This is a genomic window from Desulfovibrio sp. JC010, assembly GCF_010470675.1.
In the GTDB taxonomy this organism is placed as follows: Bacteria; Desulfobacterota; Desulfovibrionia; order Desulfovibrionales; family Desulfovibrionaceae; genus Maridesulfovibrio.
Genome location: NZ_VOIQ01000022.1, coordinates 1 through 53,276, shown reverse-complemented (window position 1 = coordinate 53,276; position 53,276 = coordinate 1). Strand labels below are relative to the sequence as shown.

The following is a 53,276-nucleotide window of genomic DNA, read 5'->3' as shown; positions in this document are numbered from 1 at the left end:
CAGCGCGGAGGTGAAACTTAGTTAAGTTCGCGTCCGCTGTCAACAACTTTCTGAAATTTGTTTTTTCAATGATCCCGAGAAGTTCGAATCACTTCGCTCTCACTCGGTGCGTTGGGCAATCTAGAGAATCACCCGCCGCTTGTCAATCACTTTTTGAAAGTTTTTTTCATGCCGATCCGAGCTATTCCAACTCGCTATCCAACATCTTAATATGATCACTCGGCCACCCTTCTTTCCGTTCAGGAATCCATCGTAGCAACCTGCTCTCAAATTCAAACTTTCTTCAAAGATCTAAGCACCTTGCTTTCACTCAGTGCGGAGACGGAAACTATGTGATCCGCCTAAACTTGTCAACCGTTTTTTGCCCGGTCAGGCAATAAAAAATCTCGACCTCGCTCGTGGCTCTCAGCCGTTGCTGCGTCGAGAAGAGTGTTTCTATGGAAAAGCAGTGCTTCCGTCAACAGGTTTTTGAATTATTGTTTATATATCTGGCAAGTTAGTTGAGAGGATGGCTTAGTGGTGCGGGTTAAGGGGAATATTTAATTCCAAACAAAAAAAAGGCAGAAACAACGCTTCTGCCTTTTTATTCTCTTAATAGATTACTATCTACTGCTTTTTATCATTGGTAAGCATATCCAAGACCTCAACTGCGGCAGCAGGGTTGACGCTTACCCCGGCCTTAACTTTTGTGGAAGAGGACTTCTTTGTATAAGTGCTTCCATTCCAGCTTTCACTGGAAGAACCGCCCTTTGCTGTCACCCCGCCGTGAACTGTCGGGGCAGCCATAGCTCCGGCCTTCACTGCGTCCTTCACAAAAGTATCAGAATTCATTGTCGCAGGCTCGGAAGTTGCCACTCCGCTGCCATCGTCAGTAATCATGGAAGTAGAAGCACCGTTTCCAAGAATATTCCACTTGCCCTGCCCTACCCTGCTGGCCTTGGCATCATATTTAGTACTCTGCCCATGAGCGGTCATCTTTAATATAAAGGAACGGGTCGGCGCATCATATCCGGGAAGAGCGGCCCCGACTTTTACATCGTACCTTATTCCGGTCTGGGAATTGGTCCAATTAAAATCCGTCCCGGACTTCATGGTCTCCAGAATATAGCTAATCTGTGCACGATCAGTAGTTGTCAGACTTTGAATATCCGGTGCGGTTGAACCGGTCATTTCATACTGAGCCTGAGCGGTGAGAGGCGCAAGACGCACAGAGACAGCCGATGGAGCGAGCACATAAGCATCTCCGGTCTCTTCCTGCGAATCTATGGAATTAACTCCCTGCATCATGCCCCATGCGGTCTTATCCCCGCCGCTGCCGACCGCCATAGACGAAGACTGCATCCCCTGAGAGACGGCCTTCATCATGACCTTTTCCTGCTGATACACGCGCTTGATGATAACATCCTGCTGGCGGTACTGATCTTTCTTCAAAGTGATTATATGATCGGCATTACGAGGAAGTTCAACCGTACACGGCGAGGTACAGGCAACCTTCCCGTCAGCGTAAACAGTGGCACCCTTGGGATTTGTCGATATCGGTATGGACTGGGTTTTAATGACCGGAGCACAACCGCCAGCCAAAGCCAGACCGCAAAATATCGCGAGAAATCTTTTTTTCATTACATCCTCCCTTCTGATGCCATCTGTATACATAATATATGGACATAAAAAAAGGCGCGGATTTCCGCGCCTCTTTGGTAGAGCTATTCAGCTTTTTTGACCTTATTCCCATCACCGAGCAGGACTACCTGCGGCTTGTGAAGAGCCAACTCGTCTTCATCCAGCCATGTGTAGGAACAGATAATAATCTTCTGCCCGGCTTCGCCCTTATGCGCGGCTGCCCCGTTCAGACAAAATTCACCCGGACCGCCTTCAATGGCGTAAGTGGTAAGCCTTTCCCCGTTATCGACGTTCAATACATCGACCCGTTCAAAAGGAAGGATACCCGCTTTTTCCAGCAGGTCCACATCAATTGAAATAGAACCTTCATAATCGACATTAGCGTCGGTGATGGTTGCTCTGTGGATTTTTGATTTCAAAAGGCAACGACTGCCCATAATTTCCTCCTTCAGGAGTATTTAATTTTCCTGAACGGGATAGCGGATACCACGGCCGCAACAGATTATCAACACAATAAATACCGCTTTTATTCTTTGGAGAACATGGCGGCTCATCAAAAATCAACCACCGCCCACGGCTGGGAAAACACCGACCCGGTCTCCATCCTTAAGCTCTGCATCAAACTCTGAAGAGACACCGTTAATAAAAACAATCTTGACCTCATCAAGGGGGATTCCCACTCTTTCCAGAACATCCGTAACCGTTTCCCCTTCGGAAATGGGATATGCTTCAGCATTCTCGGGAGCCTTAACAGCAAAGGTTGCATAGCAGAGCAAAGTAATTTTCATAGGACCTCATTGTATATTGAAATGCACCGTTCGACCCCGCCGGATCGTGAACTCAAAACTTAAAAAAATTAAAACCGGAAATCAAGCCAAGCAGACCTATGAAGGATTAAATAAAAAAAGGTCCGGCAAGTCGAAACCTGCCGGACCCAAAGAAGCTATGTATACTTAACTTATGCGGAGAAAGCTTTCTCGAAGTTAGGTACAACCTGCTTTTTGCGGGACATTACGCCTTCGAGGTATACTTTGGTACCTTCGGGAGCAACGCCGAATGCTTTTTCAACAACGGAAGCGTCGTCGGAAACGATGAGCATTTCGGAACCTTCTTTCATGATGTCGGTCAGCAGCAGGAAACAGCTGTGACGGCCGTCAGCTTTAACTTTTTCAAGTTCAGCGTAAAGGTCATCCTTAATGTTGTCGAAAACAGACAGGTCAACAACTTCGAGCTGGCCGATGCCAACTTTCTTGCCGGACATATCGAAATCTTTGTAGTCACGGAAGATGAGTTCGTTCATGGAAGCACCGGCAACTGCGGACTTAACGTTGAACATTTCCATTCCGAGAGCCATAACGTCTGCAACACCAGCGATCTTAGCCAGTTCTGCAACAGCTTCTTTATCAGCTTCGGTGCAGGTTACGGACTTGAACATAACGGTGTCGGAGAGGATTGCACAGAGAAGTACGCCGGCAATGTTCTTGGGGATTTCTACGTTGTAGAACTTGTACATTGCGTTGATAACGGTACCGGTGCAGCCTACGGGCCATACCCACATTTCGAGGGGGTTGGGGGTAGTAACATCACCGAGTTTGTGGTGGTCAACTACTGCTACAACTTCACCCTTATCAAGGTTGTCCATGGACTGAGCAATGTCAGAATGGTCAACGAGGATAACTTTCTGATCGGTAGCGTCAGTCATGATTTCGGGAGCAGCGCAACCGAATTTTTCCAGAACAAAAGCAGTTTCAGGAGCGATTTCGCCCTGTGCAACAGCTTTGGTTTCTTCTTTTGCTTTGGACCAGAGGTCAGCAATTGCGATTGCGGATGCAATGGTATCGGTATCGGGGTTTTTGTGTCCTACTGCGATAATAGCCATAATAATTTCCTCCTAAGAAATATGGTAGCTTAATTTAGCTTGTGTCTTCTATCACAATCTTCTTTTTCTGCCAAGTCTACATAATCCCGGCAAGGATAATAAAGCCGAATAAGACCACCCCGAAGACAAAAGTGGCGTAAGCTTTACGCAATCTAAGGGCCAGAAGGCCTCCGAGACTGGCTGCAATCCATAAAAAAGACCATCTCATATTCACACCGGCGACCAGCGGCCCCCATTTGTGAAAAAATATACAAAGGATATAATGAAGGATTATGGTACTTGTCCAGAAAAAAAGCCAAGAAGTGACAAAAGTTCTCAAAATAGACCGGAAAACCAGTTTCTGCGGGAGCTGATCCCCTGCTTTTCCCTTGCGCGCCCAACCGATAAGTTTATTGTGGCTGCGATTATGCCATTGCCTTAAAGAGGAATCCAGCCATGCCCCTATACGGGCAAGAGGAAGGCAGGCCAGCATAATAACCATAACCTGCCGCGCTTCGGTAAAAGCAAATGAAGTGGTCAGGGCCAGCGCGGCAAAAGTGGGGGCCAGAATGTGAGGAGGGATATAGGTTCCGGCAGGAATATTATCCAGCCAGAAAAGCTCAAAAAATACGGCAATCTTAAGGCTCGTGGCCACATCACCTGTGACGGCTCCCCAGAGGGCGCCTACCACTAATGGCCGCTCAAGAAGACCGGGATTTATTGTAAAACGGAAGAGCGAAAAAATCGCAAAAAAAAACCGATCACCGCAACCCAGACGGGAAACGACAAGGCCAATCCTTGAAACAGACTCATGAGAACCTCACCTGAACAGGATCATTGGGGACGCAGCGGAAATCAAGTTCAATGCCCTGCCCTTTAAAATAATGAAGACAGGATTCATCATCAGAACTGAGTGCCACGCTGGGAGAGATTTGTTTTTTACCGGGACCGTAATGGATATTGCCGATGTTCACGGTGTTGAACCGGAAGCCGGAATCCAAAGCCCGGCGCACATCGGCACAGGAAGAAAAGAGAATTATAGTACTGCCGTTCCCGCCGGTCAGGTTCGGAATCATGTCATTCAAATCCTCCACCGGACAGAACGCACATTTAACAGACTGCGGAATGGCCAGCGACATGATCTGCTGCTGCAGATCATCCCCTGCTACGGCATCGTTAGCCACGATGATATTCTTGGCGTGGGTGTACGGGAGCCATGTTTCAATAATCTGCCCGTGAACAAGACGGTTATCAATTCTCACCCACATCATGGTTACCCTTTGCTAGTTCGTTTTCGCAGCATTTCGCCGGCAATTACAATGCCCTTGGCAGCGGCCTTGCTGACTTCTTCAGCCATTTTCTGCAAAGATTCGTTGCGCATCTGAAAAGCTTTCAAAAGCATGGGCAGGCTGACCCCGGTTACAACCTCGATATCGTCGCCCTGAAGAAGTGAGAGGCTGAGGTTTGTCGGGGTACCACCGAACATATCAGTAAGAATCAGAACACCGTTCCCATTATTTACTTCGGCTATATTGCTTTTCAGGGAATCCACAGCGGCGTCGATCCCCTGCGAAACATCAACAGAAAGGGAAAGCACCCCTTCCTGCGGACCTACAATTAATTCACCCGCTTCAATAAGGGATTGCCCGAAGTTACCATGGGTAACGAGAACTATGCCGTTTTTGCTTGATTCTATATCCATCAAAATTCCCGATATGTTCAACTATAAAAACTACTTCAAATGAATGTGCTTATGTTCAAGTGAAACAGAATAACCATTATCTTTAAGAGTTGCAAATACCCTTTCAGCCGTTGCAACAGAACGGTGCCTGCCGCCGGTACAGCCAACGGCAATGGTCAGCCTGTATCGACCTTCAGCCTCGTAAAGAGGAAGCACATACTGAAGGAAATCGAGATATTTCTCAATAAAAATTGAACCGGGTTCCGTGCCGAGCACATAATCCGAAATAGCTTTATCCTGACCGGACAGGGGACGAAGCTCTTCTTCGAAATAGGGATTGGGAAGAAAGCGGAGATCCATAACCATATCAGCGGCAGTAGGCACATCATGCTTGAACCCGAAAGACATAACGTGAACCCGCAACCCCTGGGTCTTCTCACTCAGCTCAGACCATTTATCCTGAATCCTGCGACGCAGGTCATGGATAGAATATGTGGTGGTATCAATAACCAGATCGGCCTGATTGCGGACCTCCCCAAGAGCTTCTTTCTCTTTCTCAAGGGCATGTTCCAAACCGATATCCCTCGACTCAAGAGGGTGCAAACGGCGGGTGGTGGCATACCTGCGCACCAATTCAGGCAAACGGGCTTCCAAGTACAGAATACTTGGACGATATCCTTTGGAAGTAAGCTCTTCCCGGGTGACTTCCCAGTCCACACTGAATTCCAGCTGACGCAGGTCCATCCCCAGCACCAGTCCGCGGTAGGCATTGTCCCGGGTATTAAAAAGCTCAACAAGACGCGGAAGCATTCCGGCGGGCAATCCGTCCACACAGAAAAAACGCAAATCCTCAAAAACTTTCAGAACTGTCGACTTACCGGCACCGGACATCCCGGTAACAACAATCACTGGAAACGAATCTGCATCAACCACCCCAACATCCTCCTTGAGTATTAGCCCACAAACAAAATTAGCAATGACCTTAAGTTCATTGCTAATCTGATTTATTCCTGATTTTCAAATAGGTTCGGTTATGCGACACCGAGCAGACGAAGAAGTTCATCCTGATCCGCAGAGTCTATGAAAGCCTGCCGGAAAGCTTCATCCTTCAACTGCCGCGAAATCTGTGCCAGCACCTTTAAATGGGCACCGGCCCCCTGCTCAGGAGCCAGTACCATAAAGAATATCTTACATGGCTGCATGTCCAGAGACTCAAAGTCGACCCCTTCACTTGAACGGCCGACCACCACGACAATCTCTTCAAGACATTCCAGTTTTCCGTGGGGGATGGCTATGCCATCCCCTATTCCGGTTGTTCCGAGTTTTTCACGATCATTAAGGACCTTCAGTCCGTTTTCCACATCCACATCCAGACCGGCGCCCTTCAGTGCGGAAACCATTTCTTTCAGAACTTCACCCTTATCAGAGGCCTGCAGTTCATGAATTACAAGGTCCTTTGCCAGATTATCAGCTATATTCATTAGTTAGTATCCCGGGTCAATTAAACCGAAGTCGCCGTTATTGCGGCGGTAAATTACATTTATGGCTTCGTTATCCGCATTACGGAAGACGAGGAATTCATGGTCGAGGGTCTGAAGCTGCTCAGCGGCTTCATCAACACTCATGGGCTTGGGCACAAAAGAATCAGACTCAACAATCACAGGTTCCCTGTACTCTTCTTCCCCATAACTGAGAATTTCCATGCGGGCGGGAGCTGCCTCCTTGCGCCTGTGACTTCTCATCTTTTCATTTGCACGGCGAAGCTGTGCTTCAAGCTTGTCCAGAACCATATCCACGGTGGAATACATGTCCTCGGACACCTCATAAGCTGAGACATGCGTATGGTCAGAGGTGAAAACAACTTCCGCAACATGCCTGAACTTATCAACTGACAGATTCACCTGCATGTCAGTGTTTTCAGGGTTGCTGACGTACTTTACCAACTTGGAGAAACGGCTGTTTGCATATTCCTTAAGATGTTCGGATGCGTCGAAATTCTTAAAAGTAAATGCTACGTTCATAAAGAGCCTCCTTAGTAAGGGGTGAATATGCGTTGATTTCTCCGGACTACATTAGAATACCTTCTTCCTTTTCGAGGAGGAGAGAATCCCCATTGCAGTCCTGTACTTGGCTACGGTCCTTCTGGCAATATTGACTTCCAGCTTCTCTTTGAGAATCTCAGCAATCTTCTCGTCGCTGAGGGGTTTCTTTCCGTCCTCTTCTCCGATCAATTTCTTGATCGTTGCCTTGACGGACTCGGAACCGACCTGAGAACCGTCATCCAGACCGAGAGCACTATTAAAAAAGAACTTAAGCTCATAGATTCCGTGCGGAGTCGAAACATACTTATTGGTTGTTATCCGGCTCACAGTGGATTCATGCATCTCGATGTCTTCCGCAACCTCTTTCAAAATAAGCGGTTTAAGCTTGGTGACACCCTGAGCAAAAAACTCACGCTGAAACTTCACTATGGAATCCAAAACCTTATATAAGGTACGCTGCCGCTGATACAGGCTCTTCATCAGCCACTGGGCGGAGCGCATCTTATCCTGAAAATATTCCTTGTCGTCTCCCTTTGTTGATGCCAGCGTCTCCACATAAAATGCATTCATCTGCAATTTGGGAAGACCGTCTTCGTTAAGGACGATGACAAAATCACCGTCATATTCATAAACATAAGCATCCGGGCTGACATAGAAAGAGTCTCCGCTTGAAAAACTTGCTCCCGGCAGAGGATCAAGTGTCTGCATCAAATCGAGATAACTCTTTAAATCCTCCATGCTGAGTTTGAATTTTCTTGCCAGCGGCTTGTAGCGTTTCTTTTCAAGGTCATCCAGATGATCCCGCACCAGCGAGACCAGAATCGGATCATCATCAAGTTTCAACGCTTCAAGCTGAACAAGCAGACATTCCTGCGGAGTCCGTGCCGCTACCCCCACCGGGTCCAACCGCTGAATGCGGTGCAGCACATTTTCCACATCTTCGATTTCAGCATAGCATGTTTCGCAGACATCTTCCAAGTCAATCCGTAAAAAACCACCCGAACTCAAATTACCAACAATACATTCACCAATGACAACTTCCTTTTCAGTAAAATCGGAAAGACTCATCTGCCAATGCAGATGTCCTTCAAGGGATGTTGTCTTGGTCAGCCGGGCTTCAAAGGAGGTACCCTCTTCATATGATTCGGATTCACGGGAAGCGGACTGCTTGGAAGTACTGGAAAATTCGCCGAGATAGTTCTCCCACTCGGCTTCCTTGGAAATCTGGGCTTCTTCAGCCGTGGCGGTACCTGCTTCAGCATCCGCAGCATCAGTCCTTTCCTGTGCTTCAGCTTCTTCAAGGACAGGATTTTCCATGAGCTCCTGATGGACAGTATCCACCAGCTCCAGGCGGGAAAGCTGCAACAACTTGATCGCCTGCTGCAACTGGGGAGTCATTACCAGCTGTTGAGTAAGCTTTAATTGTTGTCTAAGTTCCAATCCCATATATTCAGGCCACCTTTAGTATATTCTCAAATTCAATTAATTTCAGTCAGTTGCAAACCGAGGCAACAAAAAATATTTTATATTCTGCCCCAGCCTTGATTCCACTATGCCACATCCAATTGCAAGATGCAACAAAGACCTCTGAATCATCTGATATTTATGGATTTTTTACACAAAGAACTTGCATATGAAAAAAGTGTACCAATGTTCGGGCGGACTGTAAATCAACAAAGGCAAAATTAATCAAACTTTGCAAAAAAACAGGCCGGAATCCCCTAAGGGACCCGGCCTGACGAACACTTATACACACCCGAAAGCTACAAACTGAAACTGTCACCCAGATACAGCCTGCGCGCCTTGGTATTTTTAACGATATTTTCAGGTGAACCGTTCAGGATCACCCGCCCTTCATAGACAAGGTAGGCCCGGTCACAGATGGAAAGGGTCTCACGCACGTTGTGGTCGGAGATAAGAATTCCCAGCCCCATATCCTTGAGCGAGGAAATGATGTCCTGAATATCAATAACCGCAATGGGGTCGATACCCGCAAAAGGTTCATCAAGCAGGATGAATTTAGGATTATTGATCATGGCCCGGGCGATCTCAAGACGCCTGCGTTCACCGCCGGAAAGATACATGGCCTTCTGATCCGCAAGACGCAGAATACCCAGCTGGTCCAGCAATTCATCCGCCCTCTTGGGAACGGCCTTGCCGGAAAGCCCAGTGTGCTCGATGATGATCTCAAGGTTCTTACGCACGGAAAGCTTTTTAAAAATGGAACTTTCCTGCGGAAGGTAGCTCAGTCCCAGGCGTGCCCGTTCATGCAGGGGCAGTGTGGTGATTGGCTTTTTATTAAAATAAACGTCCCCGGAAGTAGGCTTTACAACACCGACAAGCATATAGAATGTGGTGGTTTTCCCGGCCCCGTTGGGACCGAGCAACCCCACGACCTCGCCCTCGCGCACGGTCAGGTTGATCCCGCGGACGACCTCTTTAGGCCCGTAGTTCTTGACCAGTTTCTTGGCGATAATCGAAGACATAAAAGTCCTTTTTGATGCGCTTTGCGCTTTTGATGAAACGATTAATCATCATTATATCACAGGCTAAGGCGAAACATTTTTCGGGGTATAGAAAATGGCCTCGATAGGCTTGTTGCCGCCCACAACCTCAGCGCGGTTATCTTTTAGGTAAAATTTAATCTCATCACCCTGAATATTGTTTGGGCCGTCCTGAAGCTCGGCATTACCCTTCATGTAAATGATGGAATCACCCACCACGTAGGTCAACTTGTCGCAGTGACCCTTGCGTTTTTTCATTACCACTTTCACGTTGCCCCCGGCCACGATCTTCTTGATCTTGTCCTGAGTATCGGAAAGTGAATCACCATCAGGTCTCAAATGGGCAGTCAGGATGTCGGAGGTAAGGGTTACATCCAGACGCACAACCTTAACATTGCCGGAAAAAGTAATCCTGTTGCGGTTCTCGCTGAAGGTCATCTTGGTAGAAGTGATCTTGATGGGCACTTCATCAGGTCCGCCGGGCACACGCTTCTTCTTGGGCTTTTCCTTTTTCACAACCGGAGCTTCGGCCTTGAGATAAGTACCGAAAACATAGCCCACGCGCTTCAACTCTTTGTCTTTGCCGGGCTTGAATACAGGAAACCATTTTCCCTCTTCCTGTCCGACTTTAACAGCCTCGCCCTTTTCCAGTTTATCAACAATAAGGGATTTAGCATTGGGTTCGGAGCGAACATTAAGCACCGCAGTGGCGTACAGGGTCTTAGTCTTGACCGGAGCCAGCAGCATTTCATCCATGGCTTCTTCCATGGCGGCAAGCTCGTTACCTCTTTTCAATTCCTGCTGTTCTTTTCTGGTCTTTTCAGCCTTAATCTCAGCCTTACGGGCATCTATGCCGGCCATCTGGGCTTTTTCCAAATTCTTGGGATAAGGAGCAAGGAACGGCCCCCAGGCATAACCCCAGACAGGAGTATCTTTCTTGACCATGGCATCTATGCGGTAAAGGGCATACATGCCGCCTTTTTCCTTGCCCACCTGCGCCCGGTGTCCGGGACTGAGCACGCCCACTGCCTTGGAAGTGGCCACAGGCTTTTCAATAACGTTGATACGGCGTACTGCATAGCGGATACGCGCAGCATCATTGACAATATCAATCTTGGACTGCTCCACAAAACCCATGGCATCCGCTTCGGAAACAACCTTTGCATCACCCTTAAAGACCGCGTACCAGCCGTCTCTCAAAAAACCGACCTTGATCTTATCACCGGATTTCAGCATGCCCCCGGTAGAAGATTTGACAGTTCTTTCCAGATGAAATTTTACATCCTTGCCCACGTAACGGACATCCCCCCAATCCACGAGGGGGCCGTCAGCCGGGGCAGGAACAACAACCTTGCGGGAAACATACCCTACAGGCTTTACGTCCTTTTCGTCGGAAGCGGGATAAACCGGAAACCAGTTGCCCTGCACCTTACCCACCAGAAAACTCTTCGCCGGGGAAATAATCCAGACCACCGGGGCTTTCAAATCAGGCTTGGCACGGACATTGGCAATGGTCCGGGTAATTTTCAATTCAGATTTATCGTAGGCGTGAGCAGCGGGGCTGACCAGAAAAAAGGTCAGCAAAAACAGCGCACAAAAAGTATATACTTTATTTCCAAATATATTAATCAAATGAATGCTCGCTTCTATTGAGGCATTACCACCATGTCCGGTGAAATCAAGGCTTCCATTCCATCTTCAATCATAATCTCACGGGTGACAAGATCCACCTTCACCCGGTCTGAAGTGATGTAAACGGCAGGGCTCTGCACTTTTACATTCCCTTCAAGAAAAAGCAGGTTATCCTTGGGCTTGAAATCAAGACGGTCAGCCTTGAGCCCCATATCCCCGTAAAGGCCTTCAACATGGTCCCAGAGCTTCAGTCCCTCACCCTTCTGGCTTACCTCGCCATGCAGGGCACTGACAAAAACTTCCTTGCGGTCCCGGCCCAGATAGTATGTAACACGCGGTTTGTCAGCTATGACCAGCCCTTTTTCCTGATCATAATCAGCACTTCCGGCCCGCAGAATCCATTCAATATCACCGCCGGTACCCTGAATAAGTTCAATCTCCTCAGCGGAAATATCGGACTTATTCTTATCGGCCACCAGCGGGCTTTCCACTGCACCACGGGCCATGTGCGGAAAGGTTCCGTATTTCTTACCCAGCAGCGTTCCGGCGCAGACGCCCAGAACAAGGGACAGAATCAAAGATAAAACCAAGCCGATACGGCCCATCTAACCTGCCCACTCTTGCCAGATGTCGTTCAACTTGCCCTGCGAGTCAAGGATAAATGAAATGGCCTCGCGCACGGCACCATGTCCGCCTTCGCGGCTGGAAATCCATTTGGAAATGCCAAAAATTTCAGGCTGGGCATTTTTAACAGCCATGGGCAAGCCCACCCGGACCATCACCGGAGCATCGATCCAGTCATCGCCCATGTAGGCAACTTCCTCATCAGTGAGCCCTTTGTCCTTGAGCAGCTTTTCATAAAAAGGAAGTTTTTCCTTCTGGCCCGGATAATATTCGGTAATGCCCAGCTCGGTAACCCGCTTTTCCACCGCGCCGTGATTAAGCCCGGTGATAACAGCCAGATCAAGCCCGGCCTGCTGCGCAAACTTGATGCCCAGACCGTCCTGCACGTTGAACCGCTTGGTTACGTTGCCATCCTTATCATAATAAAGACCGCCGTCAGTGAGCACGCCGTCCACATCGAGAATGAGCAGCTTGATTTTTTCAGCACGCTGTCTAGCAGACATAATCCACGCTCCATGCGGCCAGAAGGTCCTTGATCAGATCTTCGGCACGATCAAGAGGCCAGCTGTTGGGACCGTCACAAAGCGCGCAGTCCGGGTCGGGATGAGTTTCCATGAACACACCGGAAGCCCCAGCAGCCACAGCCGCGCGGGAAAGCACAGGCACAAACTCCCGCTGACCGCCGGACTTGCCGTCCAGACCGCCGGGAAGCTGCACTGAGTGGGTGGCATCAAAAACCACCGGACAGCCGAGGGATTTCATAATGGCCATGGAACGCATATCCACCACGAGATTGTTATAGCCGAAAGATGCTCCGCGCTCGGTGAGCCAGATACGTTCGTTTCCGGCTTCGCGCAGTTTGTTTACAACGTGGCGCATGTCGTGGGGCGCAAGGAACTGACCTTTCTTCACGTTGATAACCCGTCCGGTATTAGCGGCGGCAACGAGAAGATCGGTCTGGCGGCAGAGAAATGCGGGAATCTGGATCACGTCGGCCACTTCGCCGACAGGAGCGGCCTGATCTGGGGTATGAATGTCGGTGACAACGGGAAGTCCTGTTTCATCCTTCACCCGCTGTAACCATTTAAGCCCTTCCTCCATGCCCGGTCCCCTGAACGAAGTGATCGAGGTCCGATTGGCTTTGTCGAAAGAGCTCTTGAAAATTACCGTCACATCAAGACGGGAAGCGATATCGGCCAGCACCTCAGCGGCGCGCAGGGCGATATCTATGGTTTCCAGTGCGCAAGGACCCGCCAGTATAAACGGTCCCTGCAGACTTTTCTGGTATAATTCATCGGGGGTCAAAAGTAGCTGCCCTCCAGATATAAGGTTGCCCGGAAACACTGCGTACCAGTGCTCCCGGGCAATCAAAAGTTAATTTTTATTTATTATCGATGGAAGCCTTGATGAAATCCCTGAACAGCGGATGGGCATGCATGGGATTGGACTTGAATTCCGGGTGGAACTGGCAGCCGAGAAACCACGGATGGTCAGCGACTTCCACAATCTCAACCAGAGCTTCATCCGGAGAAAGACCGCTCAGAATCAGACCTGCTTCAACCAGTTGATCCGCGAATTTCTCTTTGTTGAACTCGTAGCGATGACGGTGGCGTTCCTGGATTTCAGCTTCGCCGTAAGCTGCCATGGCTTTGGTGCCTTCAACAACCTTACAGGGGTACGCGCCGAGACGCATGGTGCCGCCCTTATCGCTTTCTTCGCAACGGGATTCAGTCTTCTTGGTACGGTAGTCGAACCATTCTTTCATCAGGTAGATTACATTGTCGTCACCTGTGGGGTTGAACTCTTCAGAGTTGGCACCCTTCAGGCCCATGACGTTGCGGGCATATTCAATCACCGCACACTGCATACCGAGGCAGATGCCGAAGAAAGGCACCTTATTTTCACGGGCATACTGGATAGCCGCGATCTTGCCTTCAACACCGCGGTTACCGAAACCGCCGGGAACGAGAACGCCGTCAAGACCGGCCAACTTTTCCTTAACGTTTTCAGAAGTGATCTCTTCGGAATTCACATAACGCAGCTTGACTTCAACCTTATTGGCTACGCCGCCGTGGATGAGTGCTTCGTGCAGGGATTTGTATGCTTCCTTGAGGTCCACGTATTTACCGATAATACCGATTGTGGTCTCCCCTTCAGGATTCTGTAAAGTATGATTAAGCTGTTTCCATGGCTCAAGATTACAGTTCTTGGCCGGAAGCTTGAGCAGAATAGCAATCTTCTGATCCAGACCTTCAGCGTAAAACTTGAGCGGAACTTCGTAGATGGACTTAACGTCAACAGCAGTGAAAACCGCGTCACGGTCTACGTCACAGAAAAGTGCGATCTTGCGCTTGATATCTTCGTCCAACTCCACTTCACTGCGGCAGAGGATGATATCCGGGTGGATACCGATTCCGCGCAGCTCCTTAACGGAGTGCTGGGTGGGCTTGGTCTTAACTTCACCGGCAGCGGCAAGGTAAGGAACGAGGGTCAGGTGGATGTAAAGTACATTCTCGCTGCCCAGCTCGGAGCGCAGCTGGCGGATAGCTTCAAGAAAAGGAAGACCTTCGATATCACCTACAGTTCCGCCGATTTCGATAAGGGCCACGTCCTCACCGTTAGGCATATTTTTAACTGCATTCTTGATTTCGTCAGTAATGTGCGGAATCACCTGTACGGTACCGCCGAGGTAGTCGCCGCGGCGTTCTTTGGTGATAACATTGTGGTAAACACGACCGGAGGTCATGTTGTTTTTCTGGCTCAGCGGGATATCAAGGTAACGCTCGTAGTGACCGAGGTCGAGGTCGGTTTCCGCGCCGTCGTCAGTTACATACACTTCCCCGTGCTGAAAGGGGTTCATGGTGCCGGGGTCAACATTGATATAAGGATCAAGCTTCTGAATGGTAGCGGTCATCCCTCTGGCTTTAAGAAGTGCACCGATGGATGCTGCTGCAAGCCCTTTACCAAGTGAGGACAACACGCCCCCGGTGATGAATATAAATTTGGTTTTCATAACGCTCCCGTCCCGTGGCGGACAATTTATTTTAAAATATCGCTGTTACATAAAACAAAATGGACAGCGAATAAAGTCAGTATCATGAAAAAAACACAAAAAAGGTCCCACCCCGCTAACAATCCCATATTCAGGCGTATCCCACTTCAAAAAAATGTGTTAGCGGTACGTCCTGAGGAATATAGACTGTTGACGGGAGGCTGACCCGCAATTATGTTCCTCTCTTCAAAACAGGCATTAGATAGTCTTGGAATATTTCGATTGTCAACATCTGGAGGACAAAAATATATGGCCCGCGTTAAAGTTTTGGTCATCACCGGTTACGGAACCAACTGTGAACACGAGTCCGCTCATGCCGCTAAAAAAGCGGGTGCAGACGAAGTGGACATCACTTATTTTTCCGATCTCGCCGCAGGTAAAAAAACTCTCGAAGGTTACAACTACCTCATCTTTCCCGGCGGATTTCTGGACGGCGATGACCTCGGAGCAGCACAGGCTGCCGCGCTCCGCTGGAAACACGCTCACACCACAGACGGCAGCCCGCTTGTGGACCAGATCAAAAAATTCTTTGAAGACGGCGGCGTTATCCTCGGAATCTGCAATGGATTCCAGCTACTCGTTAAACTCGGCCTGCTGCCCGCAGTTGGCGGTGAATACTTCACCCGTCAGGTTTCTCTCAGCTACAACGATTCCGCAAAATACGAGGACCGCTGGGTTCACCTCAAGGCCAACCCCGATTCCCCATGCGTTTTCACCAAGGGAATCGATACCCTCAACGTTCCCGTACGTCACGGAGAAGGTAAAATCATCCCCGCAGATGACGCCATGCTCGAAAAGATCGTGGAAAACAACCTGCACGCGGTACAGTACATCGACCCCGAATCCGAAGAAGTGACCATGGATTACCCCGCCAACCCCAACGGTTCCCCGCTGGGCATTGCCGGGCTGACCGATCCCACCGGACGCATCCTCGGACTCATGCCGCACCCCGAAGCATTCAACCACCCCACCAACCACCCCAAGTGGACTCGCGGAGATATCCCCACCCTCGGGCTGGCACTCCTCGAAGGTGGCGTGAATTATATTAAATCATTGTAATTGATACGCTACGCGTTTTTGATGATTTGATTTCGCCTCCGGCGGCCAAAGGGGATAATCCCCTTTGGAATCCTTAATTGTGTTTTTATAAATTAACGGGAGAGTTTTCAAAAACTCTCCCGTAATTTTTTGTACTGATCTGCCAAACAAATCGGCGAAGCCTTACTAAAAAAGTTTGGGATTCTTAAACCCTTTTCAAAGGGTTTAAGCCGCCGGAGGCAGATCTTTTAATCAAGAGCGCGATAGCGCATCAAAACAATCTCATCTTCTCAGCTTCACGCCGTAATTCATCCCTGAAATCAGGGTGGGCAATGCTGATAATCGCTTCAGCCCTCTCCCCTACCGACTTATTCTTGATATTTACGATACCGTATTCCGTACAAAGATAATGCACGTCCGTACGCGGCGTGGTCACTGCGGCATCCCTGCCCAGCCGGGGGACAATGCGTGAAATGGTATCATTCTTGGCCGTGGCATAAGTGGTCATGACCGAGACTCCGTTTTTGGCTGCATATGCACCGCGCACAAAATCAAGCTGGCCTCCGGTGCCGCTGAACTCATGCCCGGCCATATGTTCAGCGTTACACTGCCCGGTCAGGTCCACTTCAATGACCGAATTAACCGCCACCATGTTATCATTCTTCGCAACAACGCACGGATTCATGACATAATCTGCGGGATAACTTTCCATGGCCGGGTTATCATTCATGAATTCAAAAGTATCATCCGTGCCGTAGGAAACAGCAAAAACATGCTTGTGGCGGTGCAGACTCTTGGTCCGCCCGGTAATATTCCCATTAAGAATAAGTTCCTTCATCCCCGGACCGAACAACTCGGAATGGATTCCAAGGTCATTATGCTCGGTCAGGTACGGGCAAATAGCATTGGGTAAAGTGCCGATACCAAGCTGAAGCACGGCATTGTCCTTAATGATCCCGGCCACCGCCTTGCCGATGGCGGCATCAAATTCCTTTGGCGCAGGAGCAGGAAGCTGCATAAGCCGGGTATGGTTTTCAACCACACAATCCACTTCCGAAATATGGACAAGCGAATCACCGAACACCCGGGGCATGTTTTCATTTACCTCAAGGATAAGGATTTTTGCCTCACGCGCAGCGGTGGAGGTTAAATCATTTGCAGTGCCGAAAGAAAAATAGCCGGCCTTATCCATAGGCGAAACCGTGGTCACGCAGACGTCCACTTCCATGTCTTCCCTGATGAATTTGGGAACCTGATGCAGATAGGAAGGGATGAACTGAACCAGCCCCACTGCAGCCAGCTTTCGGGCGGAAGGTCCTAAAAACCATGATTTGGCATGTATATTATGTTGCACCTTGGCAGCGAGATAAGTATCAGCAGCATGTTTTTGAGGATTGAACGAATAAATCTTAAGATCATGAACATCATCGACTCTGGCCCGCTCTGCAATGGCTTTCAGCAGAGCCGGGGGTTCAGCCAGCGTAACTCCATGGATAACGGTATCCCCGTTACGGATACGACTTACTGCATTTTCAGCAGTAGTCAGTTTGTTCTCGTATTCAGCCTGATAAATATTCATGAAATCCACCTTGGCTAAGGGTTGTCGGCCCATACGGCACCCTATAATACACACCTCCGATTATAATCCGTTAAAGCTGTAAACAAGTCAAGAGAATCCCCGGCTCCATTTCATTGACCATGCACTGGAGGTAGGCTAACTAATGGTGGAAACTTGAAAAATGAGTTTGATATTTCTATGAGCAGCACGATCATCACCAGAAACACCCCGCCCGCCGACCCACCTCAGGGCCGGACATGGCGTTCCATGATGGATATCGCCATACGTGAGGCATTCAAGGCCCGCCAGCATGATGAAGTACCCATCGGCGCGGCACTTTTCTCCGCCGAAGGGGAACTTCTCGCCACCGGGAACAACACCCCGCTCACCAATAACGACCCCACCGGACACGCGGAAGTAAACTGCATCCGCAATGGTTGCGCAAAGCTGGATAACTACCGTCTGCCGCGCGGCACCATTCTGGTTGTCACACTGGAACCATGCATCATGTGCCTCGGCGCGATCATCCATGCACGGGTAGAAGGCGTTGTCTTCGGAGCACCGGACCCCAGAGCCGGGGCCGTAGTCTCAAATCTGGAAGGAACTCAGCTCCCCTTCGCCAATCACAAATTCTGGACCATCGGTGGGGTTTGCGAGGCTGAATGTAAGGAGATTCTGCAGAGTTTTTTTCTGCATAAGCGGAAGAAGTAACATACATTTCCACTTGCCAAGCCCCACAAAAGCACATATAAATTTTGCCTTCCAAGACCGCACAGCCGGAATCGGTCTTGCTTATAAAAAACGCGGAAAGGTAGCGAAGTCCGGCCGTAACGCGCTCGACTCGAAATCGAGTTATGGGAAACCATACGTGGGTTCGAATCCCACCCTTTCCGCCAGATATCAAAAGGCCCTCGGAATCACCGGATTCCGAGGGCTTTTCCATTTCCTGAATCATTCCAGCACCCAGCTAAACCAATAAACTCAAATCCAACAAGCACGGGGAAATATCAACTCCGGCAACTACCTGTACCGAATCCACTCAATCTTCTGATTACTTTTGGTATCCACAAAGATAAACTTGTCACCGATCAGATATAACCGGGCGCAAAGATTGCGCTTGTCGAACACAACTTTAAGCTGCAAACCTCCGGCACCGATTGTAGCTTCCTCAGAAAGACTGAAAGCTCCTCCTGCCCCGCCCAACGCGCCGATTGCCAGCACTGCCAAAGTGTAAAGAATGAGCATTGTTTTTTTCATGCCTGCCCCCTTGTTGAGGATTATGGTTGTGAGTACTTACATTGTAGCATGCTTTTTATTAACCAACCTCACTTTTTGTTAGAAATTCTTGGTCGACTTACACTCCGCCATGAGATAAACCGGGCAGCAACAGGAGAGCCAATGCTGATCGAAATTTCAAAAGACCTGACCATTACCGACGCCCCCGAAGAACTGATTGATGAGATCAAAGAAGCCCTGACCTTGATGAATCCCGATTACATCAATGCCATCAAATACCGGGGCCGGGTAGGGAAACGCATTCCCAAATTTATTAAGATGTGGTCCGGTGACCGTAAGAAACGGCTGCATTGCCCGCGCGGATTCGGCATCGAGCTGCACCAGATCGCCAAGGCAGCCGACATTGAACCGGAATACAAAGATAAACGGCTGGAACTTGATCCGGTGGATTTTTCCTTTAATGGAGACTTACGGCCTTATCAGCAGGAAGCCCTGCAATCTTTTTCCAACCAGACTCAGGGGTTGCTGGAAGCTGGTACCGGTGCTGGAAAAACCGTCATGGCACTGGCTCTGATTGCCGAGCGCAAACAGCCTACCCTGATCATCGTGCATACCAAAGAACTGCTTCTGCAGTGGATTGAGCGCATCAACCAGTTTCTGGGCTTTGAAGCAGGACAGATAGGCGGCGGAAAATTCAAGATCAAACCGCTGACTGTGGCGACCATCCAGACCGCCCGTAACAGACTAAAAGACCTGAAAAAGACCTTCGGTCACATCGTAGTCGATGAATGCCACCGCACCCCGGCCAGCACCTTTCAAAAGGTGGTTAAAAATTTCGATGCCAAGTACCTGACCGGACTTTCCGCCACTCCCTACCGGGCAGACGGACTGGACCGCATGATCAACCTGACCCTTGGACCTGTGGTCCACCGGGTGAACCCGGACCTGCTGCGCAATACCGGAGCTATCCTCAAGCCGGAAATTTTCACTGTGGAGACCGCATTCAGGTTTGCCGGAAATGCATCTGAAGAATACTCGCTGATGATGACCGCCATTGCCGAGGACTACCCGCGCAACAAGATCATCGCATCATGCGTAAAAAAAGAACTGGAGCAGAATCCCGGAACCCTGCTCATGGTAGCCGACCGCACCGCCCATCTCGATGCCCTGTCCGATCTTTTATTTGATCAGGGCGTGGAGGTAGCCGTGCTGACCGGAAAGACACCCGCAGGTGAACGCGAAGAAATCATCAACGATCTCAATGCCGGGAAAATCAAAGTACTGGCCAGCACCGCGTCGCTCATCGGCGAGGGCTTTGATTGTCAGGGATTATCGACCCTGTTCCTCTGCTCGCCCATTAAATCCAAAGGACGGCTGGTCCAGATCATCGGCAGAATCCTGCGCCCGGCAGACGGCAAGCGTCCACGGCTGTATGACTTTGTAGATTTAGAAGTCGGGGTTTTGAAACACAGTGCCGGACTTCGGCAAAAGATTTATGCGGAGATAGCGTAGATACTACCCCGCCATCCCCTGACTGTGCATAACAGCCTCACGGGGTGTAAACCCGAAATGACGTTTGAATTCCCGGCTGAACTGCGAGGGACTTTCATAGCCCACCAGATGGGCGGCGGAACTGGCCTGTTCCCCTTGCACAACCATGAACTGCCGGGCCTTTTCCAGCCGGATGCGCTTTAGATACTGTACCGGAGTCAATGCTGTTACGGCCTTGAAATGGTTGTAGAATGACCGCACGGACATGTTTGCCTCCCCCGCCAGCTCATCAATATCAATTCCACTGTCGTAATTATCGTGAATAAAGCGCAGGGACTTGGCAATCAGGGCGTAGTCAGATTCACCAAACGCAGCGGAAGCCAGCAAGTGTCCGTTCTTACCCATAAGAATATGGTAGTAGATCTCACGGATTATCTGCTTACCGAAGATCTCGGCTTCCTTGCGGGATTTCAAAGCATTAAGCAAGCGGATGGTCGGTTCGATAATATCATCAGTCATGGGCTCAAAGTAAATACCGGAGGATGCGGAAACTTTGCCCAGTGCCTGCTTATCATACTTATTAATAGACTCCACCAGCTCCTGAATCATCTCAAAATCCAGTGAGACAGTTACGCTGAGAAGCGGATTATCGCCCTCAGGAGCAACTTCGATATCAAGGGGAACAATGGCCGGGACTACCAGAAATTCATCCTCTCCGTACGTGAAGGTGGAATCCGTCAGGTGACAATGCTTATACCCCTGCACGGCAATGCAAAAACACTGCTCATAAATCAGCGGGACCTTGGGTTTATGTTCTGAAACCCGGAAAAGAGTCACCTCTTCCAGAAAAGTTTCATTCACCCCTTCGCGCACAGCCCCGTCATCAAGGGCTTCTTTTAATCTCTCCAGCGGATTCCTGTCCTGAAAACTCATCTTTATTCTCCTTAGGCAGTGACATTCTGTGCTATGCTGCTTATCACTGTTTCAAAAGCATTCTACTAAAACATGCTGTCTTTGCAAAATAAGGCAAACTGTTTGCAAAAACAGGTATTCATAAAATTTTGCCGACAAGGCATATAATAGCTCAAACATCACCAAAAACAGGAGTTAACATGCTTAATTTTTCCTTTTACAACCCGACCAATATTGTTTTCGGCGAAGGCCAGCTTCAGGAACTGGACAACCTTGTCCCTAAAAAGGCCAAAGTTCTGATCACCTACGGCGGCGGCAGTGCCAGGAAAACCGGACTGCTCGACCGCGTCAATGCAGAGCTTGCCAAAAGCAACCGCAGTGTAATCGAATTCGGCGGAATCCCTGCCAATCCGCGCTTTGAAATTCTCATGGATGCAATTAAAATCGTCCGCGATGAGCAGATTGATTTCATCCTCGCAGTGGGCGGCGGCTCTGTTATCGACGGCACTAAATTCATCGCGCTGGCAGCTCCGGCAAAAGAATACGAAGGCCGCGAAGGTGAGCTGATGCGCTTCGGCTTCACTCCGGTACCTGTTGATTCCGCTGTTCCCTTCGGCACCGTGCTGACCCTTCCGGCCACCGGATCTGAAATGAACAACGGCGCGGTGATCAGTGACGGAGAAGACAAGCTTCCGGTATTCTCCACCCACACTTTCCCGAAATTTTCCATCCTCGATCCGAAAATTACCTTCACCCTGCCCAAAACACAGGTGGCGAACGGCGTTGTGGACACCTTCATCCACACTATTGAGCAATACCTGACCTTCCCGGCGGAAGGACGTTTTCAGGACCGTACCGCAGAAGGAATCTTGCAGACCCTGATCGAGATCGGCGAAACCACCGTTAACGAGCCCGAAAACTACGATGCCCGCGCCAACCTTGTCTGGTGCTCCACCATGGCCCTCAACGGACTCATCGGCGCAGGCGTGCCGCAGGACTGGACCACCCACATGATCGGCCATGAGCTTACCGCCCTTACCGGGCTGGATCACGGCAAAACCCTCGCAGTAATGCAGCTTGCCAACTGGAAAGTGCGCCGTGAGCAGAAACGTGAAAAACTCATCCAGTACGCCGAACGGGTCTGGGATATCCGTGAAGGCGATGATGACGCACGCATTGATCAGGCCATTGCCAAGACTGAAGAGTTCTTCAACAGCCTCGACATGGCAACACGCCTTTCCGACTACGAAATCGGCGCAGACATAGTTGACCGCGTAGTAGCCGGGCTGGAAAAACACGGCATGACCCAGCTTTCCGAACGCGGGGATGTGACTCTAGATGTATCGCGTAAGATGCTTGAGACAGCACTTTAAAAGTTGCCTCCGGCGGCCCTTCGGGGACCAGAGAAACTTTTGCAAAAGTTTCTCTGGACTCTTCAAAACCTTTTATTACGGCTTCGCCGATTAAATAAAAAAGGCATTCCACTCAAAATGGAATGCCTTTTTATTTATAGCCTTCTTAAACCGGTAAGGATTACAAAGGGGATTATCCGGCCCCCTCTCAATATCCGTAAGACTCGAGCAAAAAGCTCTCGCCTAACGGCTATAGGCCTTTGGCCGCCGGAGGCGAAATCAAATCGTCTAAACTGCGAAGCAGATCAAATTACATCTCAACCTTGAAAGGCCAGCCCATAATGCCGCCCTCCATGACTTTGACGTTAGTCCAGCCGTTTGCTTCCAGCACCCGCTGGGCCTCGTAGCCGCGCATGGAAATCTTGCAGAAAGTGATGATTTCCGCATCCTTGTCCTGCGGCAGCTTATCAAGCTCATTACGCAATTTGCCGAGCGGAATCAGATTTTCACCGACGTTAAGGCGCATTTCCTCAAATTCATTGGGTGCGCGCACATCCAGAATGAACGGCTTTTCACCCGCATCCAGCTTCTGCTTCACTTCAGCATTGCTGATCCCGGTCATCTGTCCGGCCATCTTGTTATCAAGGATGTGTGATGTGGTGATAAAATGGTCAATTGCCAGAGAAAACGGAGGTGCGTACGGCAGGTCGGCCATGCCGATTTCATAAATAGTGTTGCCGTTCATAACCGCCATGGCAGCCTCGGCCAATTGGCGGTTGACCTCGCCCGGTCCTACGCACTGAAAACCGAGTACGCGTCCGGTCTTTGCATCGGCAACCATCTTGGAAACCAGCAGCTTCGCACCCATGAAACCGGGTTTATCCGGGCTGGCGTTGGTTGCGGTGATGACTTCGTACCCTTCAGCCTTGGCACGCTGCTCCGAAAGCCCGGTTGCCCCGGCACTGAGATCATAAACCTTGCAGATGCCGCTGTTAACCGTGCCGGGAAATTTATGCTTATCCCCACGGGCAATGTTGTCTGCAACCACGCGGGCCTCAAGGTTGGCAAGGTCTCCATAGGGAGCAAAAGTTTTCTTTCCGGTGATACGGTGGTTGATTTCAACGCAGTCCCCGGCAGCGTAGATGTCCGGATCGGAACTGCGCATGAATTCATCAACTGCAATACCGCCGAAATCACCAAGCTCAATTCCGGCATCCGCAGCCAGTTTGGTATTAGGCACCACGCCGATGGCTACCACGGCCAGCTCGCAGGGGACCACAGAACCGTCGTTAAGTTTAACCCCGGTCAGTTTACCGTCTTGGCCCAGAAATTCAGCCACGCCGTTATCGGTATGCACGGCAACACCCTTGGAGGCCACGTGCTTTTCCACCAGCTTGGCGATTTCCCAGTCAAGGAACATGAGCAACTGAGAAAGCATCTCCACCACATTCACATTCATTCCAGACTCGGAAAGGGCCTCGCAGACCTCGATTCCAATCAGCCCGCCGCCGACAATAACCGCGTCCTTAACCTTGCCGGAATCAACCAGCTCCCGCAGTTTGTCAGCGTCACGCATTTCAGAAAGGGAACGCACCCCTTCAAGTTCAATCCCCGGAATAGGCGGACGGCGCGGAGTTGCTCCGGTGCAGATAACCAGCTTGTCGTAATCCACGGAGGATTCTTCCCCGGTAACGACATTTGTGCAGGACACGCATTTATTCCGGCGGTCAATACCGGTGACTTCAGTGTTAACCTTGGCATTAACGCCCTTGGCTGCGGCAAAAAAAACTTCATCGCGCACCACTCCGGTGGGCGTGGCCAAAAGCGCGTTACGCTCATTAAAATTACCGCCGATGTAGTACGGATAACCGCAGGACGCCATGGAAAGTTCCGGTGCTTTCTGGAGCAGGGTAACATCCGCCCCGGCATCAAGACGCTTGGAGCGGGCCGCGGCTTTCGGTCCGGCAGCTGACCCGCCGATTACGACTATTTTTCTGGCACTCATATGTTTCTCCTTAGCTGGATAATTTATTGCAGTAAGAGGACATTAACTGGCTGCAAACATAACGCATTGATCCAGATCAATGAAAGCCGTTTTTTCAAGAAAAACAATTGAATCTAAACAGCACTGCAAAATTAATTTCTAATAGACGAATCCCTACCAATGCCGTATATTTTATATTGAGTAATTTTATCAGCATAGGTGCAAAGTGGATTCTAAAAAACCGACATACGAAGAACTGGAGCAGCGCATAGTTGAGCTCGAAAGCCGTGAAGGTATCACTGAATGCCGGAACACGGTTCGGGTCCTTCTTGATGCCACCACAAGATCCACTCTTTTCATGGAAACACTCTTTGATTCCATTCTCAGCGGGGTCATTGTTGTAGATGCTGAAACACGCAAAATCGTGGACGTCAACAGCACCGCTCTGGAAATGCTCGGCCGCAGCAAGGAAAATATCATCGGCAAGGAATGCCATAATTTTATCTGTCCGGCAGAACACGGAAAGTGCCCCATTGCGGACCTCGGCCAGACCGTGGACAGGTCAGAGAGAATCCTGCTTACCGTGGGCGGCGGAAAACGTACCATACTGAAAACAGTCAAGACCTTAAATATAGCGGATAAAAGCTACTACATCGAAAGCTTTATCGACATCACCGACCTGAAAGAAGCCGAGCGTGAAAGAGAAAAATTGATCACGGAACTTTCCGAGGCACTGGAAAAAGTAAAAACACTCAGCGGACTCATGCCCATCTGCGCCAAATGCAAAAAAATCCGTGACGATAAAGGCTATTGGAACAACCTTGAATCATATATTGAGAAATACTCCGAAGCGTCATTCAGCCACGGCCTGTGCCCGGAATGCTCAGATGAAATGTACGGCGATCAGCAATGGTATATAAAGGGCAGAGAAAAACGAAAGAAAAAAGAATAAAATATTATCAACAAAAAACGGACACAAGCTTAAAGCCTGTGTCCGTTCGCTTTTGATTAGAACAACAGCTGCCTAGTTAGGCAGCATGCGATGCATTTTTTCCGGTGCCGGATCAGCAATATCGCCGTAAGTCTCACGGCCCTCATGTCCTTCGGGCAGATGCTCGGTCACAGGCATACCTTCTTCGTTAACAAAAAGCATACAGTGACAATACTTGTAAGTCTTCATGTCAGAACAAGGGCAGAGCCATTCACGTTCTGCTACCGCCTGCTGCTTGTCCGGGTAGAACCTGCAGGGACAAAGAGGACGTTTGAGCTGGTCAAGATGCATGGCCAGTCCGGTGGTCACGGCATCGGATACATCCTTCATGGGATGAAGGTTGAGCCCGGTGCGGTTGCAATACTTCTCTACGTAAATAGAGACCAATTTTGAACTTTTTTCTGTAGGCTTAGACAATGCTTTCACCATGGTTATTGATGGTTTTCAAACAAACTGCGCACAAAAATGCATTGGCATTCATCCGTGCGCAGACAAAAAACTTATTAACACTCATTGCAACAGATTGAAAGTGATAAATTCGTCAAAGCAAACCTGACAGAATAGCACAAATTTAAGAATGAATCAACAACGGCAGTAATTCTGCAACACTATCCAGCTCAACATAATCCCGCCTGCAAAGCTTATCAGCACAGACAACTTCATGCACCCAAGTGGTATGAAACGGGATATGCGCAGCCCGCCCGCCGATTTCAACAACAGGCAGTATGTCGGATTTCACGGAATTGCCGACCATAAGAAACTCGTCATGCCTGATGCTGTATTTGCTGAGAATATGCCGATAAGCGGCTTCATCCTTTTCTGAAAGGATTTCAATATGATCAAAATATGAAGAAAATCCGGACAGGCTGATTTTGCGCTGCTGCTCGGCCACGTCGCCTTTGGTGATCATCAGCAACTTGAACTCACTACCAAGGGAGCGCAACACTTCTTCCACTCCCTTAATAGGCTCCACGGGATTGGTCAGCATCCTCCTGCCCAGCTCAATAATGCTCGCGATCTCAGCTTCAGTAACTTTTCCCCGGGAGACTTTATTGGCAGCCTCGACCATGGAAATCACAAAGCTCTTCACTCCGTAACCAAAGACTCCGATATTGCGGGACTGGGTCTGTTCAAGCACTTCAGTAAATTTATCCGCAGGCGCATACCCGGACATCATTTCCGCGATATCCGCCTTGGCCCGGTCAAAAAAAGGCTCATTGACCCACAGGGTGTCATCTGCATCAAAGGCCACAGCCTTCACTTTTCCATGAAACATCGAATTCTCCTTGCGCAAAATTTAAGCATTGAATGCAGCAAGTCAAATTCAGAACAATAAAAGGCGCGGCCCATGAAAAACCGCGCCTTGCTTCTATAACTGTCAATCAAATTAAATGGTCAAAGAAAGATCAATGGCTTCCGCCGGACAGACCTGTATACAGCTGCCGCACTCATCACAGCGTGAGCTGTTCACCCGGTACACTTCGCCCTCTTCAATGGCCTTGAAAGTACAGACCGCAGAACATTCTCCGCAAGCCATACACCTATCGGGATCAATACGCGCCCCGGCTTCATTAAATGTCTCACCGCCGAACCCGAATCGGGTGCGCAGGAGTTTGTGGTCGCGGTGCTCCATTTCAAAATCGAAATCAAAAATCTCGCCCCTGCCCTTGTGGATACAAAAAAGCCTGATCGCAGGATAACGCTCGTGATCTTCAAGCACGTACCGGTGGATAGGATTCCCGGCTTCAGCCTTTGCACGCAATTCATCCATGGAGACTTCACGCGCCTCCCCGGTAATGCGCAGGGTGTATCCCGGAGGGAAGTAGGGCTGACCGTCCTTGTTCTTTCCTTCCTTGCGACTGGTGGGATAAATACCGCAAACGGCAATCTGCGGGTTGGCTTTCAGCTGACGATAAAAAGGCTTCACATTCATGGTCAGAAAATAAAGTCCTTCGTCGTCCCCGCCACAAAGACTGATAATACGGCTGTGCATGGTGGAGCTGTCAAGACTGGTCATGGTCAAACAGCCGATCTTTTCAGCTGCTTCGGTTATATCTTTCAAAGTCATAAGATTTCTCCTTTTTGCGATTTCAACTGCAAATCAGAGTAGCCCGTGACAATAAAAATATGAAGGCAGTTTTATGCCAATTGCTGGTACTTTCCTCTCACGTGTTCCCGAAACACTGAAGGGGTGACCCCTGTCTCACGCTTGAAAAATTTCCCGAAATAAGACGGATCTTCAAATTTCAATTCATAGCATATTTCGGAAACATTGAGGTCGGAATTAGCCAGCATGCGCTTGGCAGAGGTCACCAGTTCGTTGCGTACAATCTGCCCCGGAGTCAGGCAGGTGACTTCTTTAATCACCGCACTGAGCCTGCTTACGCTGACGTTCATCATCTCGGCATAATCCTGCACCCGCAACTGTAAACTGTGATCCGAGGCAACAAGCTTCTTGAACTCGCGCACAATACGGTTTTCCGCCCTTGCGCCGGGTCTTTGCAGACGGTCCGCAAACATGCGTTGCAGGCTGACCATCAAAATATGGAAATATGACCGCAGCACGGTTTCAAAGCCCGGCTTTCTGTCGCTGAATTCCCGGCACAGATTCGACATTACTCCGGCAAGCTCATTCTTCTGCTCGGACGAAAGCATAAACATGGGCGAATTGACCACGCTGTTGAAAAATTCCAGCTCAAAAACATTATGCACCGGGGCTTCCGGGGATTTCAGAAATTCATCAGTAAAAACCATGACAAAACCGTCAACCCCGTTTTCAGGGTTCCACAGATGCAATTGCCCCGGCGAGACGAAATACAAGGAACCGGGAATAATATCATAGGTCTCAAAATCAATTACACAGCTGCCGCTTCCAGACAAAACATAATGAACCACATAAAAATCATGCAGGTGCGGTTCCTGAATGTCGCTGACCGGACATCCGGTGCCTTCGGTAAAGGGATAAATCTTAAAACTGGCCTCAATGCCAAGCAAATCTTCAGCCTTATGGAGGGTCGGGTTGTCTTTCATGGATGTGTTTTTAGCATCGGTACTGAGCAGGTATCAAGAATTAATAACGAACTTTTTCACTCAAGAATAAATTAATAACGCAGGCATAGTGACGAAAAATAACAAATCAGATATGATTAAAACGATATCAATTTTTACCGGATAGTATAAAATGCGCCTAATCTTTTTTATCATATTATCATGCATCCTTCTGCATCCATTACCGGGGCAATGCACGCAAAACGAAGACGAGATCAACTGGTATCATGCGGACTTCCCGCCCTCCAACATCATATGCGGCAAATTGAAGGGAACCGGACATGAAAATCATCTGGAGTGCAAACTCCAAAAAGCCCTGCCTGAATACAAGCACACAAACCACACAGCCAATTACGGGCGCATATTAAAGCAGATGGCCTCAACAAACAGCTGCTGCGTAACCATGATGAAAACCCCGGACCGGGAAAAATACATCCAGTTCAGTGAACCGGTTATGCTGTATCTATCCAATGGAGTAATCACGCTCAAATCACGTGTGAATTTATTTAAGCCGTACATGGACGAGCAAGGTTTCATTTCCATTAACAAACTTTTCCAAAACTCCCCCATGCGCATGGGAATATCCAAAGGACGACGCTACGGAGGAGCCGTGGACAGCATTGTGGACGACAACCCTGATTCGGACAAACTCATAGTCCATTACCGGGAAGACCTGCTGGAATCCCTACTCAAAAATATCCAGGCTGAACGCAGTATCGACTATGCCATCGGCTATCCCCACGAGCTGCAATGGCTTATCTTGCAAGGGGCAGTCGAAGACAAATTCATTTTCATCCCCATTCGCGAAATGCCTGAATATATTCTAAGCTATGTCGGCTGCTCCAAAAACAGATGGGGCAGAAAAATAATCTCAAAAATCAACCGGATTATTGATGGACACTACGAAGGTGAATACAAGAATAAGTATCAGGATTATTTGCCGAAGCATCTCATAGACCTGCATGAGAGATGCGTATCCAAGGCTTTTCCTGCGAACAGCAAGTGATTTTAACTTTTCCCGGCTCGACACAATTTAATCCTTAAGTTACTATCAAACATATCATTTTATTACTTAACCAAGGCAATATGTCATAAAACTAATGGAGATATCATGGGAATTCTTGACGGATTAATGGGTAATGCATCTGAAGTGGATGTTGCAGACGTACAGGAAGAACTCTCCCCTATACTGGGTGACAGTGAAAGGGTTGAGCGGGCCTTCAAGGTTATCCGCGACATGTATGTCTTCACCTCCGGCAGACTGATCCTTATCGATAAACAGGGATTGACCGGAAAAAAAGTCGAATACATGTCCATTCCGTACAAATCCATATCCACCTTTTCCGTGGAAACAGCCGGGCATTTCGACATGGATTCGGAACTCAAAATGTGGGTTTCCGGCCGCCGCGACCCCATCAGCAAGGAACTGAAAAGCGGCAGTGATGTGGTCGGCATCCAGAAGCTGCTGGCTAATAAAATTCTGGGCTAAAAGATCACCGCACATGTTTTCCAAGCCTGCCCTGACCCGGCAGGCTTTTTTACGCCCGATAAAACTTGATTCCCGCCTCCTGAATCCATACACTCTGCCGCACGAGCATAATTTCCAGCAAAGGATAAAGATATAATGGGATACAAAAACACCAAAGAATGCCTTGATGCCCTTGAAGCCAAAGGCGACCTTTTACGCATAGATCAGGAAATCGACCCGAATATCGAAGCCGGAATCATCCAGCGACGCGTCTTTCAGGCCGGCGGCCCGGCCCTGCTCTTCACCAATGTGAAAGGCTGCAAATTTCCCATGGCCGCCAATATTTTCGGCACCAAAGAGCGGCTGCACTTCATTTTCCGCGATACCATCGAGACCGTGGAAAGACTCATGAAACTGAAGCTCAGCCCCATGGAAGCAATGAAACGCCCGTGGAAATATCTGGGCGCACCGAGAACCGCATACCACACCCTGCCGCGCAAACTTTCTGAAGGCCCGGTGACTGCCAATGAAACCACCATCGCCCAGCTGCCGCAGCTCAAGTCATGGCCCATGGACGGCGGTGCTTTCATCACCCTGCCGCAGGTCTATTCCGAAAGCCCGAATAATCCGGGATTCGCAGAGTCTAACATCGGCATGTACCGGGTGCAGCTTTCGGGAAACGAGTACACCAATACTGAAGTGGGACTGCACTACCAGATTCACCGCAGCATCGGCCACCACCATGCGGAGGCTCTTAAGAAAGGTGAAAAACTCAAGGTCAATATTGCCGTGGGCGGTGCGCCATCCATGACCATTGCCGCAGTCATGCCATTGCCGGAAGGAATTGCGGAAATATTCTTTGCCGGATCACTGGGTGGACACCGCATCCCTATGGTTATGCGTCCCAATGGCCTGCCCGTCCCTGCCGAGGCGGATTTCTGCATCTGCGGGACCATCAGCAATGAGCAAAAACCGGAAGGACCTTTCGGCGACCATATCGGCTACTACAGCCTGACCCATGATTTCCCGGTGCTCAAAGTGGACAAGGTCTACCACCGCACAGACGCCATCTGGCCTTTCACATCAGTGGGACGCCCGCCGCAGGAAGACACCATGTTCGGCGATTTCATCCATGAACTCACTTCCGAGCTGGTGCCGTCCGTATTCTCCGGGGTACATGAAGTCCACGCCGTGGATGTGGCCGGGGTCCATCCGCTGCTGCTGGCCGTGGGCAGTGAACGGTATGTTCCATACGCCGAAGAACGCCAGCCGCAGGAATTGCTGACCAATGCAATGGCCCTGCTCGGCAACACCCAGACCGCCCTTGCAAAATACCTTTTCATCGGCGCAAAAGAAGACATGGAACACGGCGAAAACTGCCACAATATCCCGGTCTTCTTCAAACACATGCTTGAACGGGCCAACCTGAAACGGGACCTCCATTTCATCACCCGCACAACCATCGATACCCTCGACTACTCCGGCATGGGCTTCAATGAAGGTTCAAAGCTGATCTTCGCCGCCGCCGGATCAAAAAAACGGGAACTGGCCAAAGAGCTGCCCGAACTCCCCACCCTGCCCGACGGTTTCGGGGAAGCAAAAATATTCGCCCCCGGAATCATGCTGCTCAAAGGACGCAAAAGCACCAGCGCACGCGGAGAAGGTGATCCGCAAATGGAAAAGCTGGGTGAAGCATTGGCCCACACCGGAAAAATCGAAGGCTTCCCCATGATCGTGGTTGTGGATGATCCTGACTTCACCGCCAAAGACTGGGAGAACTTCCTCTGGGTGACCTTCACCCGCTCCGACCCGGCAACCGACATCTACGGAGCCGGAGCCTTCAACAAAGCCAAACACTGGGGCGCGGAAAAAGCAATCATCATCGACGCCAGAATGAAAAGCTATCAGGCACCGCCTCTTGATCCCGACCCGGAAGCGGAAAAACGGGTGGATGAGCTGTCCGCGCCGGGTGGACCGCTTTATGGGGTGATATAATAAAGAAAGGCAAAACTAAAAATCCCTCCCCGGCCCAACCAAGCCGGGGAGGCTTCAAACATATCCTACTAATCCATCTGCTACTTCCAGTCCCCCTGCAATCCATACTTTCGCTTTAATCTCTCAAGCCGACCGTCTGCCGCCATTTCGCCCAATGCAGAATCTATCCTTTGAATAAGCCGTCTTGTTTTGGGGGTATGATTGCCGAATATATAAAAATGCAAAGACTCAACTCCGGGCATGGGAATACAGGCAATATCCGTATCACTAATGCCTTTCAATCTCATCCGTGAACGCACTATCTGCTCAAAACCGATAGCCAGTTCAAAACGCCTCTTTTCAAGCATCTTAAGCATGGTTTCAATATCCTTGGCTCCTTTCTGAACCTTGGAAACATCAAACGGATAAACCTTGTAATTAAAACCGAAAACTCCCCCCAGAGAATACTTATCTATCTCAGCGGCACTCTTTATATCCGGCCCATGCGGAAACCTGCTTTTGAGGTAAAGCAAGGCATTATCAAGATGGTAAATTTCCTTTGAAAACAGATAGTCTTTAAGTCGAGGAGACTTCCTGCTGCCATCGAGCACAAGATCAAGTTCATTATTCCCAAGCATGGCCAGACACCTCTTCCAAGGTAATGCCATGAGATTCAAAGCGTCATCCGGACGACTGAAAACTTCCTTGAGAAAGTCCACAGTGAAACCTTTGAGCACTAAGGGTTCATCAGAAACAGTGTAACAATATGGAGACCAATATCCGGAGCCACCGACCCTGATTTTCTCAGCTCCGGCCACAGACGTGAACAAAAACAGAAATACTGCAGACCAGACAAGATAGCGCATCATTACCCCGCACCGGTGAAAATTTTAATACCTGAAACCAAATGATACACCATTGCTTGCAATTTAACCACCTGCTGCCGAAATCCGTATTGACACCTTGCAAACAATTATTACATTTATCAACAGACTGACAGCTATCCGTTTTAAACATCCAGCAGTCACTTCTTTCCCTCTTCCACCTCCCATTATCTCAGGAATAACTCTTGCATAAATCTTGGTGACAACAAAAAAAGAGTCAATTTTTTGCCTCACAGGAGGCAGCCATGGTGAAACAACATCGAAATAACCTGTTTAATGACTGCGAATTAAGCGTAATTCTTGAGAATGTGTACAACAGTATCATTCCGCAGGTCGAAGCTATCCCGGAAGAGGAATTCCTTGCCGCTTCCGATTCTGAACTTATCCAACGTATCACCGAGCAAAACTCCGTTAATCAGATAATACTGCACGAGGATAAAATCCGCATGAGCAAACCTGCCCTGTGCCGGCTCACTCCTGCGGGAAGAATCTATCGTCCTGAGAACGGTCAGCCCCCCCCTGATTTAAAAGATGGAATGATCACTCAGGTGGAAATCCCCTACTCCGGCGACAAGCGGCTTCTGGTCAGCAGACCGAGCATGCATTACAGGCACGGCGGCCCCAGTTTTACCATCAAAGAAGACCGCATAATTAAATACTATGTCAGGCCGCTTTATTCTGACCCGAAAGCCTTCAAAGACCATTTCCTGCGTAATTATGAAAAAATAAACAAATATCTCGCATGGCAGGATCAGGACATTGCCCAGTTCAACAAAAGACTGCATAAGCTGGCGGTCATTGCTGTTTCCAAGAGACGCAACAGGAAAAGAACTGTCGAGCTGCATCTCGACCCCAAACCTGATACCGCCGTGTTCAACCCTGTTAATACCCGGCGCAAACTGAAGCACAACTCCGCAAAAAACGCTAAAACTGAAATTCTTGTTATACCGGAAAAAGACTTCATTAATGCAATTCGCATTCTGCGCCATACCGGAAACAGTTTTGAACGGACACCTGACATCTATACCGTCCATAACGATCAGGACCTGCGCAACATTCTTGTTTCAAATCTCAACACTCATTTTACGGACAATGACAATGATGATATTTTTAACCGTCCGGGCAGGATAGATTTCAACATTTCTTTTGCAGATAAGTCAGCACTGACAGGCAAATGCTTCACCTGGCAGTGCCCTGAAGGACTGGTCTACAACCTTAATGAATTGCTGGATGCCGAAATGTGGCAATCCTGCAAAATAGCACTTGCCATTTTCAACCGGACTGAACCTGATTTTAAAAAACTTCTAGAGAGTATAAAACAGACATTCACCGGCCATGCATGCCATGTAAAAATCGACAAACAGATGAGCGAAAATGAATGGTGGACCACCATGCACCCCCACCGGGACCTGTTGCGTCGACACTGGGTACATATCATGGTCTTCAACCTGTTCGTAAAAAAAGAACGGCAGCCGACCTATCTTAACAATGAGGAGCGAGAGTTCTTCGCTAAATTGTAGATTCTATGCCATTGCTGGCACCTGAAAAAACAAGGCCCTGCGCAGAGCTGCGAAGGGCCTTCATAATTTAATTAGTCTTGCGTTCCCGGTCATACTCAGTCAGGTAATCGGGCAAATTGTACAGCCAGCGGAAAAAAGCGTTAAACGATAATACGGACGATGAGTGCCCCATGACACCCCGCTGAGCCAATAAGACAGCAAACATACGGATTACTTCCGCATGGCTTTCCTGCCCGGCTTTCCCGCCATCAATATCCGCTATCAATTTGTTAAGACAGCTCAAAAGCTTCAATCCTGTAGTGTCGCCGGGCAACAACCTGATTGCCAGTGCAGTATGCAGCCGTCTCAATCTGGCAACCGCCATTACTGAAGACTTGCTGCCTGCGCACCCACCGAACTGTCTGGGAGTGTGGTTGGTAATCAGCACAGCCATTTTACGCATTTCTTTACGCCACAACTGAAATTCCTTATCCGCACCCCTGCCCTGCTCCCGGGCCTGCATCAATCCATAAGCCAGACAAAATCCCCCGATCCCGGCCAACAGCACCGCCCACGCATCACTCATATTCCCCCCGCACAAGCTTACGATTATTAAATAATTTAATCTGAACTATTTCATGGTCGGGTTATTTTTTCAATCGCAAAAAACAAATTACCCCATTGACCGGAAGTTAAGGATAAAATATATAAAATTACTATTAAATTTAAGGAAAGGTTGTAGCTGACGGCAAATTAATCACTGCAAACGACCCTAAGACATCAAAGAAATTTGGGGAAACCATCGTGGAAGCTTTGAATTAATCCACACACGAACCTTAAAATTGCATCAAAAACCAAAAGGCACGGACCGAAATCCGTGCCTTTTTTAATTCAATTGAAATAAAATTACTTACCTTTTTTCCATTCTTCCCATTCTTTTTTGCTCAGCTTTCCATCTTTATTCAGATCAGCTTCGCGCATGATGCGTTCGGCATTGAGAGGATAAACCTTAACAACCTCAGAACGGATAATGGTCTTGCTGCCGTCTTTATCGATATCGACAAATGCGCGGGCAAAGCGGACTCTCTCCATGGAATAAGAAATAGCCATGGCTTTGCGCCCAGTCTCAAGATAGTAGAGAGACATATTTTCCTTACCGGTCAATGTTCCCAAAGTATATCCATCCTCACCCTCGGCAAAATAGAGACTCATGCCGTCAGCACCGATAACGCCGCAGAACTTTTCAGTAACAAGATTCTCCTTATTCGGAGCAAACCATGCTTTCTCGCCTGAAAAGAGATTTCCATCCTGCTTCTTGATAATGAATACAGCCTTGTTGTCCCTGCGCTCGCCTTCCTTGGTAATCAATTTAACTGTTCCGACCCATGTACCGCGCAGTTCAGGATAACCATCGGCAAACGCGAAAGAACTCATCAGGACCACAACAAGTACGACAACACTGCAACTGAGAAATTTCTTCATTAAATAAGCCTCCCGAATTTCAAATTTAAAGATACTACCCTTATTTAACAAAGAACCGGATACGTCAACCAGTTCCAGCAAAATAACATACTGCAAATAAAAAAGGCAGCCCCGAAGGACTGCCCTTATAATCACGTTTTGATGATCCCTTTAAATATGGGATACAACCTTTCCGAGAAAATCTTTCAACCTCGGATTCTTGGGATTAGCGAAAACCTCGGTAGGATCGCCTTCTTCCTGAATAATGCCCTCATCAATGAAAATAAGGCGGTCGGCAACTTCCTTGGCAAAACCCATTTCGTGGGTAACCACGATCATGGTCATGCCCTCTTTAGCCAGCTTCTGCATTACTTCAAGCACCTCACCTACCAGCTCCGGGTCAAGCGCAGAGGTGGGTTCATCAAAAAGAATAACCTTTGGCTGCAGAGCCAGGGAGCGGGCAATAGCCACACGCTGTTTCTGCCCGCCGGAAAGCTGTTCCGGATAGTTGCGGGCCTTGTCTTTAAGGCCGACCTTCTCCAGCAGCTTCAGGCCAAGCTCGTCTGCATCACTCTTACCCATCTTACGGACCTTGACAGGACCGAGGGTCACGTTCTCAAGAATGGTCATGTGCGGGAAGAGGTTGAACTGCTGAAAGACCATGCCGGCTTCAGTACGCACTTCGTTGATATTGGTGTCCTTAGCCATAATATCATGACCGTCAACAATGATGGTTCCGGAAGTAGGCTCTTCAAGCTTGTTGATGCAGCGCAGCACGGTGGATTTACCGGACCCGGAAGGCCCGATAATACAGACAACTTCGCCGGATTCAACCTTTAGGTCGATACCCTTGATAACTTCAAGCTTCCCGAAACTTTTATGAAGGTTCTTAATCTCAATCATTTCACTACCTCCGGGAAGTATTCAGCTTTTTCTCAATGCGGCGCATTACATAAGCGATGGACAGAGTCATAACAAGATAGACACAGGCAACGGCAAGATAGACCTCAAAAGCGCGGAAGTTCACGGAAGTGATCTCCTGCCCGGTTCTCATGAGTTCGCCGACACCGATAACCATAAGCAGCGAGGTATCTTTAAGGCTGATGATAAACTGGTTGCCAAGGGGCGGAATCATACGCTTAAGTGCCTGCGGCCAGATAACAAAACGCATGGTCTGGGCATTGGTCAGGCCTATGGAGCGTCCGGCCTCAAACTGTCCTTTATGGATAGACTGAACCGCACCGCGTACGATTTCAGCAATATAGGCACCTGAATTGACTGCGATAATAATGATACCGGCGGTAATGGGAGGAATGCGCATCCCCAAAGCCATGGGAACCCCGTAATAAAGGAACATGGCTTGAACAAGCATGGGTGTACCCCTGATGGCTTCAACGTAAACCCCGGCAATTTTTCTGGTGAAAAAATTGCGGGAAAGCTTCATCAAACCAGCTGCGCTTCCAAGTAAAAATCCGAAAAACAGACCGCCGATGGTGATCTCAATTGTAAGTTTGAGACCACGCATGAGCATGGGAAATGTGTCCCAGAAAACTGTAGTGTCAAATGCGAATGCCATTACGACCCCTGTAAAAAAATAATGAGGGGCGGCAATATTGCCGCCCCATTGAACTTATAAGAATAATTGAGACTAATTATTTAGGCTCAGTACCGAACCATTTTACGTACAGTTCACGGTAGGTACCGTCTGCGCGCAGGTCTTTAAGAGCTGCGTTGACTTTAGCAACCAGAGCACTTCCTTTGGGGAAAGCAATACCGTACTGCTGGCCGTTGTAGAGAGGACCGACAACTTTAACCTGACCTTTACCTGCTTTGCGCATGAAGTCCGCGATAACCGGGGAGTCAAAGATAACAGCATCAGCACCGCCGGTCATGAGTTCCATGAACATGGCGTCGTTGTTGGGGTAAAGTTTAACTTCCTTGGCGTTTGCAGTCTTGGCGAAGTCTGCGGAAGAGGTGGACAGCTTGGTGGAAATGATTTTGCCTTTGAGATCTTCGATTCCGTTAATGGAGTTGTTGTCCTTTTTAACGAGGATGAGCAGACCGGAATTGTAGTAGCCATCGGAGAAATCAACTACTTTTGCACGTTCAGGCTTAATGGTGATACCGGCGATACCTACATCCAGCTGGTTGGACTGCAGACCGGGGATAATGCCGTTGAAGTCCATGGGCTGCAGGTCGTAATCTGCACCGATTTTCTTGGCAATGGCTTCCCAGAGCTCAACGTCAAAACCGGTGTGCTTTCCGGTAGCAGGATCTTTAAATTCAAAAGGAGGGAAGCTGGTGTCACAGGCAACGGTAAGTTTACCGGCAAAAGCAGTTCCGACCATGGTTGCGGTAATCATAGCAGCAACGATGAGAGTAAGCAGTTTTTTCATGAATCCTCCAAGACTGAAACATCATTTCTAAAAAAAATCTTCATCAGAAAAATGAAGATAGACCGATCAACAGGAAAATAATCCGTCGATTATTTGCGAAGGAGCGAAAATTAGCATTTTCTTCTACTAAATTCAAGAGATTGAGCGCAGACTGTAACATTAAAAATTTAATCAAAACACAAAATACAGCTAACAGATCAGGAACACACGCATTTTATAGCCGCACTTTCTATTGATTCACAAATCAACCGCCCTACGCCTAAATAGCAAATAACTGCTCCTACACGCGCTGATTATTCGAAATATACCAGATCATTTTCTGAAAAAAACTACGTTAAAATGAAAACAGTTTTCCCTGAATCTCAGCACGAAAACAGCCTGATAAATCGCCATTTCCATTTTCCTGCCAATATTTTTTTAATTTCCAGCTGACAACCCATATATATTAATGTAGACAGTTTCCGCAGGTCGTAAAAATGATCCACGTGCATTCTTTCTCAAGCGCTTTTTTTACGAAAAACACTGCTTTTCATACAAATCTCCGCTCTTTTAAATCTATTCTATACAATTTTGTAAGCAAAACCCAACCAAAGAGTTCGTCTACAAAATAAAATTACAATTTTGTAACAAAGTTCTGTTTCAACACAGACTCATTCTACATTTTTGTAAGTTAGTACAACACACCAGAGACACACAACCCACATAAGACGCTAAAATAAAACAACAAAACACTTTCGGCACACCATCTGCTTATACCTGAGCAGATTTGATGAAAGCCCAAAAATCTCCGCCATGCGGAGATAACCAATAAAAAATATTCAAGGAGTTTTTTCAAATGAGTTCAAACACCTCCCGCCAGGGTGCGATCACCGCAGTGACCAACTACTCTACCCCTGAAGCATCCTTCAGCTTTGCCGACACCAAACCCACCGAACTCTTCGGCTGCAACGTCTTCAACGACAACGTAATGAAGGACAGACTTCCCAAGAAAGTCTACAAATCTCTGAAAAAAACCATTGAAGAAGGTGCTGCAATCGATCCTTCCATCGCCGACACAGTTGCAAACGCAATGAAAGAATGGGCCATGGAAAAAGGCGCGACCCATTACACTCACGTTTTCTATCCCCTGACCGGCATGACCGCAGAAAAGCATGACAGCTTCATCTCTCCCGACGGCAACGGCAACTGCATTGCCGAATTCGAAGGCAAACTGCTCATTCAGGGTGAACCCGATGCATCCAGCTTCCCCAACGGCGGCCTGCGCGCCACCTTTGAAGCTCGCGGTTACACTGCCTGGGACGTAACCAGCCCCGCATACATCCTTGAGAACCCCAACGGAACTTTTCTGTGCATCCCCACCGCATTCATTTCCTGGAAAGGTGAAGCACTGGACAAAAAGACCCCGCTGCTGAAAGCAACTCAGGTGGTCAATACTTCCGCACAGCGCATCCTGAACATCTTCGGCGATGATTCCGGAAACCGCGTTGTATCCAATGCCGGTCCTGAACAGGAATACTTCCTCGTTGACCGCAACTTCTACTTTGCACGCCCCGACCTCATGATGTCCGGCAGAACCCTTTTCGGCGCAAAACCCGCAAAAGGACAGGAACTGGACGACCACTACTTCGGCGCAATCCCCCGCCGCGTGCTTTCCTTTATGATGGACGTAGAACACGAACTCTACAAACTGGGTGTTCCGGTTAAAACCCGTCATAACGAAGTCGCTCCCGGACAGTTCGAAATCGCTCCTGTTTTTGAACAGTCCAACATCGCCACCGACCACAACCAGATGATCATGACCACCCTCAAAAGCGTGGCCAAAAAACACGGTATGGTCTGCCTGCTGCACGAAAAACCTTTCGCAGGCATCAACGGTTCCGGTAAACACGTAAACTACTCCCTGAGCAGCAACGGCCACGGCTCCCTGTTTGATCCGGGCGACAACCCCCATGAGAACGCACAGTTCCTGATCTTCTGTGCCGCAGTTATCCGTGCAGTACACATGCACAGCAAGCTCCTGCGCGCAGTGGTTGCCACCGCTTCCAACGACCACCGCCTCGGTGCCAACGAAGCTCCCCCGGCAATCATGTCCATCTTCCTCGGTGAACACCTCTCCGAAATCCTCAACAAGATTCAGGAAGGCGACTCTCCGAACCCCACTTCCACAGGCTTCCTCAAGGCCGGCGTAGACACCCTGCCTCCGCTGCCCAGAGATGCAGGTGACCGTAACCGTACCAGCCCGTTCGCATTCACTGGCAACCGCTTTGAATTCCGCGCAGTAGGTTCCAACCTCTCCATTGCCGGTCCTCAGGTTGCACTGAACACCATGATGGCTGATTCTCTTGATTTCATCGCTGATGAAATGGAAAAAATCATGGGCGGCGACAAGTCCAAGCTCAACGATGCCGTAAACAAAGTCATCAAAGACATCATGGATGCACACGGACAGATCGTCTTCAACGGCGACGGCTACTCCGACGAATGGCACAAGGAAGCAGTTGAAGAACGCGGCCTGCCCAACCTGCGCACCTCCGCAGACGCCATTCCCGAAATTGCTTCTGCCGATTCAGTGGCAATGTTCACCAAATACGGTGTATTCACTGAAGAAGAACTGGAAAGCCGTAAAGAAATCTACCTTGAACAGTACAATCAGGCCATCGTCACCGAGGCTGCCCTGGTCAGCAAACTGGCCCAGACCCACATCCTCCCCGGCGCAGTTCGCTACCAGAAAGAACTGGCTGAAACCTGCGCTGCCATGAAAGAAATCGGCGTAGAATTCACCACCGGCACTCTCGAAGACGTAACTGCAAAGCTGCGCGGCATGCAGTCTGCCAACATCGAGCTCGGCAAAATCATGGACGCCAAGCCTGAAGGTGATATTGAGAAAGAAGCAAGATACCTCTGCGACACCGCACTTCCGGCAATGCTTGAAGTCCGCAAGTATGCAGACCAGCTTGAAGAAGTTGTTGCAGACGACCTCTGGTGCCTGCCCAGCTACTCTGAAATGCTGTTCATCAAATAAGAATTATCAATTACTGCCATATCCTTAAGCTTAGAAAGGCTCTTGCTCCCACCGGAGCAAGAGCCTTTCTTTTTAACTTCTCTTTACAAAATCCTAATTTCATATATATCCAGTATCATTAGTCGGGGTAATTAATCTGCATGGAGGAATAATGCTTAAAAAAATACTGGTCCTTATCACACTGACTTTCCTTTTCGCATTCACAGCCAATGCTGCATCTCCCTTGACTGGGGATCAGGTTGAAAGAGTTGTTAAAACACTGGAACAGCTGGACCCCATCATGGAACAGATGGAAGAAGATATGGAAGAATCAGGTGAAAGTGACGCAGATCCGCTTGATCCAGAAATGCTGCATAAGGAATTCGCCATGCTTTACGGTTACACCCCGCAGGCCCAGCGGATCATCGAAGCTAACGGCTTCACCTACAAAACATGGCCCGAAACAGCCGGACGCGTTGTCAAAGCCTTTGCATCCATCGCCATGGAAGAAGATGCAGATGCAGGCATGGGAGAACTGGAAGCAGCCATCGCCCAGATGGAAGCCGACCCCAACCTCAGCCCGGAACAGAAAAAAATGATGAAAGAACACATGCTTTCATCTCTTAAAACCGCTAAGGCCATGATGAAAGCCCCTGCGGAAGATGTGAAAGTTGTACGCCCGTACTTTGAAAAACTTTCCAGCACCATGGAATAAATTGCTTCATCCCATAAAAACAAAAGCCGGAATCCCACCTGACAGGAGATTCCGGCTTTCTTATTTAAAAATTACTGAAGCTACTTCTTATTCTCTTCAATCTGCTGCACATCTTCACGTTTGATTGTAACATCTTCACCGTCAACATTCTCATAAGTATAAGTGTTGGAATCCTTATCAAACTCCGGTGCACCAATGCTGACTGCAGTGGAACCGTCTGTCTTGGTAATGGTGTGATGTTTGGAACCGCATCCGGCAAAAACCAACAACCCGGCACACAACAATGCTGCCATAAAAATATTTTTCATATCCCGCTCCTTTATATGGTTTACAATGCAGCCTAGCAAAGAATCCGCCATACAACAACGAAAGAGATTAACGATCTCTACTATCTACCCGAATGTCTGGGCCATTTTCTCCAGTAATGCGGAAACCCTGTGTTCGTAGGTATGTTCAGCCAAAATCCTTTTGCGCGCGGCAGCGGTAACTTCAGCCCGCCCGGCATCATCAGCCAGCCATTTTTCAAGCAACGGAGCTATCTCGGAAATATCATTATACGAAACAATCTCTTTATCCGGTTCAAAGAGATCTTCCATCTGTTCACGATGATCGGTAAGCACAAACCCTCCGCAGGCCGGAACATCGAAAACACGCTGGTTAACCGCGCCCTTCATCTGCCTGCTGGTGCAGTTGAACCCGATCTTGGACATGGGATAGAAACCGGGCAGATCATTGTAGTAATCCAGATAGGCCAGATACCGCCAATCCCCTTTGCCCAGCAGCTTATGCCAGCCCTCATCACCCACAACAAGCGGCGCAAAAGGCAGCAATTGCTGAACACAGGAAAGACGGTAACTCCGGGTGGCCTCCCATGTGAGCAGAGCTTCAAAAGAGAGCCTGTGTTCATCCGTGGCGAAATTTTCCATTTTTTCGAGCAACTCAGGATGAGTATTGCGCAAAAAATCTTCCACGGAAAGCTCTGCACTTTCACCGAATCTCACTGCCAGTTCCGGCACACGTTTTTTAAAATCAGCATCAAGCTCGCTAAGCTCAAAATATTTATCCACCGCATTGACCATGGAATTACCGAGAAATGAAACTTCCGCCCGCCATTCGTCTCGCCCCGGAAGCCCCGGCTTAAACCGCTCCACATCTGTCGCCAGCGGCAGGTAAAAAACGTTCTCAAACCCCTTACGGCGCATGATTTCCAGATTCCCGGCATCATAGGTAAATATGGCGGTCAGATCAGGCAGGACATCAGCGTAACGGTAAAGAATCAGGTGCGGATTATCCACAAACCACGATGCCAGCGGTAATTTAAGCTTAAGCAACAGATCAGTAAGCTTCCCTTCCCGGTCCACGCCGAAATGGTTCACGGTCAGCGCGAAATCCGGCTTGAACTCAACCGCCGTACGCAACAGGTCTTCCACAAAACCATCACGTACAGTATCCCCCATACCGATATCCACATTACGGAATTCAATATCCAGCCGCTCCAGCGCGGCAGCAATCTCCCCGGTCAAAAAATACGGGCGGTGAAAAAACAGCACCCTCGGCTTTTTACTGCGGAATTTCGGATAAGCAACCTCGGCCCAAAAATCCACAGCTGCTGAATCCTGCTCATCTTCAATGGTATTGCCGATGGCGGAATACCATTCCCGGTCAAGCCGCAGATACAATGGTATTTTCACCAGCTCCAGCGGTCCTCCGCCATTATCCTTCCGCCACTGCCGGACCCGTTCCAGCACCTCTGCCGGATCACCGCCCAGCCACAAAACCTGCGGATGGTCGCGGAACTTATCAGCTCCGGAAGCCCCGGCAATGGGCGAATCATTATCCAGCACAGCAACAGGGCCGGATTTGAGCAACTCTTCAATGCACACGCCAAGCCCCGCACCCAGCAGAACTGGCAGTTTTCCGGGGGCAACGGATTCTGCAAGACCGCGCTCGCGTTCCGCGCCTTTGCGACCCCAGAGGTGCCACTTCTTGCCGCCTACGTGGATGCGCACATCAGCAACGCAATCCAGATCCAGCACGGGTTCAACTGTGTAAGCTAGTTTCGACATACAGAATATGTATGTCATTTCAGCATGCTGTGACAATGCTTGATTGCTATTTTTTCAAATAGAAAATGAGAGGTTTACGGACCGACCATTGATTAGTTATAGCTTTCCCGACCACGCAAACCAACAATTTCTAATATAATGAGACAATCAATGAATATAACTGACAATGCCCTTCAAACCGAAAGTAAAATGGAATTACTGGATCTGGAAACATGGGAACGGGCCGAACATTATAACTTTTTCGGCCACATGCAGAACAGCCAGTACGGCTTCACCGTGCAGCAGGATGTGACCGAGCTTTGCGCCTACCGCAAGGATCAGATCGGCTGCTCCGTAAAAATCCGTTTCTCATCCATGCTCTATTATCTGGCCACCCGTGCGGCCAACGAAATCCCGGAATTCCGTACCCGCAGGATAGACGGCAAGCCCGTAATATTTGACGTAATCCACCCGGCATTCACTTATATCCCCAAAGGGCGCAATCTGCACGCCAACTGCCTCTGCCGTCTTGGAAACGATTTCTGTGATACCGCCGCCAACATCGAAGCTGCCCGTGATGCAGCAGACGCAAACCCGACCCTCACCCCGGCGGGAGGAGACAAGCAGAACCTGTTCTATTTCAGCATAGTAAGCGGAGTAGAATTCACTTCCGCCAGCAATCCATGGGGAGACTCAGCCGACACCGCCCCGCGAATCCTGTTCGGAAATATCACAGAGAATGAATCCGGCAGAAAAATTATGTCCATATCCATTGAAGCGCGTCACGAATTCATGGACGGCAAGCACTTCGGAGAGTTTTTCAGTAAATTTGATGCCATGTGTAAGAAGCCGGGAGAATATTTGTAGGATGCCCCCGGCGGCCCTGCCGGGGGGCTTGAATCTGTGAAAGGGTCGGCTCATTCCTGCCCCCCTTTTGCCTCATTTCCAATTATCTTATCAAACGACTACCGTCGCATTTGACCATATCATGATGATCGAATAGGAATGACCCCACATGACGGATTTCAGAAATGTAAACCCAAAAAAAAGTTATCTTTTCATATTTAAATAAAAAACGGGACAATCACTATAATGAATATTCTCTTTGTAAATTCCACACGCAAATGGGGCGGAGTAAAAACGTGGTGTATTGATATGTCAACCAAACTGGCAGAAAAAGGACATAATACATGGATCATAGGGAGACCTGGGCCATTTACAGAGAAAGCTGAGCAACTGGGGGTATTGGGATCCGCACACACTTTCGGCCCGGATTTTAATCCAAAATCAATTTACTTCTTTATTAAATTCATGAAGAAGCACGACATTGATGTTGTAATATGCAATATTTCAAAAGGCCTGAGAACAGCCGGTGTGGCAGCCAGGTTACTGGGAATACCCGTAGTCCACCGTCTGGGAGCTCCACGAGATGTAGTAAACAGCTTCAAGACAAATACAATGCAGCTTTTTCTCAACGCTAACCTCCTCTGCTGCAGTGAATTTGTTCGCTCCTACCTACTTGAATCCGTTCCTTTATATAAAAGATACAACTTTAAGGCGATACATCCCGGCACACGTATAAATCAGGTCCCGCCTTCAACTGTCAACACTCCGCGCACCATTATTGCCACAAGTCAGCTGATTGAAAGCAAAGGACACGATCAGTTGCTGGTAGCACTGGCAGCATTAAAAAAACGCAATTACCAGTTTAAATGTATTATTGTCGGTACCGGCGGTGAAGAGAAGCGACTTAAAGAATTATGCACTAATTTAGATTTGGATGGACAGGTCGAGTGGACAGGCTTTGTAACTGACGTTCAATCCAAATTGAACATGGCGGATATCTTTGTACTCCCGACCTTTTGCGAGCCTTTGGGCATTGCACTGGAAGAAGCAATGGCTAACGGACTTGTTTCAGTAGCCCGCAATACAGGCGGACCGACAGAAATATGGCCGGACAAGCTTAAGCATTTACTGATAGACCCCGAAAGCAATGCTAAAGGGTTCGAACAGGCTCTGGCCGACCTGCTAGATCTTTCTGATGAGGAGCTGCTACAAATGAAACAGGACTTCAGAGAACATGCCACAACCACTTTTTCCTTAGATCTTCAAGCAGATAAATTTATCAGCTGGATGGAAAAATTTGTGAAATAGGCACCGTACTCTCGCAAGATTTACCGAGGAACATTCGCATTTAACGCCTGTCCGGTACAGCCGAGGTATTGTTGTAATGATCAAATCCTTGTAAGAGTTAAGAACCATGAAAGAATACATCCAAGCAGTTATAACCATCCTCGCTCTGGTCAACCCGCTGGTCTGCGTCGCAATATTCAGCGACTGTGTACAGAATATCCCTGCCGAGCAAAAAATAAAAGAAGCACTTAAAGCACTTACAGCAATCGGTGCAGTACTCTTTGCTTCCGCCCTGTTCGGAATGGCAATACTCAAAAACTTCGGCATATCCATGGCGGCCTTCTCCTGTGCAGGCGGGGGCATCCTCGCATGGATCGGGGCAAACATGCTTACTCCGGGACAAAACGATTCCACCGGCAATGGAACCGCGCAACCCAGTGAAACTTCACTTTCCCCGCTGATCCTTTTTGCCGCAAGCCCCGGAACCATCACCGCAGTGATAACTATCTCGGCTGCGCACGGCAGCCACACCCTGCCCATAACCGCCATTGCGGGAGTAGTCATAGCACTGGCTGTTCTGGCTGCGGCACTTTTATTTACCGCCAGATTTTCAAAAGGACAAAAAGAAAAGAGCGGAACACGAAAGATGATTTCAAGCTACATGGGAGTCCTGATTATTGCCATGGGCGTCCAGTTCGTGATGACCGGGATAAGTGAATTTTCCAAATAAGGATCGAAGCGATAAGACATAAAAGAGGCTGAGAAATTAAACCGCATTAAATAAGCCAGCCATTCTTCCCATCAAAAAACTGATCTGTTACTAAATTTACATGACCCTCAGAATCGGTAAAACTTCCGCAGCAATTGAAGGCGGACTGACTGTACGCGACCGACTGCTGGCCGCCATATCCCGCAGTGCCGAAGAAATCACATCCGGCAAAGGCTGGCCGGAGGGTGTTTTCGACCTTATGGCCGCTCTGGGACGTATTACCGGAGTCACCCGGGTCTGGATTTTTCAAACCATAGAACTCGGCGATGATTACGTTATTCAGGACTATCCATTTGAATGGGTTCCTGACGATGACCACGAACAGCTGGGGGCTGAAATCTTCCACATGTTCCGGAGTGAGCTGAACAACCCGGGAATGGAAGAATACCGTCATGTCATCAAAAGCAGGGCAAAAGGGGAATGGCAGAATATTATTGTCCCGGAACTCAGGAAGTGCTGGCTGAAAGATATTCTGGAACAGCAAGGCATCCTGTCCATGCTCAGCATTCCCATCATGGTTGAAGGAGAATGGTGGGGCACCCTCGGTTTTGATGACAATGATTGTGTGCGGGAATGGGATGACTCGGAAATAGCAATCCTCAGAACGGCCTCCTGTCTTGTGGCCAACGCCGTTATCCGTGACCGGCTCTCCACCCAGTCAAAACAGTTCTCTATTTTGCAGGGCATCACTGAATCAAGCTCGTGGAACTGGGACATCAAAAAGGGGCACTTCTGGTGCAGCACTGAAATTTTGTACCCCGGAAACAGCACACCGCCGGCCCTTCATACAAGCCAACGCAAATTCAGCGAGTACCTGCACCCGGACGACCGGGAAAGATTTGCCAGCGAGATGCGCAATTATCTGGACTCTCCGAAAGGAACCTTGCGTCATGAACTGCGCATCGCCCGTAAGGACGGCTCATATATATGGGTGGAGATTCTCGGCAGTCTTTCTTTTGATATTCAGGGTCGCCCCCAGAAAATGTCCGGTATTGCCATTGACATAGATGACCGTAAGAAAAAAGAGGCTGTACTGCGGGATCAAGCCATGCAGGACACCCTGACGGAAACTGCCAACAGACTGGCCTTTGAAAACAAACTTTCACAAATGCTCAATCAACACAGCGACGCAGACCCGTTTGCCATGCTGCTCATGGATTTGGATTACTTTAAAAGAATCAACGACAGCTGGGGACACCACATAGGCGATATGTCCCTCAAACATTTTGCGGACATCTGCCGCGAATGCCTGCGCAGCACGGATATGCTGGCCCGGATCGGCGGGGAAGAATTTGCCATTCTGTTACTGGGAGCTGATGAGCAGATCGCCATGAGAATCGGGGAACGCATCCGCAGTACACTGGAACACCGCCCCCTGCTCTGCAATGACTTAGAAATCAGCTTCACGGTCAGCATCGGGTGCACCTGTTTTTCAAATCAAGAACAGCCAATGGGAAAATCTAAACTTTACAAACTGGCTGATCAGGCCCTGTACACTGCCAAGAATAACGGGAGAAACAAGATCGTAAGCAGCAACAGTCTCAACTGACCCGGACTTGCCATACATGATTCCATGATTATGTTGCCTCTAAACCCATGCGGAGGAAAACATGATCAGCTACGAGTTCCTGATTACAGCACTGGTGGTGGTACTCATACCGGGCACCGGGGTAATCTACACAGTTTCCAATGGACTTTTTCTGGGCAAAAAAGCCAGCCTTGCCGCTGCGGCAGGATGTACTGCCGGAATTCTCCCTCATCTGACAGCATCGGTTCTGGGTCTGTCCGCCATCCTGCATATGAGCGCACTCACATTCCAGCTGATGAAATATACCGGGGCGGCCTACCTGCTCTATCTGGCATGGTTGACCTGGCGTGATACAGGCGGCTTAAGCTTCAGCAATCCCGGAAACGACAAAACAATTCCGCTGCAGCAGATTGCGAAACGGGGTTTTCTCATTAATATTCTCAACCCCAAATTATCAATTTTCTTTCTTGCCTTTCTGCCCATTTTCGTACCGCAGGAAGCCAGCTCCCCCACTCTGCATATGATGCTTTTAAGCGCGATTTTTATGCTTATGACCTTTGTTGTATTCATTTTTTACGGCCTTTGCGCCACAAAAGTGCGTGCCTATGTACTGGCTTCCCCCAAAATTATTCGCCGCATGCAGAAATCTTTTGCACTTATCTTTGCATCGCTGGGGCTGAAGCTGGCAGCAGCCGAACAATAGCAGATCAAGCTACCCAAGAGCCGCCATAACCACTTCGGTAAGTTCTGCGGCAAACTGATCGTCCATGGGTGCGTGACCGACCAGAAGGCGGTACCACATGGCACCGAAGACCATATCCACAAGAATGTCCGGATTCCTGCCGGCAGGGATTTGCCCATTTTCCTGCGCCCGAAGGAAAATCGAACGCAAAACAGTGCGACGTTCAGTAACAAAATTACTTTCAAAGCGTTGGCGGAACTCATCATCCTTCTGAGCCTGAGCCATCAGAAAACGCAGATGGATTCCCGCGCCATGCTCAATAGCCTGCATGGAAACACTTAAAAAGCCGCGCAGAGTTTCACCGAAGGTATCATATTCCGGAACCGTAATTTGCTCTCCAGCCTGCTGAAGCAACGCTTCCAGTACCACATCAGCAAGTGACGGCCACCAGCGGTAGATGGTCGGTTTACCTACTCCGGCCCGCCTGGCAATAGCCTCAATATTCAATCCCGCCCCACTGTTTTCACGTAGAAGCTCATGGGTTGCACCGAGGATCAACTCCCGCGCCTGCTCACTTCTGGGACGGCCTGCTTTTGCCTTCGCCATCGAAAAACCTCCGTAATCTTTAACCTCTTGTGCCACGTCTCGATGGATTTGACAAGTTTCATTACGTTACGTAACGTAATAAAAAAAACAAGGAGTGAATAAAAATGGAAAACCTTAAGCTTGCATATTTTTCGCCCACAGGCACAACCGCAAAAGTAATACATGAAATAGCCAGAGGAATGACCCCAGAATCACCTGAGACACTGGACTTAACCAGCCCGCAAGCCAGAACAGAAACACTGTGCAGTTCAGCAAAAGAGCTGCTCATACTGGCCGTCCCCGTATATATGGGCAGGATTCCGGCCATACTGGACGGCTTGAATCAACTCCGGCTTGAGCGCACTCCGGTAGTCTGTGTTGTGGTCTACGGCAACCGCGCCTATGAGGATGCCCTTCTTGAACTGGGTGCCGCAGTAAAAAAACGGGGAGGGATTCCCGTTGCCGGTGCAGCTTTTATCGGGGAACATTCATTTTCAAGCCCGGAACTGCCCACAGCACATGCCCGCCCCGACGCACAGGATTTAAAACAGGCATACGATTTCGGCTGCCAGATCAAAGCAAAACTTGAACAGCTTTCCGACAACCTTGAAAAACAGCAGGTAGAATTTCCCGGCAACAGACCTTACGGAGGGCTCACGAAATTATGGGATGTGGATTTTATCAGTGTGGATGAAAAATGCACGCAATGCGGACTCTGTGCAGAAATATGCCCGGCCAATGCCATCAGCACGGAAAAAAGCAGCTCCATTGACATTGTAAAATGCATCTCCTGCTGCGCATGCATTAAGAAATGCCCGGCAAATGCCCGCTCAATCAAACCCGGTCCGGTACAGGACGCAGCCCATCGTTTGAACAGCCTATTCAACGCCAGAAAAGAACCGGAAATATTTATTTAAACAAACGAAAAAAGACCGGTATCACAAGCACTAGCGATACCGGTCATAAATTTTTTCAATAGTGCCATCTTTCAGCAATTTATCAATTGCCCTGTTGAAACGCGGCACAGCTCCCTTTTTATGGGGATGAAAGCGAATCATCATATCAAGGGAATCGTATGGTCTGCTCACCACAAACCTGTCACCCAGCTTCTGGTCCTTGATCTGAAAGAGAGCAAAATCTTTATTCATCAAAGCCTGATCCAGACGCCCGGCCAGCAGGAGTTGAATCAATTTATTTTCATTTTCAAGTATATGGAGCTTCACCCGTCCGTCCTTAAAATAAGGACTGAATACCGGGTAATAATAACCCCGGACCCCACCGATGGTCTTACCTATTAATTCATCAGGGGAGTCAAGCGGAACCGCGGCCTGCGCATCAAACAGGACAATAGAATCAGAAACAGCAAAGGGCTTGCTGTATACCCCCAGAACCTTGGAAGATTTACGCCAAACAGGATTAGACATAGGTTCTATATCTATTTCGCCTTCATCAAATTTACGCTGAGACCGATTGAAGGGGCAACGCACATACTCAATGGTATCCCCGGTCTCCTTGGCGAATGCGTTGAACACATCTTTGACAATGCCGGTCCTTGAATCACCTTCCGCAAAATAATAAGGAGGAAAAGAACCGCTGTGGACCATAACACGAAGAGTTTCCGCAGCCCCGGTATGGGCAAAGGGAGTGGCAACAGCAAAAAAGACTGCAAGGAAACAGATCGCCAAATGTCTCATTTTTTGATACCCCACGATTGAAAGCATTCCAAATTAATCAGGGTGCTATATAGCTCAACTTTAACAATTAAACAATATTTCAATATTAAATAATGGACTCCCCCACATTCACTACCATTTATAAAAGCACTGTCGCATGGGACGTTCGACTGCTGCAGCAGAAATTGAAATCAGAAGGGATTACTTCCTTTGTTGATGATGAGAACATAACCACTCACAAACCATACCTTGCCCATGCCATAGGTGGAATAGGGCTGCGGGTTTATACAGAAGACGCGGAACGTGCAGTTGCGATCATCCGCAGCGTCAAACCACAACAGAAACACCCGTCTGTGTGTCGGGCCACCTGTCCAAAATGCGGAAATGAAGTTGCTGTTCGGTTGAAATGGCCTAAAACATCATACATAATTGCAATCCTGTTGCTGGGAATTCCATTTGTCCTGAGCACCCGCCTTGGCTGCACCAAATGCAACAATATCTGGTGGGACTAAAAATATGAAAACCATCGACCTCACCCACACTATCAAAGACGGCATGCCCGTATTCCCGGGCACGGAAACTCCGCGCATTGAGGAAGTCTTCAGCCATGAAGTACATGGATTCCAAGAGCACCGCCTCACACTCTTTTCCCATATCGGCACCCATATTGACGCCCCTGCCCACATGATAAAAGACGGCACAACCCTTGACCGGATGGAGACGGACCGCTTTGTCGGCCCCGGAGTATGCATCGACTGCACCCACAGGAATTCCGCAGACCCGCACATCAGCATTGACGATCTCGCAGCCTATGAATCAGAGATCAGCGAAAGTGATTTCGTCATCCTCAATAGCGGATGGTACAAAAACTGGGGCACCGATAAATATTTCAAGCACTATCCGGCCCTGACCCCGGAAGCTGCGCGCTGGCTGACCGATTTTGATCTCAAGGGAGTCGGCGTGGATGTAATTTCCATAGATTCCGCGGAATCAGGTAATTACGAAGTCCACAGCATTCTGCTGGAACAGGATACCATCGCCATCGAAAACCTCACTGAGCTGCACCTGCTTCCTGCTGACTGCTTTCTATTCTCATGCCTACCGCTTAAATATGAAAATGCAGACGGTTCACCGGTAAGAGCCCTAGCAATATACTAACAGAAACGTATGTATAATTAATACGTTACATGAATTTTATCTATAACCCCAAAAACAGATCAACCCTACCCTAAAAACCCTCCCCCACCACAAAAACCCTACCCTCAAATACAGTCCTGCATGACCAAGATACAGGCTTTAGCCCGTTTACAGATAGTCCTCTCGGCCACATAATGAAATTGAAGGAAGTGAGGTTTTACTTGCAAAACCCACGCAAGAAGGAGGACTAAAAAATGAGCTACGAAACAATCACCAAAGTGACCCAGGATATTGTACTTGAAGGAAATAAACCCGCCAAAGAGGTTGCCCAGTCCATCGGCAAGCCCTACTCCACCCTTTTGCGGGAAATAAACCCTTTTGACAACAACGCGAAGCTCGGAGCAGTCACCCTGATGGACATCCTCAAAACAACAAATGAGACCAAGCCGCTTGAGTATATCGCTGAAAGCTTAGGCTGTACGCTGAAACCGCGCATGAATTAAGCGTACAATAGTAAAATTTTTATAAGACAAAGCTGAATTCATAATGAATTCAGCTCAGATTGCTGACTAACCCCGCTTTTCTCGGAAAGCGGGGTTTTATTATGCTTTCTTCCGTTCGATTTAATTTGAAAAGCTCAAGTTTGTGCGACCAAAGTCAGATTTGGGATCAGAAGGGAAAATTGTGTTTATTTTGGAGAAAA

General features: G+C 48.8%; 55 protein-coding genes and 1 tRNA gene. 21 read left to right on the top strand and 35 right to left on the bottom strand.

Going from position 1 to position 53,276, the window contains the following annotated elements; translation table 11 throughout:
• Positions 1 to 606 precede the first annotated feature (606 nt).
• The 17 genes from FMR86_RS19325 to FMR86_RS19245 all read right to left on the bottom strand — a co-directional run bounded on the left by FMR86_RS19325 (position 607) and on the right by FMR86_RS19245 (position 14,974).
• Entirely contained in the window at positions 607 to 1,620 is a 1,014-nt protein-coding gene (locus tag FMR86_RS19325) for a PEGA domain-containing protein (RefSeq protein ID WP_163353047.1), read from the bottom strand.
• Positions 1,621 to 1,703: 83 nt separating this feature from the next.
• Positions 1,704 to 2,057 (bottom strand): aspartate 1-decarboxylase, encoded by a 354-nt coding sequence (gene panD, locus FMR86_RS19320; protein WP_163353046.1) that lies wholly within the window; start codon positions 2,055 to 2,057, stop codon positions 1,704 to 1,706.
• Positions 2,058 to 2,180: 123 nt separating this feature from the next.
• Positions 2,181 to 2,408: a MoaD/ThiS family protein gene (locus FMR86_RS19315; RefSeq protein WP_163353045.1), complete on the bottom strand. Its 228-nt coding sequence runs from the start codon at positions 2,406 to 2,408 to the stop codon at positions 2,181 to 2,183.
• Positions 2,409 to 2,578: 170 nt separating this feature from the next.
• Positions 2,579 to 3,499 carry a manganese-dependent inorganic pyrophosphatase gene (locus FMR86_RS19310; RefSeq protein WP_163353043.1) on the bottom strand — a complete coding sequence of 307 codons (921 nt, stop codon included), beginning with the start codon at positions 3,497 to 3,499 and terminating at the stop codon, positions 2,579 to 2,581.
• Positions 3,500 to 3,575: 76 nt separating this feature from the next.
• The gene (locus FMR86_RS19305) at positions 3,576 to 4,223 is read right to left on the bottom strand and encodes a PTS sugar transporter subunit IIC (RefSeq protein WP_163353052.1); all 648 of its coding nucleotides are present in this window, start codon (positions 4,221 to 4,223) and stop codon (positions 3,576 to 3,578) included.
• A gap of 64 nt (positions 4,224 to 4,287) precedes the next feature.
• Complete coding sequence (locus FMR86_RS19300; RefSeq protein WP_163353042.1) at positions 4,288 to 4,749, bottom strand: PTS sugar transporter subunit IIB; 462 nt, start codon at positions 4,747 to 4,749, stop codon at positions 4,288 to 4,290.
• A gap of 2 nt (positions 4,750 to 4,751) precedes the next feature.
• Entirely contained in the window at positions 4,752 to 5,180 is a 429-nt protein-coding gene (locus tag FMR86_RS19295) for a PTS sugar transporter subunit IIA (protein ID WP_163353041.1), read from the bottom strand.
• Between the two features lie 30 nt (positions 5,181 to 5,210).
• Positions 5,211 to 6,092: an RNase adapter RapZ gene (gene rapZ, locus FMR86_RS19290; protein WP_163353040.1), complete on the bottom strand. Its 882-nt coding sequence runs from the start codon at positions 6,090 to 6,092 to the stop codon at positions 5,211 to 5,213.
• 98 nt (positions 6,093 to 6,190) lie between these two features.
• Entirely contained in the window at positions 6,191 to 6,640 is a 450-nt protein-coding gene (locus FMR86_RS19285) for a PTS sugar transporter subunit IIA (RefSeq protein WP_163353039.1), read from the bottom strand.
• Between the two features lie 3 nt (positions 6,641 to 6,643).
• The gene (hpf, locus tag FMR86_RS19280; RefSeq protein WP_163353038.1) at positions 6,644 to 7,180 is read right to left on the bottom strand and encodes a ribosome hibernation-promoting factor, HPF/YfiA family; all 537 of its coding nucleotides are present in this window, start codon (positions 7,178 to 7,180) and stop codon (positions 6,644 to 6,646) included.
• A gap of 51 nt (positions 7,181 to 7,231) precedes the next feature.
• Positions 7,232 to 8,647 (bottom strand): RNA polymerase factor sigma-54, encoded by a 1,416-nt coding sequence (gene rpoN / locus FMR86_RS19275; protein WP_163353037.1) that lies wholly within the window; start codon positions 8,645 to 8,647, stop codon positions 7,232 to 7,234.
• Positions 8,648 to 8,964: 317 nt separating this feature from the next.
• Positions 8,965 to 9,687: an LPS export ABC transporter ATP-binding protein gene (gene lptB / locus FMR86_RS19270; protein WP_163353036.1), complete on the bottom strand. Its 723-nt coding sequence runs from the start codon at positions 9,685 to 9,687 to the stop codon at positions 8,965 to 8,967.
• 63 nt (positions 9,688 to 9,750) lie between these two features.
• Positions 9,751 to 11,337, bottom strand: a complete 1,587-nt coding sequence (locus FMR86_RS19265) for an LptA/OstA family protein (protein ID WP_203545026.1) — start codon at positions 11,335 to 11,337, stop codon at positions 9,751 to 9,753.
• Between the two features lie 14 nt (positions 11,338 to 11,351).
• Positions 11,352 to 11,942 carry an LPS export ABC transporter periplasmic protein LptC gene (gene lptC, locus FMR86_RS19260; RefSeq protein WP_163353035.1) on the bottom strand — a complete coding sequence of 197 codons (591 nt, stop codon included), beginning with the start codon at positions 11,940 to 11,942 and terminating at the stop codon, positions 11,352 to 11,354.
• Positions 11,943 to 12,464, bottom strand: coding sequence for an HAD family hydrolase (locus FMR86_RS19255; RefSeq protein WP_163353034.1), 522 nt, complete (start codon positions 12,462 to 12,464; stop codon positions 11,943 to 11,945).
• Positions 12,454 to 13,266: a 3-deoxy-8-phosphooctulonate synthase gene (gene kdsA, locus FMR86_RS19250; protein WP_163353033.1), complete on the bottom strand. Its 813-nt coding sequence runs from the start codon at positions 13,264 to 13,266 to the stop codon at positions 12,454 to 12,456. The genes FMR86_RS19255 and kdsA overlap by 11 nt, the downstream gene beginning before the upstream one ends.
• Positions 13,267 to 13,342: 76 nt before the next feature.
• Positions 13,343 to 14,974, bottom strand: coding sequence for a CTP synthase (locus FMR86_RS19245; protein WP_163353032.1), 1,632 nt, complete (start codon positions 14,972 to 14,974; stop codon positions 13,343 to 13,345).
• Between the two features lie 288 nt (positions 14,975 to 15,262).
• Here FMR86_RS19245 and FMR86_RS19240 point away from each other — a divergent pair, with 288 nt between their 5' ends.
• Positions 15,263 to 16,072: a phosphoribosylformylglycinamidine synthase subunit PurQ gene (locus tag FMR86_RS19240; RefSeq protein ID WP_163353031.1), complete on the top strand. Its 810-nt coding sequence runs from the start codon at positions 15,263 to 15,265 to the stop codon at positions 16,070 to 16,072.
• 250 nt (positions 16,073 to 16,322) lie between these two features.
• Here FMR86_RS19240 and FMR86_RS19235 read toward each other — a convergent pair whose 3' ends face one another.
• Positions 16,323 to 17,663: an acetyl-CoA hydrolase/transferase family protein gene (locus tag FMR86_RS19235; RefSeq protein ID WP_239057300.1), complete on the bottom strand. Its 1,341-nt coding sequence runs from the start codon at positions 17,661 to 17,663 to the stop codon at positions 16,323 to 16,325.
• A 144-nt stretch (positions 17,664 to 17,807) separates the two neighbouring features.
• Between FMR86_RS19235 and FMR86_RS19230 the strand changes: the two genes are divergently transcribed.
• Entirely contained in the window at positions 17,808 to 18,320 is a 513-nt protein-coding gene (locus FMR86_RS19230; RefSeq protein WP_163353030.1) for a nucleoside deaminase, read from the top strand.
• Positions 18,321 to 18,414: 94 nt separating this feature from the next.
• Positions 18,415 to 18,505 (top strand) — tRNA-Ser (locus FMR86_RS19225).
• Positions 18,506 to 18,629: 124 nt separating this feature from the next.
• Here the strand turns inward: FMR86_RS19225 and FMR86_RS19220 are convergent.
• Positions 18,630 to 18,866, bottom strand: a complete 237-nt coding sequence (locus FMR86_RS19220; RefSeq protein WP_163353029.1) for a hypothetical protein — start codon at positions 18,864 to 18,866, stop codon at positions 18,630 to 18,632.
• A 141-nt stretch (positions 18,867 to 19,007) separates the two neighbouring features.
• On the opposite strand from FMR86_RS19220, the gene FMR86_RS19215 reads away from it, so the two are divergent.
• Positions 19,008 to 20,357: a DEAD/DEAH box helicase gene (locus FMR86_RS19215; protein ID WP_163353028.1), complete on the top strand. Its 1,350-nt coding sequence runs from the start codon at positions 19,008 to 19,010 to the stop codon at positions 20,355 to 20,357.
• Between the two features lie 3 nt (positions 20,358 to 20,360).
• Here FMR86_RS19215 and FMR86_RS19210 read toward each other — a convergent pair whose 3' ends face one another.
• Positions 20,361 to 21,269: an AraC family transcriptional regulator gene (locus FMR86_RS19210; RefSeq protein ID WP_163353027.1), complete on the bottom strand. Its 909-nt coding sequence runs from the start codon at positions 21,267 to 21,269 to the stop codon at positions 20,361 to 20,363.
• A 179-nt stretch (positions 21,270 to 21,448) separates the two neighbouring features.
• Between FMR86_RS19210 and FMR86_RS19205 the strand changes: the two genes are divergently transcribed.
• Positions 21,449 to 22,621: an iron-containing alcohol dehydrogenase gene (locus FMR86_RS19205; protein ID WP_163353025.1), complete on the top strand. Its 1,173-nt coding sequence runs from the start codon at positions 21,449 to 21,451 to the stop codon at positions 22,619 to 22,621.
• A 289-nt stretch (positions 22,622 to 22,910) separates the two neighbouring features.
• Here the strand turns inward: FMR86_RS19205 and FMR86_RS19200 are convergent, their stop codons facing one another.
• Entirely contained in the window at positions 22,911 to 24,605 is a 1,695-nt protein-coding gene (locus FMR86_RS19200; RefSeq protein WP_163353024.1) for an FAD-dependent oxidoreductase, read from the bottom strand.
• 205 nt (positions 24,606 to 24,810) lie between these two features.
• On the opposite strand from FMR86_RS19200, the gene FMR86_RS19195 reads away from it, so the two are divergent.
• Entirely contained in the window at positions 24,811 to 25,536 is a 726-nt protein-coding gene (locus tag FMR86_RS19195; RefSeq protein ID WP_163353023.1) for a PAS domain-containing protein, read from the top strand.
• Between the two features lie 72 nt (positions 25,537 to 25,608).
• Here the strand turns inward: FMR86_RS19195 and FMR86_RS19190 are convergent, their stop codons facing one another.
• The 4 genes from FMR86_RS19190 to FMR86_RS19175 form a co-directional block, all read right to left on the bottom strand.
• Complete coding sequence (locus tag FMR86_RS19190) at positions 25,609 to 26,001, bottom strand: ferredoxin-thioredoxin reductase catalytic domain-containing protein (protein WP_373682507.1); 393 nt, start codon at positions 25,999 to 26,001, stop codon at positions 25,609 to 25,611.
• A 145-nt stretch (positions 26,002 to 26,146) separates the two neighbouring features.
• Positions 26,147 to 26,851, bottom strand: coding sequence for an HAD family hydrolase (locus FMR86_RS19185; RefSeq protein ID WP_163353021.1), 705 nt, complete (start codon positions 26,849 to 26,851; stop codon positions 26,147 to 26,149).
• 111 nt (positions 26,852 to 26,962) lie between these two features.
• Positions 26,963 to 27,643: a 4Fe-4S binding protein gene (locus tag FMR86_RS19180; RefSeq protein ID WP_163353020.1), complete on the bottom strand. Its 681-nt coding sequence runs from the start codon at positions 27,641 to 27,643 to the stop codon at positions 26,963 to 26,965.
• Positions 27,644 to 27,714: 71 nt separating this feature from the next.
• Positions 27,715 to 28,605 carry an AraC family transcriptional regulator gene (locus FMR86_RS19175; RefSeq protein WP_163353019.1) on the bottom strand — a complete coding sequence of 297 codons (891 nt, stop codon included), beginning with the start codon at positions 28,603 to 28,605 and terminating at the stop codon, positions 27,715 to 27,717.
• 151 nt (positions 28,606 to 28,756) lie between these two features.
• Between FMR86_RS19175 and FMR86_RS19170 the strand changes: the two genes are divergently transcribed.
• The 3 genes from FMR86_RS19170 (at position 28,757) to FMR86_RS19160 (ending at position 32,086) form a co-directional block, all read left to right on the top strand.
• Positions 28,757 to 29,629: a TIGR02285 family protein gene (locus FMR86_RS19170; RefSeq protein WP_163353018.1), complete on the top strand. Its 873-nt coding sequence runs from the start codon at positions 28,757 to 28,759 to the stop codon at positions 29,627 to 29,629.
• A 105-nt stretch (positions 29,630 to 29,734) separates the two neighbouring features.
• Entirely contained in the window at positions 29,735 to 30,112 is a 378-nt protein-coding gene (locus FMR86_RS19165) for a PH domain-containing protein (RefSeq protein WP_163353017.1), read from the top strand.
• A 135-nt stretch (positions 30,113 to 30,247) separates the two neighbouring features.
• Positions 30,248 to 32,086, top strand: a complete 1,839-nt coding sequence (locus tag FMR86_RS19160; protein ID WP_163353016.1) for a UbiD family decarboxylase — start codon at positions 30,248 to 30,250, stop codon at positions 32,084 to 32,086.
• An 80-nt stretch (positions 32,087 to 32,166) separates the two neighbouring features.
• Here the strand turns inward: FMR86_RS19160 and FMR86_RS19155 are convergent, their stop codons facing one another.
• On the bottom strand, positions 32,167 to 32,934 hold the full coding sequence (locus FMR86_RS19155) for an ABC transporter substrate-binding protein (protein ID WP_163353015.1): 768 nt from the start codon (positions 32,932 to 32,934) through the stop codon (positions 32,167 to 32,169).
• Between the two features lie 260 nt (positions 32,935 to 33,194).
• Between FMR86_RS19155 and FMR86_RS19150 the strand changes: the two genes are divergently transcribed.
• A complete protein-coding gene (locus FMR86_RS19150) occupies positions 33,195 to 34,469 on the top strand; it encodes a hypothetical protein (protein WP_163353014.1) in 1,275 nt (424 codons plus the stop codon).
• A gap of 67 nt (positions 34,470 to 34,536) precedes the next feature.
• Here FMR86_RS19150 and FMR86_RS19145 read toward each other — a convergent pair whose 3' ends face one another.
• The 5 genes from FMR86_RS19145 to glnH form a co-directional block, all read right to left on the bottom strand.
• Positions 34,537 to 35,034 (bottom strand): hypothetical protein, encoded by a 498-nt coding sequence (locus FMR86_RS19145; RefSeq protein WP_163353013.1) that lies wholly within the window; start codon positions 35,032 to 35,034, stop codon positions 34,537 to 34,539.
• A 320-nt stretch (positions 35,035 to 35,354) separates the two neighbouring features.
• Complete coding sequence (locus FMR86_RS19140; protein WP_163353012.1) at positions 35,355 to 35,930, bottom strand: calcium-binding protein; 576 nt, start codon at positions 35,928 to 35,930, stop codon at positions 35,355 to 35,357.
• Positions 35,931 to 36,080: 150 nt separating this feature from the next.
• Positions 36,081 to 36,812, bottom strand: a complete 732-nt coding sequence (locus FMR86_RS19135; protein ID WP_163353011.1) for an amino acid ABC transporter ATP-binding protein — start codon at positions 36,810 to 36,812, stop codon at positions 36,081 to 36,083.
• Between the two features lie 4 nt (positions 36,813 to 36,816).
• Entirely contained in the window at positions 36,817 to 37,485 is a 669-nt protein-coding gene (locus tag FMR86_RS19130) for an amino acid ABC transporter permease (protein ID WP_163353010.1), read from the bottom strand.
• A gap of 76 nt (positions 37,486 to 37,561) precedes the next feature.
• The gene (gene glnH, locus FMR86_RS19125) at positions 37,562 to 38,305 is read right to left on the bottom strand and encodes a glutamine ABC transporter substrate-binding protein GlnH (protein WP_163353009.1); all 744 of its coding nucleotides are present in this window, start codon (positions 38,303 to 38,305) and stop codon (positions 37,562 to 37,564) included.
• An 835-nt stretch (positions 38,306 to 39,140) separates the two neighbouring features.
• Here glnH and FMR86_RS19120 point away from each other — a divergent pair.
• Positions 39,141 to 41,327 carry a glutamine synthetase III gene (locus FMR86_RS19120; protein WP_163353008.1) on the top strand — a complete coding sequence of 729 codons (2,187 nt, stop codon included), beginning with the start codon at positions 39,141 to 39,143 and terminating at the stop codon, positions 41,325 to 41,327.
• Between the two features lie 151 nt (positions 41,328 to 41,478).
• Positions 41,479 to 42,021: a hypothetical protein gene (locus FMR86_RS19115; RefSeq protein ID WP_163353007.1), complete on the top strand. Its 543-nt coding sequence runs from the start codon at positions 41,479 to 41,481 to the stop codon at positions 42,019 to 42,021.
• An 80-nt stretch (positions 42,022 to 42,101) separates the two neighbouring features.
• Here FMR86_RS19115 and FMR86_RS19110 read toward each other — a convergent pair whose 3' ends face one another.
• Together FMR86_RS19110 and FMR86_RS19105 are read right to left on the bottom strand one after the other, a co-directional pair.
• Complete coding sequence (locus FMR86_RS19110; RefSeq protein WP_163353006.1) at positions 42,102 to 42,329, bottom strand: YgdI/YgdR family lipoprotein; 228 nt, start codon at positions 42,327 to 42,329, stop codon at positions 42,102 to 42,104.
• Between the two features lie 84 nt (positions 42,330 to 42,413).
• Complete coding sequence (locus tag FMR86_RS19105; RefSeq protein WP_239057299.1) at positions 42,414 to 44,087, bottom strand: glycosyltransferase; 1,674 nt, start codon at positions 44,085 to 44,087, stop codon at positions 42,414 to 42,416.
• Positions 44,088 to 44,237: 150 nt separating this feature from the next.
• Here FMR86_RS19105 and FMR86_RS19100 point away from each other — a divergent pair, with 150 nt between their 5' ends.
• The 5 genes from FMR86_RS19100 (at position 44,238) to FMR86_RS19080 (ending at position 49,199) form a co-directional block, all read left to right on the top strand.
• Entirely contained in the window at positions 44,238 to 44,933 is a 696-nt protein-coding gene (locus tag FMR86_RS19100) for a CatA-like O-acetyltransferase (protein WP_203545024.1), read from the top strand.
• Positions 44,934 to 45,158: 225 nt separating this feature from the next.
• On the top strand, positions 45,159 to 46,220 hold the full coding sequence (locus FMR86_RS19095) for a glycosyltransferase (protein WP_275406953.1): 1,062 nt from the start codon (positions 45,159 to 45,161) through the stop codon (positions 46,218 to 46,220).
• A 106-nt stretch (positions 46,221 to 46,326) separates the two neighbouring features.
• Positions 46,327 to 46,929 carry a MarC family protein gene (locus FMR86_RS19090; RefSeq protein ID WP_163353003.1) on the top strand — a complete coding sequence of 201 codons (603 nt, stop codon included), beginning with the start codon at positions 46,327 to 46,329 and terminating at the stop codon, positions 46,927 to 46,929.
• 100 nt (positions 46,930 to 47,029) lie between these two features.
• Complete coding sequence (locus FMR86_RS19085) at positions 47,030 to 48,517, top strand: diguanylate cyclase (RefSeq protein WP_163353002.1); 1,488 nt, start codon at positions 47,030 to 47,032, stop codon at positions 48,515 to 48,517.
• A 61-nt stretch (positions 48,518 to 48,578) separates the two neighbouring features.
• Positions 48,579 to 49,199 carry a LysE family translocator gene (locus FMR86_RS19080; protein WP_163353001.1) on the top strand — a complete coding sequence of 207 codons (621 nt, stop codon included), beginning with the start codon at positions 48,579 to 48,581 and terminating at the stop codon, positions 49,197 to 49,199.
• A 9-nt stretch (positions 49,200 to 49,208) separates the two neighbouring features.
• Here the strand turns inward: FMR86_RS19080 and FMR86_RS19075 are convergent, their stop codons facing one another.
• Positions 49,209 to 49,784 carry a TetR/AcrR family transcriptional regulator gene (locus FMR86_RS19075; RefSeq protein WP_163353000.1) on the bottom strand — a complete coding sequence of 192 codons (576 nt, stop codon included), beginning with the start codon at positions 49,782 to 49,784 and terminating at the stop codon, positions 49,209 to 49,211.
• A 104-nt stretch (positions 49,785 to 49,888) separates the two neighbouring features.
• Between FMR86_RS19075 and FMR86_RS19070 the strand changes: the two genes are divergently transcribed.
• Entirely contained in the window at positions 49,889 to 50,680 is a 792-nt protein-coding gene (locus tag FMR86_RS19070; protein WP_203545022.1) for an EFR1 family ferrodoxin, read from the top strand.
• Positions 50,681 to 50,710: 30 nt separating this feature from the next.
• On the opposite strand, the gene FMR86_RS19065 is transcribed toward FMR86_RS19070, so the two are convergent.
• Entirely contained in the window at positions 50,711 to 51,457 is a 747-nt protein-coding gene (locus tag FMR86_RS19065) for an ABC transporter substrate-binding protein (RefSeq protein ID WP_163352999.1), read from the bottom strand.
• A 92-nt stretch (positions 51,458 to 51,549) separates the two neighbouring features.
• On the opposite strand from FMR86_RS19065, the gene FMR86_RS19060 reads away from it, so the two are divergent.
• The 3 genes from FMR86_RS19060 to FMR86_RS19050 all read left to right on the top strand — a co-directional run bounded on the left by FMR86_RS19060 (position 51,550) and on the right by FMR86_RS19050 (position 53,076).
• The gene (locus FMR86_RS19060) at positions 51,550 to 51,948 is read left to right on the top strand and encodes a DUF2007 domain-containing protein (protein ID WP_163352998.1); all 399 of its coding nucleotides are present in this window, start codon (positions 51,550 to 51,552) and stop codon (positions 51,946 to 51,948) included.
• A gap of 4 nt (positions 51,949 to 51,952) precedes the next feature.
• On the top strand, positions 51,953 to 52,594 hold the full coding sequence (locus tag FMR86_RS19055) for a cyclase family protein (protein ID WP_163352997.1): 642 nt from the start codon (positions 51,953 to 51,955) through the stop codon (positions 52,592 to 52,594).
• 233 nt (positions 52,595 to 52,827) lie between these two features.
• On the top strand, positions 52,828 to 53,076 hold the full coding sequence (locus FMR86_RS19050; protein WP_163352996.1) for a phage regulatory CII family protein: 249 nt from the start codon (positions 52,828 to 52,830) through the stop codon (positions 53,074 to 53,076).
• Positions 53,077 to 53,276: the final 200 nt, after the last annotated feature.

Excerpts from the sequence above, each read along its gene's own strand:
- FMR86_RS19325 (WP_163353047.1), bottom strand. The coding sequence starts at position 1,620 with ATGAAAAAAAGATTTCTCGCGATATTTTGCGGTCTGGCTTTGGCTGGC.
- panD (WP_163353046.1), bottom strand. The coding sequence starts at position 2,057 with ATGGGCAGTCGTTGCCTTTTGAAATCAAAAATCCACAGAGCAACCATC.
- FMR86_RS19315 (WP_163353045.1), bottom strand. The coding sequence starts at position 2,408 with ATGAAAATTACTTTGCTCTGCTATGCAACCTTTGCTGTTAAGGCTCCC.
- FMR86_RS19310 (WP_163353043.1), bottom strand. The coding sequence starts at position 3,499 with ATGGCTATTATCGCAGTAGGACACAAAAACCCCGATACCGATACCATT.
- FMR86_RS19300 (WP_163353042.1), bottom strand. The coding sequence starts at position 4,749 with ATGATGTGGGTGAGAATTGATAACCGTCTTGTTCACGGGCAGATTATT.
- FMR86_RS19295 (WP_163353041.1), bottom strand. The coding sequence starts at position 5,180 with ATGGATATAGAATCAAGCAAAAACGGCATAGTTCTCGTTACCCATGGT.
- FMR86_RS19285 (WP_163353039.1), bottom strand. The coding sequence starts at position 6,640 with ATGAATATAGCTGATAATCTGGCAAAGGACCTTGTAATTCATGAACTG.
- hpf (WP_163353038.1), bottom strand. The coding sequence starts at position 7,180 with ATGAACGTAGCATTTACTTTTAAGAATTTCGACGCATCCGAACATCTT.
- rpoN (WP_163353037.1), bottom strand. The coding sequence starts at position 8,647 with ATGGGATTGGAACTTAGACAACAATTAAAGCTTACTCAACAGCTGGTA.
- lptB (WP_163353036.1), bottom strand. The coding sequence starts at position 9,687 with ATGTCTTCGATTATCGCCAAGAAACTGGTCAAGAACTACGGGCCTAAA.
- lptC (WP_163353035.1), bottom strand. The coding sequence starts at position 11,942 with ATGGGCCGTATCGGCTTGGTTTTATCTTTGATTCTGTCCCTTGTTCTG.
- FMR86_RS19255 (WP_163353034.1), bottom strand. The coding sequence starts at position 12,464 with ATGTCTGCTAGACAGCGTGCTGAAAAAATCAAGCTGCTCATTCTCGAT.
- FMR86_RS19245 (WP_163353032.1), bottom strand. The coding sequence starts at position 14,974 with ATGAAAACCAAATTTATATTCATCACCGGGGGCGTGTTGTCCTCACTT.
- FMR86_RS19240 (WP_163353031.1), top strand. The coding sequence starts at position 15,263 with ATGGCCCGCGTTAAAGTTTTGGTCATCACCGGTTACGGAACCAACTGT.
- FMR86_RS19235 (WP_239057300.1), bottom strand. The coding sequence starts at position 17,663 with ATGGGCCGACAACCCTTAGCCAAGGTGGATTTCATGAATATTTATCAG.
- FMR86_RS19230 (WP_163353030.1), top strand. The coding sequence starts at position 17,808 with ATGAGCAGCACGATCATCACCAGAAACACCCCGCCCGCCGACCCACCT.
- FMR86_RS19220 (WP_163353029.1), bottom strand. The coding sequence starts at position 18,866 with ATGAAAAAAACAATGCTCATTCTTTACACTTTGGCAGTGCTGGCAATC.
- FMR86_RS19215 (WP_163353028.1), top strand. The coding sequence starts at position 19,008 with ATGCTGATCGAAATTTCAAAAGACCTGACCATTACCGACGCCCCCGAA.
- FMR86_RS19210 (WP_163353027.1), bottom strand. The coding sequence starts at position 21,269 with ATGAGTTTTCAGGACAGGAATCCGCTGGAGAGATTAAAAGAAGCCCTT.
- FMR86_RS19205 (WP_163353025.1), top strand. The coding sequence starts at position 21,449 with ATGCTTAATTTTTCCTTTTACAACCCGACCAATATTGTTTTCGGCGAA.
- FMR86_RS19200 (WP_163353024.1), bottom strand. The coding sequence starts at position 24,605 with ATGAGTGCCAGAAAAATAGTCGTAATCGGCGGGTCAGCTGCCGGACCG.
- FMR86_RS19185 (WP_163353021.1), bottom strand. The coding sequence starts at position 26,851 with ATGTTTCATGGAAAAGTGAAGGCTGTGGCCTTTGATGCAGATGACACC.
- FMR86_RS19180 (WP_163353020.1), bottom strand. The coding sequence starts at position 27,643 with ATGACTTTGAAAGATATAACCGAAGCAGCTGAAAAGATCGGCTGTTTG.
- FMR86_RS19175 (WP_163353019.1), bottom strand. The coding sequence starts at position 28,605 with ATGAAAGACAACCCGACCCTCCATAAGGCTGAAGATTTGCTTGGCATT.
- FMR86_RS19170 (WP_163353018.1), top strand. The coding sequence starts at position 28,757 with ATGCGCCTAATCTTTTTTATCATATTATCATGCATCCTTCTGCATCCA.
- FMR86_RS19165 (WP_163353017.1), top strand. The coding sequence starts at position 29,735 with ATGGGAATTCTTGACGGATTAATGGGTAATGCATCTGAAGTGGATGTT.
- FMR86_RS19160 (WP_163353016.1), top strand. The coding sequence starts at position 30,248 with ATGGGATACAAAAACACCAAAGAATGCCTTGATGCCCTTGAAGCCAAA.
- FMR86_RS19155 (WP_163353015.1), bottom strand. The coding sequence starts at position 32,934 with ATGATGCGCTATCTTGTCTGGTCTGCAGTATTTCTGTTTTTGTTCACG.
- FMR86_RS19150 (WP_163353014.1), top strand. The coding sequence starts at position 33,195 with ATGGTGAAACAACATCGAAATAACCTGTTTAATGACTGCGAATTAAGC.
- FMR86_RS19145 (WP_163353013.1), bottom strand. The coding sequence starts at position 35,034 with ATGAGTGATGCGTGGGCGGTGCTGTTGGCCGGGATCGGGGGATTTTGT.
- FMR86_RS19140 (WP_163353012.1), bottom strand. The coding sequence starts at position 35,930 with ATGAAGAAATTTCTCAGTTGCAGTGTTGTCGTACTTGTTGTGGTCCTG.
- FMR86_RS19135 (WP_163353011.1), bottom strand. The coding sequence starts at position 36,812 with ATGATTGAGATTAAGAACCTTCATAAAAGTTTCGGGAAGCTTGAAGTT.
- FMR86_RS19130 (WP_163353010.1), bottom strand. The coding sequence starts at position 37,485 with ATGGCATTCGCATTTGACACTACAGTTTTCTGGGACACATTTCCCATG.
- glnH (WP_163353009.1), bottom strand. The coding sequence starts at position 38,305 with ATGAAAAAACTGCTTACTCTCATCGTTGCTGCTATGATTACCGCAACC.
- FMR86_RS19120 (WP_163353008.1), top strand. The coding sequence starts at position 39,141 with ATGAGTTCAAACACCTCCCGCCAGGGTGCGATCACCGCAGTGACCAAC.
- FMR86_RS19115 (WP_163353007.1), top strand. The coding sequence starts at position 41,479 with ATGCTTAAAAAAATACTGGTCCTTATCACACTGACTTTCCTTTTCGCA.
- FMR86_RS19110 (WP_163353006.1), bottom strand. The coding sequence starts at position 42,329 with ATGAAAAATATTTTTATGGCAGCATTGTTGTGTGCCGGGTTGTTGGTT.
- FMR86_RS19105 (WP_239057299.1), bottom strand. The coding sequence starts at position 44,087 with ATGTCGAAACTAGCTTACACAGTTGAACCCGTGCTGGATCTGGATTGC.
- FMR86_RS19100 (WP_203545024.1), top strand. The coding sequence starts at position 44,238 with ATGAATATAACTGACAATGCCCTTCAAACCGAAAGTAAAATGGAATTA.
- FMR86_RS19095 (WP_275406953.1), top strand. The coding sequence starts at position 45,159 with ATGAATATTCTCTTTGTAAATTCCACACGCAAATGGGGCGGAGTAAAA.
- FMR86_RS19090 (WP_163353003.1), top strand. The coding sequence starts at position 46,327 with ATGAAAGAATACATCCAAGCAGTTATAACCATCCTCGCTCTGGTCAAC.
- FMR86_RS19085 (WP_163353002.1), top strand. The coding sequence starts at position 47,030 with ATGACCCTCAGAATCGGTAAAACTTCCGCAGCAATTGAAGGCGGACTG.
- FMR86_RS19080 (WP_163353001.1), top strand. The coding sequence starts at position 48,579 with ATGATCAGCTACGAGTTCCTGATTACAGCACTGGTGGTGGTACTCATA.
- FMR86_RS19075 (WP_163353000.1), bottom strand. The coding sequence starts at position 49,784 with ATGGCGAAGGCAAAAGCAGGCCGTCCCAGAAGTGAGCAGGCGCGGGAG.
- FMR86_RS19070 (WP_203545022.1), top strand. The coding sequence starts at position 49,889 with ATGGAAAACCTTAAGCTTGCATATTTTTCGCCCACAGGCACAACCGCA.
- FMR86_RS19065 (WP_163352999.1), bottom strand. The coding sequence starts at position 51,457 with ATGAGACATTTGGCGATCTGTTTCCTTGCAGTCTTTTTTGCTGTTGCC.
- FMR86_RS19060 (WP_163352998.1), top strand. The coding sequence starts at position 51,550 with ATGGACTCCCCCACATTCACTACCATTTATAAAAGCACTGTCGCATGG.
- FMR86_RS19055 (WP_163352997.1), top strand. The coding sequence starts at position 51,953 with ATGAAAACCATCGACCTCACCCACACTATCAAAGACGGCATGCCCGTA.
- FMR86_RS19050 (WP_163352996.1), top strand. The coding sequence starts at position 52,828 with ATGAGCTACGAAACAATCACCAAAGTGACCCAGGATATTGTACTTGAA.